This window comes from Clostridium sp. AM54-37XD, assembly GCF_003478225.1.
GTDB classification, from domain to species: Bacteria; Bacillota; Clostridia; order Lachnospirales; family Lachnospiraceae; genus Coprococcus; species Coprococcus ammoniilyticus.
Genome location: NZ_QUEV01000001.1, coordinates 173,014 through 230,684, shown reverse-complemented (window position 1 = coordinate 230,684; position 57,671 = coordinate 173,014). Strand labels below are relative to the sequence as shown.

General features: G+C 40.7%; 45 protein-coding genes, 1 tRNA gene, 3 pseudogenes and 1 other annotated feature (2 of these 50 only partly in view). Of the genes and pseudogenes, 22 read left to right on the top strand and 27 right to left on the bottom strand.

All coding sequences use genetic code 11. The features are described 5' to 3' along the window. The 8 genes and pseudogenes from DXA07_RS00985 to trmB all read right to left on the bottom strand — a co-directional run. Positions 1-32, bottom strand: the 5' portion of a protein-coding gene (locus DXA07_RS00985) for an AAA family ATPase (protein WP_021944277.1). The gene continues 748 nt to the left of window position 1, outside the view; only the first 32 of its 780 coding nucleotides appear in the window; its start codon is at positions 30-32; the stop codon falls past the left edge of the window. 566 nt (positions 33-598) lie between these two features. Further along, entirely contained in the window at positions 599-1,555 is a 957-nt protein-coding gene (locus DXA07_RS00980) for an alpha/beta hydrolase (RefSeq protein ID WP_347470671.1), read from the bottom strand. A 170-nt stretch (positions 1,556-1,725) separates the two neighbouring features. Further along, complete coding sequence (locus DXA07_RS00975; protein WP_118482940.1) at positions 1,726-2,364, bottom strand: DUF6320 domain-containing protein; 639 nt, start codon at positions 2,362-2,364, stop codon at positions 1,726-1,728. 78 nt (positions 2,365-2,442) lie between these two features. Further along, complete coding sequence (locus DXA07_RS00970) at positions 2,443-3,726, bottom strand: hypothetical protein (protein WP_117822442.1); 1,284 nt, start codon at positions 3,724-3,726, stop codon at positions 2,443-2,445. A 15-nt stretch (positions 3,727-3,741) separates the two neighbouring features. Continuing rightward, positions 3,742-5,433 carry an arginine--tRNA ligase gene (argS, locus tag DXA07_RS00965; RefSeq protein WP_117807947.1) on the bottom strand — a complete coding sequence of 564 codons (1,692 nt, stop codon included), beginning with the start codon at positions 5,431-5,433 and terminating at the stop codon, positions 3,742-3,744. Between the two features lie 92 nt (positions 5,434-5,525). Continuing rightward, positions 5,526-6,653 carry an ATP-binding protein gene (locus DXA07_RS00960; RefSeq protein WP_243013868.1) on the bottom strand — a complete coding sequence of 376 codons (1,128 nt, stop codon included), beginning with the start codon at positions 6,651-6,653 and terminating at the stop codon, positions 5,526-5,528. Between the two features lie 56 nt (positions 6,654-6,709). Continuing rightward, positions 6,710-8,311: a D-alanyl-D-alanine carboxypeptidase family protein gene (locus tag DXA07_RS00955; RefSeq protein ID WP_118482936.1), complete on the bottom strand. Its 1,602-nt coding sequence runs from the start codon at positions 8,309-8,311 to the stop codon at positions 6,710-6,712. Between the two features lie 19 nt (positions 8,312-8,330). Beyond that, positions 8,331-8,821, bottom strand: a pseudogene (gene trmB / locus DXA07_RS00950) (tRNA (guanosine(46)-N7)-methyltransferase TrmB). A gap of 991 nt (positions 8,822-9,812) precedes the next feature. On the opposite strand from trmB, the gene DXA07_RS00945 reads away from it, so the two are divergent. Further along, positions 9,813-9,885: transfer RNA gene (locus tag DXA07_RS00945), tRNA-Lys, on the top strand. 80 nt (positions 9,886-9,965) lie between these two features. On the opposite strand, the gene DXA07_RS13225 is transcribed toward DXA07_RS00945, so the two are convergent. The 3 genes from DXA07_RS13225 to DXA07_RS00930 all read right to left on the bottom strand — a co-directional run bounded on the left by DXA07_RS13225 (position 9,966) and on the right by DXA07_RS00930 (position 12,602). Further along, on the bottom strand, positions 9,966-10,724 hold the full coding sequence (locus DXA07_RS13225; protein WP_243015393.1) for a GHKL domain-containing protein: 759 nt from the start codon (positions 10,722-10,724) through the stop codon (positions 9,966-9,968). A 571-nt stretch (positions 10,725-11,295) separates the two neighbouring features. Beyond that, positions 11,296-12,027, bottom strand: coding sequence for a LytTR family DNA-binding domain-containing protein (locus DXA07_RS00935; RefSeq protein ID WP_182427494.1), 732 nt, complete (start codon positions 12,025-12,027; stop codon positions 11,296-11,298). Further along, positions 12,024-12,602: an accessory gene regulator B family protein gene (locus DXA07_RS00930; RefSeq protein ID WP_182427496.1), complete on the bottom strand. Its 579-nt coding sequence runs from the start codon at positions 12,600-12,602 to the stop codon at positions 12,024-12,026. The genes DXA07_RS00935 and DXA07_RS00930 overlap by 4 nt, the downstream gene beginning before the upstream one ends. A gap of 242 nt (positions 12,603-12,844) precedes the next feature. On the opposite strand from DXA07_RS00930, the gene DXA07_RS12945 reads away from it, so the two are divergent. The 3 genes from DXA07_RS12945 (at position 12,845) to DXA07_RS00920 (ending at position 16,210) form a co-directional block, all read left to right on the top strand. Continuing rightward, positions 12,845-13,018: a hypothetical protein gene (locus tag DXA07_RS12945; protein ID WP_173783748.1), complete on the top strand. Its 174-nt coding sequence runs from the start codon at positions 12,845-12,847 to the stop codon at positions 13,016-13,018. 136 nt (positions 13,019-13,154) lie between these two features. Then, a complete protein-coding gene (locus tag DXA07_RS00925; RefSeq protein ID WP_179960553.1) occupies positions 13,155-13,814 on the top strand; it encodes an ABC transporter ATP-binding protein in 660 nt (219 codons plus the stop codon). A gap of 14 nt (positions 13,815-13,828) precedes the next feature. Further along, positions 13,829-16,210 carry an ABC transporter permease gene (locus DXA07_RS00920; protein WP_117807936.1) on the top strand — a complete coding sequence of 794 codons (2,382 nt, stop codon included), beginning with the start codon at positions 13,829-13,831 and terminating at the stop codon, positions 16,208-16,210. A gap of 100 nt (positions 16,211-16,310) precedes the next feature. Here the strand turns inward: DXA07_RS00920 and DXA07_RS00915 are convergent, their stop codons facing one another. After that, the gene (locus DXA07_RS00915; protein ID WP_118482930.1) at positions 16,311-17,834 is read right to left on the bottom strand and encodes an aminoacyl-histidine dipeptidase; all 1,524 of its coding nucleotides are present in this window, start codon (positions 17,832-17,834) and stop codon (positions 16,311-16,313) included. A 228-nt stretch (positions 17,835-18,062) separates the two neighbouring features. Continuing rightward, a complete protein-coding gene (locus DXA07_RS00910) occupies positions 18,063-18,809 on the bottom strand; it encodes an AraC family transcriptional regulator (protein ID WP_118482928.1) in 747 nt (248 codons plus the stop codon). Positions 18,810-19,021: 212 nt separating this feature from the next. Here DXA07_RS00910 and DXA07_RS00905 point away from each other — a divergent pair, with 212 nt between their 5' ends. After that, positions 19,022-22,450, top strand: a complete 3,429-nt coding sequence (locus DXA07_RS00905) for a carbohydrate binding domain-containing protein (RefSeq protein ID WP_117807932.1) — start codon at positions 19,022-19,024, stop codon at positions 22,448-22,450. 98 nt (positions 22,451-22,548) lie between these two features. Here DXA07_RS00905 and DXA07_RS13220 read toward each other — a convergent pair whose 3' ends face one another. Together DXA07_RS13220 and DXA07_RS00900 are read right to left on the bottom strand one after the other, a co-directional pair. Further along, positions 22,549-22,674, bottom strand: a complete 126-nt coding sequence (locus DXA07_RS13220) for a DUF2179 domain-containing protein (protein ID WP_243015397.1) — start codon at positions 22,672-22,674, stop codon at positions 22,549-22,551. A gap of 129 nt (positions 22,675-22,803) precedes the next feature. After that, positions 22,804-23,432, bottom strand: a pseudogene (locus DXA07_RS00900) (YitT family protein); the annotation flags it as partial. A gap of 193 nt (positions 23,433-23,625) precedes the next feature. Between DXA07_RS00900 and DXA07_RS00895 the strand changes: the two are divergent. The 5 genes from DXA07_RS00895 (at position 23,626) to DXA07_RS00875 (ending at position 29,185) form a co-directional block, all read left to right on the top strand. Next, positions 23,626-24,696 (top strand): alpha/beta hydrolase, encoded by a 1,071-nt coding sequence (locus DXA07_RS00895; RefSeq protein ID WP_117807930.1) that lies wholly within the window; start codon positions 23,626-23,628, stop codon positions 24,694-24,696. Positions 24,697-24,775: 79 nt separating this feature from the next. Beyond that, positions 24,776-25,609, top strand: coding sequence for an Mrp/NBP35 family ATP-binding protein (locus DXA07_RS00890; RefSeq protein WP_118482926.1), 834 nt, complete (start codon positions 24,776-24,778; stop codon positions 25,607-25,609). A 23-nt stretch (positions 25,610-25,632) separates the two neighbouring features. Beyond that, positions 25,633-26,613, top strand: coding sequence for an Abi family protein (locus DXA07_RS00885; RefSeq protein ID WP_117807926.1), 981 nt, complete (start codon positions 25,633-25,635; stop codon positions 26,611-26,613). A 212-nt stretch (positions 26,614-26,825) separates the two neighbouring features. After that, positions 26,826-27,740: a radical SAM protein gene (locus DXA07_RS00880; RefSeq protein ID WP_117807924.1), complete on the top strand. Its 915-nt coding sequence runs from the start codon at positions 26,826-26,828 to the stop codon at positions 27,738-27,740. An 83-nt stretch (positions 27,741-27,823) separates the two neighbouring features. Next, positions 27,824-29,185: a CAP domain-containing protein gene (locus DXA07_RS00875; protein ID WP_117807922.1), complete on the top strand. Its 1,362-nt coding sequence runs from the start codon at positions 27,824-27,826 to the stop codon at positions 29,183-29,185. An 87-nt stretch (positions 29,186-29,272) separates the two neighbouring features. On the opposite strand, the gene DXA07_RS00870 is transcribed toward DXA07_RS00875, so the two are convergent. The 9 genes from DXA07_RS00870 to DXA07_RS00835 form a co-directional block, all read right to left on the bottom strand. Next, positions 29,273-30,484 (bottom strand): DHHW family protein, encoded by a 1,212-nt coding sequence (locus DXA07_RS00870; protein ID WP_117807920.1) that lies wholly within the window; start codon positions 30,482-30,484, stop codon positions 29,273-29,275. Between the two features lie 12 nt (positions 30,485-30,496). Next, a complete protein-coding gene (locus tag DXA07_RS00865) occupies positions 30,497-31,924 on the bottom strand; it encodes an MBOAT family O-acyltransferase (RefSeq protein ID WP_118482924.1) in 1,428 nt (475 codons plus the stop codon). Positions 31,925-32,384: 460 nt separating this feature from the next. After that, positions 32,385-33,155, bottom strand: a complete 771-nt coding sequence (gene trpA, locus DXA07_RS00860) for a tryptophan synthase subunit alpha (RefSeq protein ID WP_118482922.1) — start codon at positions 33,153-33,155, stop codon at positions 32,385-32,387. Continuing rightward, on the bottom strand, positions 33,148-34,332 hold the full coding sequence (gene trpB / locus DXA07_RS00855) for a tryptophan synthase subunit beta (protein ID WP_118482920.1): 1,185 nt from the start codon (positions 34,330-34,332) through the stop codon (positions 33,148-33,150). Before trpB ends, trpA begins: the two co-directional genes overlap by 8 nt. A 95-nt stretch (positions 34,333-34,427) precedes the next feature. Continuing rightward, complete coding sequence (gene trpC, locus DXA07_RS00850) at positions 34,428-35,084, bottom strand: indole-3-glycerol phosphate synthase TrpC (RefSeq protein WP_348980721.1); 657 nt, start codon at positions 35,082-35,084, stop codon at positions 34,428-34,430. Then, the gene (locus DXA07_RS13845; protein WP_348980712.1) at positions 35,063-35,257 is read right to left on the bottom strand and encodes a hypothetical protein; all 195 of its coding nucleotides are present in this window, start codon (positions 35,255-35,257) and stop codon (positions 35,063-35,065) included. Before DXA07_RS13845 ends, trpC begins: the two co-directional genes overlap by 22 nt. Before the next feature lie 70 nt (positions 35,258-35,327). Continuing rightward, positions 35,328-36,338 (bottom strand): anthranilate phosphoribosyltransferase, encoded by a 1,011-nt coding sequence (gene trpD / locus DXA07_RS00845; RefSeq protein WP_118482918.1) that lies wholly within the window; start codon positions 36,336-36,338, stop codon positions 35,328-35,330. 234 nt (positions 36,339-36,572) lie between these two features. Continuing rightward, a complete protein-coding gene (locus DXA07_RS00840; protein WP_117807909.1) occupies positions 36,573-37,139 on the bottom strand; it encodes an aminodeoxychorismate/anthranilate synthase component II in 567 nt (188 codons plus the stop codon). Continuing rightward, positions 37,136-38,623: a chorismate-binding protein gene (locus DXA07_RS00835; protein WP_118482916.1), complete on the bottom strand. Its 1,488-nt coding sequence runs from the start codon at positions 38,621-38,623 to the stop codon at positions 37,136-37,138. The genes DXA07_RS00840 and DXA07_RS00835 overlap by 4 nt, the downstream gene beginning before the upstream one ends. A 150-nt stretch (positions 38,624-38,773) precedes the next feature. Beyond that, positions 38,774-39,022, bottom strand: a binding site (T-box leader). A 201-nt stretch (positions 39,023-39,223) separates the two neighbouring features. Between DXA07_RS00835 and pta the strand changes: the two genes are divergently transcribed. The 6 genes from pta to DXA07_RS00800 all read left to right on the top strand — a co-directional run bounded on the left by pta (position 39,224) and on the right by DXA07_RS00800 (position 46,278). Next, the gene (gene pta / locus DXA07_RS00830) at positions 39,224-40,273 is read left to right on the top strand and encodes a phosphate acetyltransferase (RefSeq protein WP_118482914.1); all 1,050 of its coding nucleotides are present in this window, start codon (positions 39,224-39,226) and stop codon (positions 40,271-40,273) included. Between the two features lie 567 nt (positions 40,274-40,840). After that, positions 40,841-41,689, top strand: a complete 849-nt coding sequence (locus tag DXA07_RS00820; RefSeq protein ID WP_118482910.1) for a hypothetical protein — start codon at positions 40,841-40,843, stop codon at positions 41,687-41,689. An 87-nt stretch (positions 41,690-41,776) separates the two neighbouring features. Beyond that, positions 41,777-42,616 (top strand): DUF6734 family protein, encoded by an 840-nt coding sequence (locus DXA07_RS00815; RefSeq protein ID WP_309295076.1) that lies wholly within the window; start codon positions 41,777-41,779, stop codon positions 42,614-42,616. A 10-nt stretch (positions 42,617-42,626) separates the two neighbouring features. Then, positions 42,627-43,088: a GtrA family protein gene (locus DXA07_RS00810; RefSeq protein ID WP_118482908.1), complete on the top strand. Its 462-nt coding sequence runs from the start codon at positions 42,627-42,629 to the stop codon at positions 43,086-43,088. 235 nt (positions 43,089-43,323) lie between these two features. Then, positions 43,324-44,562 (top strand): beta-ketoacyl-ACP synthase II, encoded by a 1,239-nt coding sequence (gene fabF / locus DXA07_RS00805; protein ID WP_117807902.1) that lies wholly within the window; start codon positions 43,324-43,326, stop codon positions 44,560-44,562. A 6-nt stretch (positions 44,563-44,568) separates the two neighbouring features. Further along, a complete protein-coding gene (locus tag DXA07_RS00800; protein WP_117807900.1) occupies positions 44,569-46,278 on the top strand; it encodes an acetyl-CoA carboxylase carboxyltransferase subunit alpha in 1,710 nt (569 codons plus the stop codon). 86 nt (positions 46,279-46,364) lie between these two features. Here the strand turns inward: DXA07_RS00800 and fucO are convergent, their stop codons facing one another. Together fucO and DXA07_RS00790 are read right to left on the bottom strand one after the other, a co-directional pair. Continuing rightward, the gene (gene fucO, locus DXA07_RS00795; RefSeq protein ID WP_117807899.1) at positions 46,365-47,513 is read right to left on the bottom strand and encodes a lactaldehyde reductase; all 1,149 of its coding nucleotides are present in this window, start codon (positions 47,511-47,513) and stop codon (positions 46,365-46,367) included. A gap of 177 nt (positions 47,514-47,690) precedes the next feature. Then, the gene (locus DXA07_RS00790; RefSeq protein WP_118482906.1) at positions 47,691-48,560 is read right to left on the bottom strand and encodes a DMT family transporter; all 870 of its coding nucleotides are present in this window, start codon (positions 48,558-48,560) and stop codon (positions 47,691-47,693) included. Positions 48,561-48,859: 299 nt separating this feature from the next. Between DXA07_RS00790 and dnaK the strand changes: the two genes are divergently transcribed. The 6 genes and pseudogenes from dnaK to DXA07_RS00765 all read left to right on the top strand — a co-directional run bounded on the left by dnaK (position 48,860) and on the right by DXA07_RS00765 (position 55,640). Beyond that, positions 48,860-50,614: a molecular chaperone DnaK gene (gene dnaK, locus DXA07_RS00785; RefSeq protein ID WP_117807895.1), complete on the top strand. Its 1,755-nt coding sequence runs from the start codon at positions 48,860-48,862 to the stop codon at positions 50,612-50,614. Between the two features lie 105 nt (positions 50,615-50,719). Beyond that, positions 50,720-51,115, top strand: a complete 396-nt coding sequence (locus DXA07_RS00780; protein ID WP_118482904.1) for a hypothetical protein — start codon at positions 50,720-50,722, stop codon at positions 51,113-51,115. Between the two features lie 47 nt (positions 51,116-51,162). Continuing rightward, entirely contained in the window at positions 51,163-51,258 is a 96-nt protein-coding gene (locus tag DXA07_RS13840; RefSeq protein WP_348980720.1) for a DUF5685 family protein, read from the top strand. Further along, on the top strand, positions 51,219-52,040 hold the full coding sequence (locus DXA07_RS00775) for a DUF5685 family protein (RefSeq protein WP_348980719.1): 822 nt from the start codon (positions 51,219-51,221) through the stop codon (positions 52,038-52,040). Before DXA07_RS13840 ends, DXA07_RS00775 begins: the two co-directional genes overlap by 40 nt. Further along, the gene (locus DXA07_RS00770; protein ID WP_021944315.1) at positions 52,041-52,841 is read left to right on the top strand and encodes a DnaJ domain-containing protein; all 801 of its coding nucleotides are present in this window, start codon (positions 52,041-52,043) and stop codon (positions 52,839-52,841) included. A 355-nt stretch (positions 52,842-53,196) separates the two neighbouring features. Continuing rightward, positions 53,197-55,640, top strand: a pseudogene (locus tag DXA07_RS00765) (glycogen/starch/alpha-glucan phosphorylase). 125 nt (positions 55,641-55,765) lie between these two features. On the opposite strand, the gene DXA07_RS00760 reads toward DXA07_RS00765, so the two are convergent. Further along, positions 55,766-57,671, bottom strand: the 3' portion of a protein-coding gene (locus DXA07_RS00760) for a right-handed parallel beta-helix repeat-containing protein (RefSeq protein ID WP_118482902.1). 458 nt of this gene lie beyond the right edge of the window; 1,906 of the gene's 2,364 nt are visible here — the last part of the coding sequence; the start codon falls outside the window, past its right edge — the gene reads right to left on this strand; it ends in the stop codon at positions 55,766-55,768.

Genomic DNA, 57,671 nt, shown 5'->3' with positions numbered 1-57,671 from the left:
TTCTGGTTGGCTATTGCGATAATTCTTCCCACTTGATATTCTCCTTTTATGTTTCACGTGAAACATTCTATATTTCCAATAATTGTTTTCTCTACATATGTGAACATACATATTATATAATATAATTAAGTGATTATTAGCTAAAGAAGACATGTAGCTGTTTTCTATATCTTTTATTCATATAATATATATGATTTTCATAATATGTAATTTTATTGTATTATGCCAACAGATTAAATGTTTGTTTATTGATTCCGTGTTCCATTATATCACTATAATAGGATTAATGAAATGAAAATATCTCTATATATTACAAATCCCGTTACACTAATTATTGAATAATCAGTAGAACGGGAATTTTGTAATAGGCTAATAAAAAAGGAAAGATGTGACGTAACATAATATAGCGGCTCCGGAAAGAGCAATTTAAAAAAAGGGGGGGATTAAATTTTGCTATATCATGTGTAGTCACATCAATCTTATCGAAACGTAGACTGCGCCTTCGATAGTCTTATTATAACACCATTGTGTAGAAATATCTACTATTATTTTGAAAAATGTTGAAAAAATTTATATAGAGTGTTTCACGTGAAACATTCTATAACACCATCATTTGCTCTAAAAACTTGGAAACTTCCACCCATGCCTTTTTGGACTCGGGCATAAGAGTCATACCCATTTGAAATACATGAAACATGTTCTCGTAGATGGATAAGCGTACTTTTACACCTTGTGACTTGGCTTTTTCAGCAACCAGAACAGAATCGGATAAAAGCATTTCATTTGATCCAACCTGAATCAGCATTGGAGGAAAACCAGTGAAATCTCCAAACAATGGTGAAATATATGGATCTGTCAGATCGTGATTTCCGGGATATACACTGTTATAGATCAGACTTTCATTTGTATTGCCAAAGAGAGGATCAATCTCAAAGTTTTCTGTATAGGATGATCCGCTTGCAGTCAGATCTGTCCATGGTGACATAGCTACGATTCCGGCAGGAAGAATACGGTCACGGTCTGTAAGATAATGGCAGAGAGCCATAGCCAGTCCGCCACCTGCAGAATCACCAGCAAGAATAATATGGTTTTCCGAGTATCCATGATTTAGCAGCCAATCATATGCATATAAAGCATCATTTAATGCTGCAGGATATGGATTTTCAGGAGCAACCCTATAGTCAATGGATAAGACGGATGCACCTTTTCCAAGTTCCGAATATAATCCGGCAAACATACGATACTGTGTTTTAAAAGCTCCAACATAACCACCACCATGAAGTTGCAGGACAACATATGGATTATGAGAATTTTTCCACTTTAACAGTTCCATTTTGAAGTTTTTAGTTTCAATCAATTCACTGGTAAAGTGATCGGGATATTTGTATGTTTTATCAATGTCGCTTTTGGAACGATTGTTATTTCTGATCTGCGTAAGAAGATTATTGCTGTTAAAATCAGCGACCAGTTCACATACAAGCTTTGCCTGTTTGCTCATTCCTGAAGTATCAGGAGGAGTAGAAGAACCAGAGGTTAATTTATCTAAAAGTGCCATTTAATAAAATCTCTCTTTCTAAATTTAGTTAATAGTAAGCAGTGCACAACGAAAAATAATTGCTGGCACTGCTTTTACTATAAGATAATTTGTATTTTAAGATATTTATATTTGTAGAATATTATCTGTGATGTCATTTATAAAATAATATCTATGCCTGAAATATAATTCTATACATGAAATCTACGTTTTAGTTCTGTTGTTGCAGGTCGATCTCCGAACACCAGTGTACCACCGAGCAACAGAGCACTCATAATATCTGCAATGATCATAAAGAAATCATGTTTGAAGAACTTTCCGGTAAGCATAAGTATTGTCAGGATCACACAGATAATAATGATATATACCTGTAATAAAATATAGGATTGCCAGTTTTCAGTATTAATAATCATCAATACAAGAATTGCAATGTCAAGCATTGCAATAACACAAGGTATTGCAAAGTCAATTGACCACCCGGTATATCCAAGGATATAATCAATCAATACAAGAACGGGCATGATGAAAATTGCCTGTACCAGCATTTTTTTTCGATGACTCTTATTGTGCCTAAATGAATAGATCAGTGAAAAACAGGCATATGCAAGTCCGATTCCACAAAGAGCTGACCATTTGACCTTTGAATATGTCAGGTAGTTGATCAGGATCAGGATTCCTTCTACAACAATACTGCAAAAAATTGTCAGTTTGATAACAAATCGCATACGACGCATTGCAGGTGTGATGTCCGGATACATAACAGATTTTGACTTTTCACCAGTTTCTTGACTATGGTCAAGAAAGTCTTTTTCGCTTTCCGGATCTTTCACCGGATCATATTCCAGACTCCGTTACATAAAGGGCATGAAAGGGAGTGATCCAGAACATCTATATTACAACGTCTACATTTACTCATAATACACCCCGTTACTTTCTATCGATACATGAATCCCATCCCGAACCATCTGGCGGAAAAATTCTTTCTGTATAAATGTTTCACGAATGGCAGAGCTGAAGGTGAAGACCAGTGTATCCTTATAACTGATGACACTTCCTTTGATGAACTGTCCTTTGGACATCGACAGAACGACATGGAAGCGGTCGATATATTCCTTATATATATCATCAACGGATACAACTCCAAGGTTGGTGATCGTTGATGTATTTGCTTTTAATGAAGCTTTATAAATACGGCGCATGGCGATGCTCTTAAAGACACGCGGAACGGCACGGATAATAAAATTCACTTCATTGGAAACGTTATAGGATAACAGCTTCTCCAGATTTTCTTTATTGATCTGTTCCTTCAGACTATCTGCGATGATGTGCAGAACATCTTCAAATGTATAAGTATCCTTCTCCGGCTTGAAGTAAGCAGAGACAACGGCAAAGAAGTTCTTCGTTGTATTGGAATTAAAATATGGGCGAAGATTTACAGGAACAACGGTGCTGATCGGACGCTTGGAAGGCTGCCCTTTCAGGTATTCTTTGTAGATTGCCCATGTAAATGTTCCAAGCAGATACTGGTTGATGGTTACACCATATTTTGCTGCCGCCTGTTTGATCTCGGAAACCGGGATATAGCCGTGCAGGATAGCAAAATGATTAAAAGGCAGCTTTTCACCTTTTAAGATAACTGCTTTTTCCGTTTTATAGGAACGTTTGGCAGGTCTTATATAGTTCTTCTTGTAGCTGTCCTCGATATCCAACGAGGAATCTGCATTTAAGGTATTACCTGCTTTTTCAGCAAGTTCCGGGTATTTGTACCGGAGGTACTGATAAGTCAGTTCCTTCAGGAAAATAAGAGCACCATTTCCATCTGTTAAGACATGAAAGACTTCCAGATTGATCCGTTTCTGATAGTAGGTAACACGGAACAGATATTCATTATTTGTATAGGGATTGATATACAGACAAGGGTATGTGTCTTCTGGCATTACCCTTGGAGCAGGTCGTTCATTTGCTTCAAAGTAATACCAGAAGATCCCATTTTTTAGTTTGTGATTAAACACATCAAAAAATGGAAGAATCTTATCCAGTGCCTTTTGCAGGAGCTCTGCATCTATGTCTTCTGTCAATGTAACGGAAATACGATAAACGTTGCTTACATTTTCGCTTACAATGACAGGAAACAGGTTGGCAGTGTTATCGAGTTTATCCCATTTAATAGTCTTATTTAATCGTTTCGACATGAAAGATCACCTGATTTACATAGCTTCCGGTGCATTGATTCCGAGAAGCTCTAATGCATCGTGAAGAGTTTTCTTTGTAAGGTATGTCAGCATGACACGGGCATTCTTTACATTTTCCTCCGGTACGTTGATACGTGTGGAGTTATAGAATTTGTTAAATGCCTGAGCAACATCGACAGCGAATCTTGCAACAACAGATGGTTCGTATTTCTCTGCTGCATCCGATACAACCTTAGGGAAACGGCTGATCTCTTTTAAGAGATTCATAGCATCCGGTTCAGAGATCGTGCTGTAATCAACCGGCTTTGCAGGATCGAAATTCTCAGCAAGTCTTACAACGCTGGAGCATCTTGCATGTGTGTACTGAACATAAGGACCGGTCTCACCGTCAAAGTTTAATACCTTATCCCAGCTAAATGATACATCCTTGATACGCTGGTTATAAAGGTCATTGAACAGAACAGAGCCAACGCCGACGATCTTGGCAACTTCTTCCTTATCAGGAAGGTTCGGGCTCTTTTCTGAGATGATTTCAAAACTCTTTTTAATTGCATCATGCAGAATATCTTCTGCATAGATGATATTTCCGCTTCTGGTTGAAAGCTTTGCACCCTCTAAGCTTACCAGTCCATAAGGAATGTGAACCAGAGAATCCTTTGCCCAGTCATTTCCAAGAAGCTCAACTACCTTGAATACCTGTGCAAAATGCAGCTTCTGTTCCTGTCCGGTTACATATAAGCATTTTGTGAAATGATAGGTATTCTTACGATAGAAAATAGCAGCCAGATCACGGGTTGCATAGATGGAGCTTCCATCTTTCTTTGTAACGATACATGGAGCCATATCATAGTCGGACAGATCTACGATCATAGCACCTTCGCTTTCCTTTAACAGGTTCGCATTTGTCAACTGGTCAACAACTTCCTGACATTTGTCACGATAGAAGCTTTCACCGAGATAATAATCAAAATCCATACCCAGAAGGTCATAGGTACGTTTGTATTCTACAAGGCTGATGTCCTTGAACCACTGCCAGATCGAGAGTGCTTCTTCATCCCCATGCTCCATCTTGCTGAACCATGCTCTTGCTTCATCTACAAGCTCCGGATTCTGGTCTGCTTCTTCATGGAACTTCACATAGAGACGCATAAGCTCGGCAACGCCATCTTTCTCAACTGCTTCCTTTGTTCCCCAGTTCTTATATGCAACGATCAGCTTACCAAACTGTGTACCCCAGTCACCTAAGTGGTTGATACGGATTACTTTATAGCCGAGTTTGGAATAGATCTTATAGAGGGAATTACCGATGATAGTAGTTCTGAGGTGTCCAACGTGGAAGTTCTTTGCTACGTTTGGCGAGGAGTAATCGATGCAGATAACCTTGTCTGCACCTTCATCGGAACCGCCGAAGTTGTCCTTTAATGCTGATTCGATCATGGTCTGGACAAAGATATTTTTCTTTACGAAGAAGTTCAGATATGCGCCCTGAACATCGATCTTATCGAGAAAATCAATATCACCAATAGCTTCTTTGATATCGGCTGCGATCAGGTTTGGTGCTTTGTGCATAGTCTTTGCCAGTCTGAAGCAAGGAAATGCATAGTCGCCAAGCTCCTGCTTTGGTGGTATCTCAATAAAAGTTGCAATTTCTTCAGCAGTCATGCCTTCTACATGATTTGCAATCAGATTTACGATTTTTTCTTTCATAATTAAGGTTGTCCTTTCAAATTCTTTCTTATATATTAAGGAAATGTCCTTATTTTTCTTTCATTTCATAATTAAGGGGGAGAACCCATAATCTACATTATTTCAATCGGGATAGAAAAACGGATATCTGTTCCACTGATGATATCACCTTCTATCTTAAGTTGTCCATTTAACAAATAAATAATCTCCTGAATGCGGTGAAGTCCACTGTTCCATGGAGAGGTGTGACTGTAATTCTCATCAATGCCGATGCCGTTATCATTGATATGTACCGATATCTGATCACTGTAGATCTGAATGTTGATACCAACACGATTTGCATTTGCATGCTTATATACATTGTCCAGACATTCACACAGTATACGGATCAGACTGATCGTGATAATTTCCGGAATCTCGATCGAAGCATCCGGACAGTCAATGTCAGATTCAATGACACATTCTGGATAAGCATCTTTGTATCGGAAAATGGTATCTTCTAATAAGGTTTCAATCGGTACAGTTGCATCAATGTCACCGGTAAGTCCCAAAAGGATAGCATTCAGAGAATCTTCCATGGATGCAGTTGAGTCGATGAGTTCATCAAGTGTGATCTTTGCCCGGTTGACATCCGACTTGATCAGCCATGACAGGGAATTCAGAGTATGTCTGGTTCGATCTAATTGCTCCAGAATATCGGTATGTAAGGATTGTACTAATTTATCCTGATCGTATTTTTTCAGACGAAGAATATTGAAGCCATGATTGATAACCGGAAGGTCTTCTTCAACCGGCTCTTTTTCCAATGCAACCGCTTCCTTTGTGAATTCTTCTGCCATTTCATCCAGAAAAGCATCCAGCTTTTTGGTTGCTGTATGAATGCGTGTGATCCTGCCCTTCAGCTCGTCGGCATCTGCCTGTAAGCAGTGGATCTTTGTTGTAAGAGCAGCATTAGAAGCGTTCAGCTCTTTTAATTCCTGTTCAATCTGTGCAGCTTTTTCTTCCTGCGTTGTTGTCGTTGTAGAAAATGGAGAAAAGACATTATGTCCGGCACTGTTTTTAAAGGAGTAGACCTCCAGTGTTTTCATAAGTTCATCAATTTTAATCTTTAATTCAAACTGTTCTGTTTTCAGAGCCTGGATCTGTTCCAGTTTCTCTACATACAGTTCGTTGAAGTAGTCCAGAATTTCCTGATTGGAATCCCGCACTGTTTTCAGATTTTCCGTTGTTGAAATATCCATGATATTCTCCATTCTCCTCTATATCTGTTAAGAGGTTTTGTTGTTTCTATTGTACCTTACTCGTCAAGGTCATTATCAAATGTTTCCTGAAGCTGTCGTCTGCGTTCTTCATATTGTTTTTTTCTTGCTGCCTGAAGCGCGCGTTGATGCTTTCTTGCTTTCTGTATATGGATCAGATAGGCCACAAACAATACGGCAAGAAGAAGCAGAACTGCAAGAATGATCCACAATGGATGGATCGACAGCTTCTTTTTTGCTGCAGAGGCTGCAACTGTTGCACCGGCTGCATGTTCTGTGTTATTTGATGAAATCTGTTTCCCATCCGGGTTATAGCCGGTTACGGTAAGATCTGTTGTTCCTATCATATTTCCGCCATAGGAGAGAATCAGATGCCCCACGGTATAAGTATCTCCATCTTTTACCGGTTCTTTGTTATATTCGATACTGTAAGTTAATTTCTTAATATCATCATTTTTATTAAAATTCAGTTTATAGTCCTTATCAATCTGCAATGTAATATCAGAACCGGAATCAGTCTTGTAATAGGAGTTCAAATAATCAAGCGTCTGTGATGTCTGGGTGCTGTCAAAGGTATAGTCGGCCAGAGGTGTCTGGAGACTATAATTCCGGAAGCAATACTCATAGATGGCTTTGCTGTCAGTGTAGGTATTTGCTGCACCGTTACAGTTCATCAGAACGCAGATCAGTTCGGTATCACCTTTTTTACTCCAGGTAACAAGGGTATTTAATGCATCATTTGTATAACCGGTCTTACCGCCTTCGCAGTATTCATAGTAATATTTGCTGTCGGGATTTGTCATTTTACAGTGCTGCCAGAGCTGGCGTTCTTCCTCGCAAATATTTGTCGGTCCAATGACATGATTTCTGGTACCTGTTATTTTACGAAATTCATCGTGTTTCAGACAGGCTTTGGTTATTAATGCCATGTCATAACAGGTGGTATAATGGTTCTCATCCGGAAGACCATTTGCATTTACAAAATGAGTGCCAAGGCAGCCAAGCTTGACTGCACGTTCATTCATCATTTTAGCAAAATCTTCGATGCTCCCACCAGAGACAAATTCTCCGATGCCCCATGCAACTTCATTTGCGGATTCCAGCATCATACCATAGAGGGCATCCTCCATAGAGATCTGTTCACCTTCATCCAGACCGATATGGCTGCTTCCTCGATCAATGCCGAAGACGGCATCGTGTGACATTGTTACAGTATCGGTCAGCTTTGTATTTTCAATGGCAAGTAAGAAGGTCATAATCTTCGTGATACTTGCCGGGTACTGTTTATCAAAAGCGTTTTTTTGATATAGAATATTCCCAGTATTTGCGTCCAGTACGATGGCATAGTTGGACGCAAGCTCCGGTGCTTTGCCCGGTTCATCAGGGTACTCGGTTGTAACTAAGTATTCAGTTGTTCCATCCTCATCTGTGCTGTTATCTGATCCTTCGTTTGTAGAGTCATCAGATGCCGTATTCGTAACTGTACTGTCTGGAAGAAACAAATGGTCTGTTCCGGCAGCAGAGGATGACGTGCTGTCTATATAGAAAACGCTCATGGTAAATAACAGAACAGTGGACAGGATAACGACAGGAATTGCATGTCTTGTCCTGTTTTTCTTCGGGTTCTTTCTTATCTTCATGAACGGTTATTCTCCAATGCTATTTCTTTGTTCGATATGCAACCAGCCGGTTGATCGGAGTACCAAGAGCAGAAAACTTTGCTTCGTATTCTGTCATGATATTTCCTTCGTTGTATTCGGAATGGTGCAGATCATATGTGTAGTTTTCAAGTGTCCATCCTGCTTCCGGAACCTGCTCTAAGGAGAAGTCAAATAATGGGCGGTTATCTGTCTTGAACATAACACGTCCGTCCGGCGCAAGGATATGATCGTAGTGTTCGAAAAAGTGAGTTGAAGTCAGTCGTCTCCTGGCATGGCGATCCTTTGGCCATGGATCAGAGAAGTTCAGGTAGATATTTGCTACTTCATTTTCTGCAAAGACATTCTCGATGTACTCAGCATCCATTCTTATAAAATAAAGATTGGTCATGTCTTCTTCCTGTTCACGTTTCTCGATGGCACGTACCAGAACACTGGAATATTTCTCGATGCGAGATAGTTGATATCCGGATTCCGTCTGGCAAGCTCCATGATAAATTGTCCTTTTCCCATACCAATCTCGATGTGGATGGGATTTGTATTCCCAAAAAATTCGCTCCATTTGCCTTTCATGCTTTCTTCGTCGTGTACGACGTATTTGTTGTCGGCGATTGTCTCTCTGGAGCCTTTTACGTTTCTAAGTCTCACGAGGGTGTTCCTCCAAAATAATCTTAATTCGCAATGCCTACCATGTGGTCAATTCGCAATGCCCACCTCGCCTGACGGCTTTGTGGTGGATCGCAATACCCACCATGTGGTCAATTCGCAATGCCACTTCGCCTAACGGCTTTGTGGTGGATCGCAATGCCCACCATGTGGTCAATTCGCAATGCCCACCTCGCCTGACGGCTCGTTGTAGTGCTTCGCACTATAGAATTATATATATATAGAACTCGCCGTAAGCAAGCTTCCGCTCGTTCTACATATATATAATTCTGCATTGCTCATTGTTCCATTATATCAATATTAGGGTTTTAAAGTAAATAGCGGGGCTGTTTTTTTTATGTTTTTTCGTGGGTTTTGATGGTGAAATCAAGAATTACCGGGAACTTATTCTGGTTTCTTCATATAATATGGTATAGGAGGCTTTTTTTTGGTGGGGAAGAGATTTTTGTCCGTCAGAAGTTGGATGAAAAGCGGAGGTGTTTTTGTGAATGGGAGATCATAAATTTCAGAAAAAGGTGACTGCATGCTGTTACTGCAAAAAAGGATTTAACAAATGGTGTGTTTGTTTATACAGGGGATATGAGGAAGTGAAAAAAATTTTGAATCAGGATTGCTGCAAGAGAGAAAAGAAACCGCGCTGCTACAATAGAAGAAGATAAAAATCAATAGGAAAAAGTACAAAAATCCGCATAAAATCTATGCAAATAACCGATATTAAAAAAAGTTAAAATTTTTTGAAAAAAATGCTTGCATTTGGATAAACTATGTTATATAATCAATTTCGTTGTCGGCGAGATAACAAAATAAAAAAGACTTCGGGCCGCTAGCTCATTTGGTAGAGCACCTGACTCTTAATCAGGGTGTGCGGGGTTCGAGCCCCCGGCGGCCCACTACAAAAGTCCTAATTTGGCAGATATTTGAAGCTGCTGGGTTGGGGCTTTTTTTCGGTATAAGAATATATATTTTTGATTCAGGTAGTTCTCTTTTTTTCAGGAATAATAACTGTTACAGAATAGAGTCCATTTTCGTAATTGATCAGGCAAAATCCGCCGCAGGCTTCAGCAGATTTTTTTACATTCTTCAAACCATATCCATGAATAAAGTCCAGATTTTCTATATCTTCCGGTGGTTTTTTTCCAATAGGAAAATGGTAGGTATTTGTAATATAGATTGTAAAGGTATGCTCGATCGTCTGAATATTGATATTGATCTCGCCACTCTGTTCTTCCAGACAGGCATTTAATGCATTATCTAACAGGTTTCCAAGAATGATAGTCATATGATAATCGTCACATGGAACAAGATCATTGTCAATTTTTAGTTTAGTTGTGAGTTTGATGTTGTGGCGGGCAGTCCGAAGCATCAGATTGCTTATAAAAGCATCAATGACTAGATTCCCTGTATTTACAGTACAATATCTGGCTTCCAGATCGGACATAGTTTCTCTGGCATATGGAATGATCTGATCATAATGTTTTTCATTTACACAGGTTTCAATATAGAACAGATGCTTTTTTGTATCGTGCATGAATCCACGAATGTTTTTATAGGCATCTCCAAGCTGCTGGTATTTTTGTCGCTGATAGTTTACCTGCTCGGTAAGCTGATTGGTTTCCTGTGCAAGGGACTCTGCTTTTAATACACTTTGGAGCAGAATGTAATTTACAATGTTGATAATAAGCAGAAATATAACCAGGATCAGATAAGTGTTTGGTTCGGTTTTATTCAAACTGAAAAAGGTAGGAAGTAATACAAGTGTGCAGGAAAGTAATGGGATGATCAATAGTAAAATGCTATATTTTTTAGATTTGATTCCAGCCTTTTGCTTTCGAATGACATGAAGAATCATAATGATAAGCAGAATTAATAAATCACTAACAAGAGAAATAGATGTGAATACGATCTCAGGTAAGGAATCAAATTGTATGGTTATATCTGTAAAATGTGAAATAATATAATATGCCATTTCTTCGCAGATGGAAATTATTATAGAATAACTTAAAATGACAGAAATTCTATAAATAATTCCGGAAGTAAAAAATAAAGAGAGACATAAATTCATAATATTTGTAAGCATTGTCCTTGTAGCAGAAGCCCAATATGAAACATTTCCTACCAGTGGATATGAAATTATCCAGAAGATAGAGTCAGCTATTATAAAGGCAAATAAAATATAATATGGATTGTAATCTCTTTTTTTCTTTTCAAACATAGTTTGAAAAAAGATATATAATAATGAATTATCAAATATAAAACTAAGCACGCTTATTAGAACTATCATGTTTGATATCCTCTTCTTTCTATTTTAAAACGTGAATAATACGGTTGGCATAAAGTTGCTGTAAAGTTGTTACTTTTCTTCTGCTTATAGGAATCAAAGTCCCATTAGCTATTACAATATTTGAAGGCTGAATTGTTTGAATATGCCGTATATTTACCAGATATCCACGGTAAGGAGAACAAAAATCATGATCAGATAAGCGATTTTCCCAATCCTGAATCGTTCCTTCTCCTGTTAATATGGCATCAATTAAATGGTATTCCAGATATCGTTTTTCTCCTTTAACAGCCTGAATATATAAGATATTGTTTACAGGTATCAAATGTTCTTTTCCATGTGAGTCAATTACAATTTTAGTTATATGAGAATGTTTATATCGACGGATGATATCGGAAAGTAGTTTTTCTATTCTTGTATAACTAACAGGTTTTGTAAGGAACTGAAAAGGCTGTACATCAAAACTTTCCTGCATGTATTGTGGATAGGATGTTACAAAGACAATGAAAACATCATCATATAATTCATCACGTAGATATCGGGCGATCATCATACCATTAATTTCAGGCATTTCGATATCAAGCAGTAAAATGTGAAATGTCTGCTCCTTTTGTGCCTGCAGAAGGGTTGCCCCAGAACGGAAGGATTCGATTTCAAATTCAATATTATAAGATGCCATATAATGTTTAATGTGTTTTTCCAAATGAATAATGTCTGTTTGTGTGTCATCACAGATGCCGATTCGTAATATCATAAATTCCTCCTGTTTTTCCAGATGCCAATATATACACTTATTACACCCTCGACCATACACAGCATAATAATTCCGCAATAGGTGATCTGGTGATGTAGATATAGAAAACCTGTTAAGATTGTTAAAATGAAACAGGTTATCAGGCATCGGTGAAATAATTTCTTTTTCTGATGTTCAGATAAACGCTTGTTTTTTGTATCTACTGGTGCAACCGGAAGTATCATACACCAGGTGAGCAGATATAGGATAAATATCCAGACAGGCTTTATATGTTTAAGAATAAGCGAACAAGAAAAAATAGTTATAAGATAAATCCCATAGGATAGTATGGTACAGCCAAGTCTGGTATTTGCATGAAATCCACCTGCGAAGTGGCGGAGAGGAATGGTGACCAGAAGATAGCAGAGCGTTAGGTCGAGGCGGTGTACGAGTAAACCGATAATAAGAACAACTATATCATATAGTAGGGCTTCAATCAGATAATCAAACAGATAAGCATAGATTGCCTGTTGTTCTTTTAATATCTGTCCATCTTCGGTTAAGGTATCTGCCAGATATGTTCCAAGTTGTTTCATGTGTATTGTCCCCCTTTTTATAGATAAAGCCAGTATAACATGATTTAAAAAAAAGTGCATTTTTTTGGAGTGAAGGGTCGAAATTAGGGAGCAAATGGTATAACTACTACCGTTCACTCCTTAATTTCGACCACTCACTCCCAAATCGACACAATTTGCAAATAATATGCTAGAATATAACTACGGTTTGGATTTTAGCCGTGATAAACAAAGGCTAAATAATAAGAAAGGGGGAGATGCTTATGAAGAAGGCAATAGCCAGACTAATCTGTAAGTTTGGAACACAGCTTTGTGCTGTGGCTATGGTCATTGCACCACTGGTATCTGATGTATGTAAGAATAAGTATTATCAGGCAGAAGAACCAGAAGGATTAGATGCATTTGCAGATAGTCAGAGATTCAAATTGAGGGGATAAAAGCAGAAAGCGATTCTTCAAATAATGAAGCACGTTATATTTTCCATGTTGTTTATAATAAGAAAAATCGACTGTAAATGGAAAATATGACGTGCTTTTGTTAAATAAAAATATTGAGCGCAGAGAGGTGGATATCATGATAAAAATAGAACATTTGACAAAAAAGTATGGAGAAGGAGATTCCTGTTGTCTGGCGCTTAATGACGTTAGTGCAGATATTCAGGAAAATACATTTACAGTTATTACAGGCAAAAGTGGAAGCGGAAAAACAACATTATTAAATATGATCGGATTGATTGATAAGCCGGATTCTGGAAGCATATTGGTTGAAGACAGGAATATATTGGACTATGGTAAAAAAGACTGTTTACGATATCGTCGGGAAATGATTGGAATGGTATTCCAGTTTTTTCAGTTAATACCGGTTCTTACATGTCGGGATAATATTATGATCGCAAATGAATGTGTAAAGAAATGTAAGAAGGATTATTTTGATACATTGACAGAACAATTAGATATAAAAGATCTTTTAAATAAATATCCGGATCAGTTATCAGGTGGACAACAACAACGGATTGCAATCGCGAGGGCATTGATCAATCAACCCAGGATCATTCTGGCAGACGAACCAACCGGTAATCTGGATTCGGAGAACAGCAGACGTGTCATTGATCTGTTGAAACAGACAACAAATGAATATGGCATGACTTTGCTCATGGTGACGCATGATGCTGATATTGCAAAGCAGGCAGATCACTGTATTCATCTTGTTGACGGAAGAATCCAGCAGAATTAAGGAGGGGAAACAATATGAAGTGCCGATTGATATTTCACAATATCCTGCACAACAGGAAAAAAGCGGTTCGGGCAATTATAAGTATTTGTTTTTCTGTTATGCTTATCTTTTCCTCAATCAATGCATATATATCATTTCAGGATATGCGGCTGCAAAATGCGTATCAGACAAATGGAGAATATAATATTACTTTACATAATGTAACATATAAGGTTCGTGACTGGATATTGGAGCAGTATAAGGATCAGGCAACACTTGGTGTAGAAAAAATAGTTGCAAATGTAAATAATGAATTATGCATCGTGGATAGTGATGCAGCTTCGATCACTATGAATCATTACCAATTAGAAAAGGGCATTTTTCCCCAAAAAGAAAATGAGATTGCTATATCGGCAACAGCCAAATACAAAAATGTATATATTGCTAAACAATTTGATCTGGGAGACACAGTTACCTTCAAGGATCAGACCTATACGATTAGTGGAATTTTAAATGATTATGATTATAGTACACAGGACGTCTATAAGGTTGCGATCGTAAATGGAAGTATACGGGGAAATTTATACAACATCTATATTCATTTTAATGATCGACGGGACTATCAGCCGGGATATAAAGCAATAAAAAAATATATGGATCTGAGTTCCAAACAGATTTTTAATGGTGATACCGCCCATGGATTTATGGAAGGATACCATATGATTACAAATGGAGATCTGAATGCGATAGAGATTGACAGATCAGGCGGGCTGGAGGATACCAATATTGGACAACTCCTCATGGGTTTTATCATACTAATCATACTTACTTCACTCATTCTTGGTATTCATATTTTCCTGTCGTATATGAGTGAAAGAAGTAATCAGCAGGGAATCCTAATGAGTCTTGGATTTTCAAACAGCTATATTTTTTCGGCATATTTCCTGGAGGGTTTCATTCTGATAATTATTGGATGTGTGCTTGGACTTATACTTGGAAGATATATTACCATTTTGATCTTTAAGCTTATACAGTCATTACGAACCATCCCACTGGAACATTTCGCTCCACAGTTCCAGCCAATTTCATATATGGTCATTTGGGGAATCTGTGTATTGGATTTTATAGTTGGAATCTGTCCTGTATTAATATATCGTTCAAGAATGAAAATGATCGATATTATGAAAGGTGGAAAGAACAATTATAAGGTAAAGGATAAACGTGGATCTGAAAAAGGAAATATCATGATGCGGTATTCCATTCGGGATACCGGAGATTATGAAAAGGTATTTTCATTCCTGTCTCTTGTCTTGATCGGAATGGTAACGATGCTGGTTCTTATGGTAAATCGTTATGTATCATATCAGTTATTGTCTGAGGAAAGTCAGGATGTACAGTTTTCACTAATATCCGATGATGTCAGTCATATGGACGATTTTGAAAATCTGATACCGGGCGTTTCCTACTATGATGAGGTTTATGATACTATGGGTGAGTTTTTCATTGATCCTTCTCTTATCAATATGGACTATGCAGATGATTTGATATTTTCAGATGATGAAAAGGGTGTGTGGTGTGAGATTGTTGGTGTCAGTGAAAAACAATATAACCGAAAAATAGAGATGTCACAGGAGGTCAGCTATAATAAGTTTGTCCAATCTGGAGGAGTGATCATAATTGATAATTATAAGAATACAGAAGATTGTATTTTAAATGATATCCCGGATACACTAAAGTATGCGGGTCGTCAGGAGGAAGAAGGACCGGTATTTTCAGAGGGAGAAGTACCGGTTTTCGGAAGAAGCAGATTCTTAAACTGGAAGGATCAGAATGGAATCGCTATCATTGTTCCTGAAGAGCTGTTTAAAAAACAATTCGATTATACAAATGTACTTATTAATATAAATGTAAAGTCGGGTTATGAGTTAAAGGCAGCAGAGTTTCTGAATACACATGCACCTGTATATGAATATTCTTTCTTCGATACTTTGACAGATTATATCCGGGATCAGGATAATAAGAAAACGATTCAGGGTGGTACTTATGGAATTTTTGTAATCATTATGGTAATTAATTTCCTGGCAGTTTTATATATCCATGCACTGACATTCGTTCGACGCAGACACAACTTTGCCATCCTGAAGGCAATTGGCCGCACAGACAGCAGTATTATTTTGCCGATGCTTCTGACCAAGATTGGTCAGGGAATTGTTGTATCTATTGTAGCTGTCTTTATAGTGACACTTTTGTGCCGCTTATATTTGTCAGAAATAACAAAAAATATTGTGTTAGTTGATGGCTGGAAAAGCATAGCACTGGTGCTTGCATTTGTTCTGTTTATTCAGATAGTGGCAATTTTTATGGATGTTATTCAATTAAAAAGACAAAGAATCTTAAGGGATCTGAGAGAGGAATAAGGGAGGGTAATTATGAAAATGAAGGTAAAGATTCTTTTATGATAAGAGCTGACACGATAACAATAGAATTGTTAGGTGTCAGCTCCTTTTTTAAGATATATTATTTTAATTCTTTCAATATCTTTAAGGTATATTTCCATGTTCTGCGGACACTTTCCACGTTCATGGATTCGTTGGTTGTGTGGATATCGTCCATATCCGGTCCGAAGGATACACAGTCAAGTCCCGGAAGTTTAGAAGCAAAGATTCCACATTCTACACCGGCATGGAGTGCCTGTATTACAGGTTCTTTTCCATACTGCTGTTTGAATATTTTTACCATCAGATCGCGAAGCGGAGAATCTTCCCGGTATTCCCATGCGGGATAATCTCCGGTTACTGTCAGTGTTCCGCCTGCAAGAGTGGCGAGAGATTTCAGGCTGTTAAGCAGAGCATCTTTTTCGCTTCCGATACTGCTTCGGACGGAGCTTTTAAAAGATACCATGCCATTTGTTGATTGATCGTCTGGTTTGATCGTTGACAGGATACCGAGGTTCAGGGAAGTCTGAACCAGCCCTGCGATATCTTTGCTCATTTTCCGGACACCATTTGGATAAGTCATTAAGACATCGATCACGGTATGGGTAGATGTATCCGTCATTGTGGCTGCCGGAAGATCAACAGGCTCTAAGGTGATACAGATATCCGGGTCTGTATGGGTGTATTCATGACGGATGATCTGATTCCACTTGGAGATGAGATCCTGAAGACTTGCGTGCGCAGAATTTGCTGGAATATCTGCATGGCCTGGTGTGTTTATGTCAGACATATCGGTATCAGAAAAGATAACGACAGCTTCTGCATCGGTCGGAATGGCGTTATCCTTTAAGCCACCGGAGAGTGTAGATAATTTCATATCAAAATCGTTTGCAAGTGCGTTCAGAACACGTCCTAACACCTTGCTGGCATTTGCACTTTGCTTGTTGATCTCGACACCGGAATGACCGCCACAGGCATGTGCGACAGAGAGCTTATAGGCAGATGCCTTTTCGTTCGTATTTTCCCATTTAACAGGGATCTGAACATCTGCGGTTGCGCCGCCTGCACAACTGACAAGCAGATAGCCTTCGTCTTCGGAATCAAGATTTAACATGATACGGGATGAAAGTGGTGTGCAGTCAAGAGCCGCCGCACCGAGCATGCCGATCTCCTCATCAACCGTGAAGACTGCTTCCAGTGGTGGATGTGGGATATCGTGAGAGTCGAGTATTGCAAGTGCAAAAGCGACAGCGATTCCATCATCACCGCCAAGGGTCGTGCCTTCTGCGCTGATAATGCCGTTTTCCAACTTGAGTTTCAGACCGTCGGTATCCATATTGATCGGGCAGTCCTTTTCTTTCACAGCAACCATGTCAATATGTCCCTGCAGCATGACAGGGGCGGAAGTTTCATAGCCGGATGTTCCCGGCTTAAAGATAATGACATTGTTGGAAGCATCTTTGATATATTTCAGTTTATGTGCTTCGGCAAATGCAGCCAGATAATTACTGATCGCATCGGTATGACCGGAGCCATGTGGGATGGAGCAGATTTCTTCAAAATAATGGAATACATTTTGTGGTTCTATAGATGATAATACAGACATATGTGCCTCCTTGAAATAAGCTCATGATATAATGCTGAAAAATCACTTGCTTGCAAGAGATGATTTTTCGAATGCATTGAGTGATGAAATCACGATATAATGCTGAAAAATCACTTGCTTGCAAGGGATGATTTTTCGAATGCATTGAGTGAGCTATGCTTACACTATAATATAAAATAAAATGTGCATATCTAGTATAACACAAGATATGCACAGATAGTTGTTGTATTATTTTCCAAGGGCAGTTGTTCGTAAAAAAGATTCCTGATATTTTCTTGGAGTGACTCCAGTTGTCTTTCGAAATACTTCTGTAAAATAACTCTGGCTGGGAAATGCCAGAATTGAGGCAATTTCAGAAGGCGAGAAATCAGAATAAAGTAACATATTTTTTGCTGTTTCAATTTTTTTATCACGAATATAGTTGCTGATTGTCTGACCGGTTTCCTTTTTAAAAAGCCGGGATAGATAGGAGATATTTAATCCTGTCAGCTTAGCAAGTTGTTCTGCTGTGATATGGGTATGAAGATGATCATAGATATAATCCAGACAGACAGCAATATGGAGTGATGATATTTTGGATTTTCGAAGGTTTCGCATTCGTTTCGTATAATCCATACACATGGCAGGATGAAGTGCTGCAACTTCCTCTGGCGTTTTGCAACGGTCCGCTTTTTGGATATAGAAATCGCTCAGACTGTAGGCATTTGACAATTCCATACCACCTTCAATGCAGTAACGTGCAATAATTGCTGTTGTAATGACATAATGGTATTTTATGTTTTGAAGATAGTGGTCGGACAAGGTGCCTAATCCTTCTTTATCTAATAAGGATTCCTGACACAGCTGTTCAACCTTTGCTACATCTCCTTCTTTTATCGCTGCATAAAAGGAAACCTCCGGATTGTATGGAGCCCGCAGAAGATTATTTTCCCTTTGAACAAATTCTCGGTATACAAGTTCTTTTTTCAGTTGCATATTCTATCCCCGTTCGTATAAAACAGTCATAAGACTATATAGTAAATATGACAGATAAAACAATATGACTATTAGTAAATTTGTATAAATTGTATCATAAAACATGACTATGGTCAATAAAACGATATAAAAGTAATATAAACGATATAAAGAAAACAGTAGTCTTCTTATACTATTTGCATAACAAAAATTTATACGGGAGGTATGTATTCATGAAAAATGCAAAAAAGATTATTGCTTTTTTAATGGCTCTTACACTTTTAGTAAGCACCATCCAGATGCCGGTTATGGCTGCAACAACAAAAAAAGCAACAATCAAGACGGTATCGATTGTAAAGCCTGAGACAAAAACGCTTGTTTTAAAAGCAAAGAAATCATACCAGTTGAAAACAAAAGTAACTGTAAATGGAAAAATCAGTAAGAAAGTAACCTACAAATCTTCAAATGAAAAGGTTGCTACCGTAAGTAAAAACGGTAAAATCAAGGCATTGAAAAAGGGAAAAACAACTATAACAGTAAGAAGCAAGGTAAATAAGAAGAAAAAGACAACCTTGAAGGTTATTGTTGGAACACCTGTTAAATCTGTAAAGCTCAATAAAAGCAAGGTGAAAACACAGGTTGGCAAGAAGGTAAAATTAAAAGCAACAGTTTCACCTAAAAAATCCAGTGTAAAGGGTGTAAAGTTTACTTCAAGCAATAAGAAGGTTGCAACAGTAAGTAAAAAGGGTGTTGTTACCTGTAAAAAGGCTGGAAAAGTTACAATTACAGCTACGGCTAAAGATGGCAGTGCAAAGAAGGCAAAATGTACAATTACTATTAAAAAGAAGAAAACTGAGCCATCCAATAAACCGGGAACACCAAACAAGCCGGGAACACCAAACAAGCCGGGAACGCCAAACAAGCCGGATGATAAAGACGATCAGGATAACAAGGGCGATGAAGACAACAAGCTTTCTTATGATGGATATAATCTGAAATGGGAAGATGACTTTGATGGTGATGCGTTAAATGAGGATGACTGGAATTATGAAGAGCATGCACCAGGATGGGTAAACAGTGAATTACAGGCATATGTAAAGTCTGATCAGAATGTATATGTAAAGGATGGAAAGCTGGTTATCCAGCCTGTCAAGACAAAGAATGAAGATGGTTCATATTCTATTACTTCAGGAAGAATCAATACACAGGGTAAGCATGATTTTACATATGGATTGTTTGAGGTAAGAGCTAAGGTTCCAAGTGGAAAAGGTTTCCTTCCGGCCTTCTGGATGATGCCAACAGATGAAAATCTGTATGGACAGTGGCCAAGATGTGGTGAGATTGATGCTATGGAAGTTATGGGGCAGGAAACAGATAAGGTTTATGGCACGATTCACTATGGAAGTCCACATGCGGAAAAGCAGGGAACATATACATTAGAGAATGGAAATTTTGCAGATGAATATCATACATTTTCATGTGACTGGCAGCCGGGTAAGATCACATGGTATGTAGATGGAATAAAATATCATGAGACAAGTGACTGGTTCACAGCAGTTGAAGGTGAGACAGAGGTTGCTTATCCTGCACCATTTGATCAGCCATTTTACATGATCTTAAATCTTGCAGTTGGTGGATCATGGGTTGGATATCCGGATGATGATGCAGATTATATCAATACTCAGAGTTATAGTATTGATTATGTAAAAGTATATCAGAAGGACAGCTACAATGAAGATGTAGAAAAACCTGTTAACGAAGTAATTATCCGTGATCCGGATGCAAATGGAAACTATGTAAACAATGGAGATTTTGCTAAGACAGAAGATCTCACAGATGACATAGACTGGAAATTCCTTACCGCTTTAGAAGGAGAAGGAAATGCAGTTATTAAAAACAAGGCAATTGAAATACATACAGATAAAGCCGGAACAGTTGATTACAGTATTCAGCTTGTTCAGCCGTCAATTCCTGCAGAAAAAGGCGGCGAATATACAGTAACATTTGATGCATGGGCAGATGAAGCACGTACTATGAAAGTAGATGTATCTGCACCAGATCGTTCCTACAAGCGTTATCTGAATGATACGGTTGTTGACCTGAAAACAGAGAAGCAGACCTATACTTATACATACACCATGACGGATAAGCCGGATGCAAATGCACGTCTGGAGTTCAATTTCGGTGCTACAGATTCAACAGCTACTGTATACATTACAAATGTATCAATTAAAAAGACAGCACAGAAGGAAATTGATAATAGTAAAAAACCTTTATCAGATGGTAACTATATTTACAATGGTGGTTTTCAGGAAGGTAAGAATCGTCTCGGTGACTGGACTGTGACAAATAACTGCCAGGCAGTAGTTAGCGTAACAGGATTGGCAGATGGCCGTCGTCTTATGGTAAAGGCTGATACAAAGAATAAAGCGGATGTAATCCTTTCACAGGATGGTCTTCCACTTAACGTTGAGACAGAATATGCATTGAGCTTTGACGCACAGGCAGATATAGATATGCAGCTTGATGTAGTTATTGCAGGTGAAACATTTACTGCAGATGTAACAACAGACAAACAGACATTTAACTATGTATTTAAAACACCGGAAGAGTTAACTGATGCATTTAAGACGATAACATATTTCCTTGGAAATAAGGGAACGATCTATTTGGACAATGTTCGCGTTGTTGAAAATACACTGATTAAGAACGGAAGTTTTAAGGCAGGTTTCTCCGGTTACGAAGTATATGCAGAAGGCAGCACAGATGTATCTTATGTAGTCGACAGTCAGACAGAAGATTATGCAGCAGATTTTACGATCAAGGATACAGGTGCTCAGGACTGGATGATCCAGTTAAAGCAGAACAATATTAGTCTTGAAGAAGGTCAGTGGTACAGACTATCATTAAAGGCAAAATCAGATATGAACCGTAAGCTTATGGTTGCACTTCAGAGAGATGGTTCATCTGATGATGACTGGACACCATATTCAGGATCAAAGACAGTTGATCTTACAGATGAATATCAGTCTATTGTTGTTGAGTTCAAGATGAAGAACAAGAGTGATCCTAGAACAATTTTAAGTATTTCTATGGGTGCTGTAGGCGATGTTCAGATCAAACAGCAGCATAGAATCTGTATTGATGATATTATTCTTGAGAAAATTGATGCTCCAAAGGTTGATGAGACGGAGTCAGATGTGAATCTGATTAAGAATGCAGATTTCTCAGAGGGAGACAATGGACTTTCAAACTGGGAAGGTGGTATTATGGGTGATGCTGTTGGAACACAGACAGTTGATAAGGGTGTTATCACTTATGAATTATCAGATGCTGGAACTGCTGACTGGAATGTACAGTTGAAGCAGATGGGACTGGCATTGGAAAATGGAAAGACCTATGAAGCAAGTATTACTTTAAAGTCAACCGAAGCAAGAACGGTATTATTGAATTTCATGAGCAACTCTTATAAATGGTATGGTGGAGAAACAATTGTTCTTCCAAAGAATGAAGAGGTTGTAAAAACCATTACATTCACAATGAATGAAGAGACAGATACTGATGCTGGATTCTTCCTCTCTATGGGTAAGATTGCGGATGTTGATACCCCTGCATCTACAATCACAGTATCAAATATCTCTTTAAAAAAGCTTGCTGAATAATTCGCAGGCAGATAAACACATAAGTATTTACACAAGACAGGCATCGGTATTGTTACCGGTGCCTGTTTCGATTATGTAGATAAGTTATCAGGATGTTATTATTGTTTGTTAAAGCTGTAAACCTCGGCAATCTCGCTGATGGAGACATAGGCTTTATCGTCAAGTTCATGGACAATATTCTTCATCTTTCCAATCTGGAAACGGTTTACAACAATGTAGATCATGGTCTTTTCCTGATCCGAATAGAAGCCCTTTGCATCGATCATCGTTATACCGCAGGAAAATGTATCCGAGAGTTCCTGACAGATTTCCTGTGGCTTCGTTGTAATGATATAGGCGGCTTTGGAACGGTCAATACCTTCTACGATAAAGTCGATAGTCTTAAGTGCAGCCATATATGTAACGATGGAATAGAGAGGCAGGATCCAACTGTTCAGGATAATGCCACAGATGATATAAAGCATTACATTATATGCCATAACAAAGGTTCCGACGGTGATGCCAAGCGTTTGGCAAATATGATCGCAAGTGTCTCGATACCATCCATTGCACCGCCAAAACGGATCGCAAGTCCGCTTCCCGCACCGGAGATCAGACCGCCAAAGAGTGCGCACAGAAGCAGATCGGAGCCTGCAAGCGGAGATACAAATCGGACATCGACAGGAAGGACATCTGTAATCAACCATGCACCCAGAGAGTAGATCGCAACTACATAGATCGCATAGATGGTGAAGGTAGATCCCTGCTTTTTCCAGCCATATAAGAATAGTGGAATATTTAAAATAATAAGGAAAACAGAAAGTGACAGGTGTTCCGGAGTGATCTGACTTAGCAGCATGGAAGTACCGGATATGCCACTGTCATAGAGATTAACAGGACTTAAAAATATCGTAATACCGAAGGCATTGATAAGCCCGGCAATGGTCAGCCCGAGGATATTTTTCCAGTGTAGGGAACGAAAGATGGTTTTTAGTTTATTCATATAAAAGCCTCCTGTTCTGTTATATACATTTTTTACTATGGTCAAATATTACACGAGAAAATCATTGATTACAAGAGAATCGTGCTTAATTTAATTAAATCTTTACTGGAAGTTTATTGTTTCCTTGCATTCGTATTTGTCAGAGAGTAAGATAGACTCATATATTATGTGATATTAGAGGAAATAGAATAATATGAAAAATGTTTCAGAAATTATAAATCAAGGAAATAAAAATGCAGAGCTTCCGGCATGGTTAAATATGCGGCATGCATGGAGTGCCAGTGATGCAAAGCGGGATGAAGGGTTGGCATATCCGGATAATGTAATTCAGATCAAGAATTTGGACTATAAAAAAGAGCCGGATCATCAGAAGTGGTGTGAGGCAGTTGAATTATTAGCTTCACAGAGAACTATGGGGGAAAAGACATCGGAAAAGTATAGTCGGATTTTCTATTATAATGAACCGGACGATGCTTCGAATCTTGATTCTGAACGTTATGCATCAAACAGTTTATTTGATATATATTATCCGGCTGAGTTGGATGCACAGACATCATATCCGGTGATCGTCAGCGTTCATGGCGGTGGATGGTTTTATGGAGATAAAGAGCTGTATAGTTATTATTGCTGCCATCTGGCATCAAAGGGATTTGCGGTTGTGAATTTTAATTACCGGCTGGCACCTCAGAACAAATATCCGGCAGCAATTGAAGATGTGGCATATCTTATCCGATATATTCATGAGAATGCAGGTGTGCTTCATCTGGATATGGAAAAGTTTTATATGCTGGGGGATTCAGCAGGAGCACAGCTTACGGCAAATTACTGTATTATTGCCGGGAATGCAGCGTATCGGAACAAGCTGGATTTCTTTACATATGACAGACTTCCAAAGGCTGTGTGTCTGAATTGCGGAGCATATGAGATGGACAAGCGGGAGGATAATATTTCCGACTGGTATATGAAGAACGAAGATGGAAGTTATGCAGTATCTGAAGAGCAGAGAAAGCTGTTCCTTTCACAGCTTGAGTATCTGACGAAAGATTTTCCACCGGCATATCTGATGTACAGTGTAAATGATGATCTGAGATTTCAGACCATTTATCTGGATGAACGAATGGAGAAGCTGGGTATCCGGCATGTGATCCGGTCATTTGGAGAGAAACATCCGGACAGCGGACATGTATTTCACATTAATCTGAAAAACCCGGAAGGCGTACAGTGCAATGAGGAAGAATGTGCATGGTTCCGTCAGTATGAATAAGTACATGGCGGTTCATATAGAAAGTATATGCATTTGTAAGACTTGAAAAAATATGAAATGAAATTTGGAGTATAAGAAAATGGCAGAAGGTTGTAATCATAATTGTAGTAGTTGTGGAGAGAGTTGTTCATCAAGAACCGCTCCTCAGAGTTTACTTGAAGTACCACATGAAGGAACAAAGATCAAACATATCATAGCAGTTATCAGTGGAAAAGGCGGTGTCGGAAAATCATCCGTAACGACATTCCTTGCGGTTACCTTGAATCGTCTTGGTTATAAGACTGCGGTTCTGGATGCAGATATTACCGGACCTTCGATTCCGACAGCATTTGGAATAAATGAAGAACCGGAGAGAGGCGACGATTTCCTGTATGCGGTTGAAACAAAGACCGGAATCAAGATGATGTCGATCAATCTGTTGATCGAAGATCAGACAGCACCGGTTATCTGGCGTGGTCCGATCATCGCGGGAGCAGTAAAACAGTTTTATACGGATGTTGTCTGGGGAGACATTGATTATATGCTGGTTGATTGTCCGCCCGGAACCGGAGATGTACCGCTTACGGTATTTCAGTCTCTGCCGGTGGATGGGGCAGTTATTGTTACAACACCTCAGGATCTGGTGTCTCTTATTGTGGAGAAGGCAGTCCGTATGGCAGACGATATGGGAATCCGTATCTTAGGTCTGGTTGAGAATATGTCATATTTCAAATGCCCGGATTGCGGCAAAGAACACAGCATCTTCGGTGAGAGTAAAGTAGAGGAGATACAGGATCGTTTCGGTATCGAGACGGTCGTAAAGCTTCCGATCGACCCGGCACTTGCCGGCTTGATGGATGAAGGTAAGATCGAGGATATGCCGGAATCAAAGCTGAAGGAATTCGCACAGACGATCGTGGGAAAGATAGGATGAAAGAATAAATACAGGAGGTATGGATGGGGTATAAGAAAACAGATGCGTTGATGAGACATTTGCGAGACAGTGGAATTGCAATATATGGACCTAAACAAAAACGTCAGCTAATAAATACAGGATATTTTCATGGATATAAAGGATATCGTTTTTTTGGGAATGCAAATAAAAGATTGCCATTTACATCTTATGATGAAGTCTATGCTACAATACAATATGATTCGGATTTAAAAGCTTTATTATATGGGAAAATGATGTTTATAGAGACCGCAGTCAAGAATATAGCATTGGAAAGTATATTGGTAAATGCAAATTCAGAATCAATACAAGATATGTATGATAAAGTTGTAAGTGGCTATAATAATGCACCAAAATCTGCAACTGTAGAGCAGAGAAGAAAATTGCAGCAGAATAAATTGAATTTACAGAATTCAATTCAATCCAGTCTGGCAAATGCTTATAAAAAGAATAATCCAAGAATCACACATTTTTATAATAATGTTGGCTATTCAGATGTTCCAATCTGGGCATTGTTTGAAATTATGACAATGGGAGATCTGGGTTATTTATTGTCATGTCTTACATATAGTGTTCGAGATGATATTTCAAAAAGATTATCAATAAATGTATCTTGTGATACAGATCGACAGTTGATATATAAGTATATTTATACATTAAAGGATCTGCGTAATGCCATAGCACACAATTCTGTAGTTTTCGATACCAGATTTAGAAATATTGATCCGACAAGTGCAATGAAACAGTGTCTTAAAATTGAAGTAGGGTTACCATATGTAAATTTTAAAACCATTGGTGATTATATAATTCTTATGTGCTATTATATGAAATTGCTAAGGGTGTCAAAGACGGAGATTAAGTTATTTATCCGAGAGTTTGAGAAAATTACAGAAAAATATAGACAATCAGTTAATTCTGATGTTGCAGCAATGGTAATTCATCCGGATCTGAATTCAAGAATGAACATATTGAAAAATTATATCTAAAACTTGCATTTTTTCAATGCCTATTGTATATTATAAATACTAATTGGGGTATGCATTTGCGGATGCATACTTAAAAGAGTCGGAGCAATCCGGCTCTTTTGCGTTATAATAGACGATATATAGAATCTGTAATATATATGAAAATATGATTGAAAAAAACGTCTAAATAGTGGAAAATGTGTATAGTATCAGTTATAGACAGGTCGGGAATTATGAAACTTAGAAAATTACTGGAAAGCTGCCACCTGTGTCCGAGAAAATGCGGGGTGAACCGCATAAACGGACAGACAGGGGCATGTAATGAAACATTATCAATATCAGCCGCAAGGGCGGCATTGCATATGTGGGAGGAGCCTTGCATTTCCGGAGAGAACGGATCGGGTGCGGTATTCTTTTCCGGGTGTTCACTTGGATGTGCATATTGCCAAAACCATGATATATCCGGGGGCTTGAATGGAAAAGAGATCACGATAAAGCGCTTATCGGAAATCTTCTTTGAGTTAAAAGAGCAGGGAGCCAATAATATCAATCTGGTAACGCCGGATCATTTTATTCCTCAGATCATAGAGGCAATCGATATGGCAAAGGAGCAGGGGTTCAATCTTCCGTTTGTCTATAATTGCAGTGGGTATGAGGATATCGAAGCTTTGAAGCTGTTAGATGGATACATTGACATTTACCTGCCCGATTTTAAATATATGTCGGCAGAACTGGCGGCGAGATACAGTCGCGCACCGGATTATCCGGAGGTGGCGAAAATGGCACTGGCGGAGATGGTACGTCAGGTAGGAGGCGATCAGACGACATTTGACGAGGATGGCATCATGAAGCGAGGTGTTATCGTCCGTCATCTGGAGCTTCCGGGATGTATCGAGGATTCCAAGGCGGTTATCCGTTATTTATATAAAACATATGGAAATAATATTTACATCAGCATTATGAACCAGTATACGCCGATGGAGGGGATCGGTGAGAAGTTCCCGGAACTGAACCGCAAACTGACAGAGCGGGAATATGATGAACTGGTTGATTATGCGATCTCGATCGGCGTAGAAAATGGTTTCATCCAGGAAGGGGAAACGGCATCAGAAAGTTTTATACCTCCATTTACAAATGAAGGGGTATGATGCAGAAATGTCCAGTATATCAATTGTAACAGATCAGATGAAAATATCTGGTTTAAAATAAAAAAGGAAAGGAAGATGGGAGTATGAAAAACATCTTAAAGCAGGCGGCAATGAGTATTTTACTTGTTGCGCTGGTGTGTTCTTTCTGTATAACACCTGCAATGGCAGCGACAGAGTTTATCGGAGAGACAAAAGAAAACAGTGCAGTTGTTTCAGATGAAAGTGCAGAACTTGCTGCAAGTTCAGGCTGGGTAAAGAAGAGTTCCGGCCGTTTTGAATATTACAGCAAGGCAGGCAAGGTAACGAAGAAGCTGGTGAAGAAGAATGGGTTCTTCCGTTATTATCTGAAAAAGAATGGCAAATGGAAAGCGCAGAAAAAGGTATGGGTGACAATCTCACATAACCAGTATTATGCGAACGCAAAAGGCAAGGTCACCACGATCTACTATGGTGCCAGCAAAAAGGCAAAGCGGTATTCCGGTGGTAAATGGAAGTATGTGAAGAATGATACTTTGCGTCTGGCAAATGGGAACGTGTATTATTTCAGTGCAAATGGTATCCGTCAGACGAAGCATAGCTGGTATAAGATCAATGATAATCGTCATGTTCTGGTCGGCGAAAAGGGTTCCGATACCGTAGATTATCTGTTGAAGAAGGATCGCGGTGCATGGAAATGTTATGTCAGCACAAAGAAAGGCTGGGATAAGTTCAGAAGCAAGTGGGCACAGGCATATGGCAAGATCTATTACTTTGATGCAACCGGAAAGGCATCCAGAATCTACTATGTGGAGTCCATGAAATGCTATGAATACAAAAATGGCAAATATGTAATGTGGAGAAATACAACAAAATACATTGGTAAATATCTGTTGTATTTTGGTTCCGATGGTGTACGTGTTACCAAATCCGGTTGGTATAGGATATCATCAGATAAAGAGATTTATGTAAATTCACAGGGAATTGTTACGGATTCCAGAACACCTGTAAAAGAAACAACCGGACATTCTGCAACCGGCTGGTATACGATCAAGCTTAGTAATGGCAGTACAAAGCAGGTATATGGATATTTTGATTATGATGCAGAAAATACGATCATCCGTCAGTTAAATGCATACAGAAAGGCAAATGGTCTTAATGAATTGACAAGATCACAGAGCCTGATGAATTCTGCAAGAGTACGAGCATATGAGTGTTCTTATTCCTTCTCACATACAAGACCGAATGGTACGCAGTGTTTTACTGCTTCATCAGAAATGAATGGCGAAAATATTGCAGCCGGATATCCTTCTGCAGATGCAGCAATGACAGCCTGGAAAAATTCACCGGGACATGATGCAAATATGAAATTGTCACTATTCAGTAAAATTGGTGTTGGTGTATTTGTAGCAGTATCCAGTGATAATTGTGGATATAAATATTACTACGTTCAGAACTTTGGTATTTAGAAACAGATTGTATATTTTATTCATAAAGTAAAAGGTACTTCAGAATGTTTAACATAATTTGTATGACATTCTGAAGTACCTTTATTTTTATAAGCCTGCTTTTATAAGGTCATTTTCATCAGAAAAAGTAATGCAGTTATACAAGAATAAAACCTGATCGTAGTCTTCGACGTTTACCAGATTGCTGATAGATTGATTTGTGTACCGGAGATCGATCATGGTCACGGTATCGTAGTTGTTGATTAGAAACTGCATCATGGAATTGGCATAGCTGTCCTTGATCACCAGAATGGAACGCTTGTCAGTTCCGGCTGTATCTTTTGGATCGGATGCAGCTTCTGCAGTCGTTGTGTTGTTTCGATGGAGCGTTGCAACCGCTACGTTCTGTCCGGTATAGGATGCGTATTTGTCTTTTACGTCCAGATAGTCACGGAAGAAAATGGAGTCATAGGAAGCTTCTTTATCAAGTCCATTCGAGGTTGTCATGGATGGTGTTGCACTATTATCTGCCAGAGTGTAGAAATCAATCTCATCTTTTGTAACAGACTGATCTAAGGTCTTTGAGAACAGGGTTCCCTGAAATTCTGTGCTGGCGGTTTCCTTTGTAAAATCCTTCAATTCATAAGGAGTATATCCAAGTTCTGCTCCGGCAGACTGATATGCATAATATGCACCGAGGGATGTCCAGTGGTGGTCGGTACGATAATAGATATACTCGCTATCATGTTCCTTTAATGTATTATATATATTGATCGGTGTCACACCGGATAGTTCGTTATAACAGGATTCGATCATGTCTTTTTCATCAACTGATACATTCTTAACAGCCGAAGGCAGCAGGGAATCTCCATAGACACCGACAGAGGTCGGACACAGCATGAAGTAGGTTGGAATCTCCGAATGCTTTGCAGCGAAGCTGTTAATGACAGCAAGATTTGTATGGATCTTATCAGCATCATATGCCGCACCGATATCGTCATAATCTGAAAGTACCTGCAGCATCTGGTCGTTTTTCGTATATACCGTTGAGATCTCGGTTTTTCCCATCAAGCGTTCAGAATCGTTCATGGCTGATATCCATTGTTCGCGACCATAGAATCGGTCGGAGAACCAGGAATCAAAACCGTTCATAAATGTCTCATCCTTGATGGAAGAAAGATTGACGGTTGGAAATTCCGACAGATAACGATTTTCATTTTCGGAAAAAGGCGCTTTCTCTTTTGGCAGCTTAAAAAGTGTCAAAATGGGAAGAACAATGATGATACATGCAAATATGATAATTCCGATTTTTTTATGCATAAGGGCTCACCTCTAAAAATTAAAGTACAAAAATGGGTTATAGCTTGCATTGACAAGGTAGGCGGTGGAAAGCAGCATCAGAATCGCCATCAAAATGACGCTTCCGTAATTGCCGACAGCCGGAACTTTGTCTGCGAGCTTAATAGCCAGCTTCTTTGGCAGATCCGTAGAACCGATGATCGCAATGATGAATAACAATCCGAAGTTCACAAGGATATATATGGTATAACTGTCGTAGAAGCTACTGCCAAAGCGGAACATCCGTCCCATATAGGAGAATGCCTGTGCGATCGTTGATGTATCAAAGAGTACCCATCCAAGCATGACGAGGACGATCGCATAAACACGTTTTATAATAGAAGGAATCTTTGTAAAGATATCCTGCTTTCCTGCTTTTGTCAGAGCAGTTGTAACCAGCTTTTCTATAATGATCAGAACACCGTACAGAGAACCCCACAGAATGAAGTTCCAGCTTGCACCATGCCAGACACCGGTTAAGAACCAGACGACTGCGGTATTGAAGATTGTGCGTGCAAGTCCTTTACGGCTGCCACCCAGAGGAAAATAGACATAGCTCTTGAACCAGCCGGAGAGGGTCATATGCCATCTGCGCCAGAATTCACTGATACTCTTCGACATATACGGATAATTGAAATTTTCCGGGAAATGGAAACCGAGCATCTTACCCAGACCGATCGCCATATCAGAATAACCGGAAAAATCAAAATAGATCTGTAAGGTATAAGCGGCAATACCAAGCCATGCGGTTGCAACCGGAAGCTCGGATAAGTCCATAGCTTTGACATTTGTCCAGACAACACCGATATTATTTGCGATCAGAACCTTCTTGCCAAGACCGACCGCGAAGCGGAGAATACCATCCCAGATCAGGTCGATGTCGATCACACGTTCATTCAGCTCGGCAGCTACATCTTCATAACGAACGATCGGACCTGCTACGATCTGTGGGAACAGCGTGACAAAGGCTGCAAAGGTGATCGGATTCTTCTGAACAGAGATGTTCTTCCGGTACAGGTCGATCGTATATGACATGGACTGGAAGGTAAAGAAGCTGATACCGATCGGAAGCAGAGAGGTCGGTGAACCATAGTGCGTTCCGAATATGTTATTAATATTTTCTATGATAAAATTGCTGTATTTGAAAAAGCCAAGCAAAGACAGATTCATGACCATCGATACGATCAGTGCAAGCTTTCGAAGTGCCTGACGGTCGCCTGCCTTATAAATGACCAGACCTGCAAAATAATCGATCATCGTCGATGCGATCAGTACAAATACATAGATTGGTTCGCCCCATGCATAGAAGAACAGACCGCTGATCAGGATGAACAGATTCCGTAACTGCTTCGGGACAATATAATAGATAACCAGTGTAACCGGTAAAAAAATATATAAAAATGTCAAACTGGAAAAGACCATGTGATACCCCAACTAACTTCATTATTATGTCGACTTCTGTCGCCGTAACAATTATAAAGTTAACGTATGGTAGTGTCAATCAGATTAAATATTAAATATTTGTGAGAAACCGGCTAAGAAACGGGAAAATATATAGATTGTGTGCATAGTTACAATACCGGCAGGCATATACAGATATACAGCAGTATTAAGACTACCAATATAGGATTTTAAGGAGATGAGAAAAAATCAGCCCATGTGAAACCATGTGACTATATAAAAGAACTGCCTTACTTAGACTCGTTGTGGTTTCTATGATCTGCATATACGTGATTCGCAAATGTTCCTGTGCCAACTCGCCTTTCAGGCTCAGACAGGCACCCACATTTGCTCGTATATGCATCTCATTACGAAATCCTCACTAATGTCTTAGTAAGGCAGTTCTTTTATATAGATTGTATAGTTTCACATGGGTGTCCGTCTATCGGATAGCGTCCTTCATGCGCTTTACATAGTCTTTGATGTAAGGCACGCAGTCCCTGCCATATTTGGCGCAGAGCTTGACAATGGCAGAGCCGACGATCACACCATCAGCATGAGCAGCCATTTCCTTCGCCTGCTCCGGTGTGGAGATTCCGAAGCCGATCGCACACGGAGTATCCGTTACGGCTTTGACCAGCTTGGTCATAGCATCGATATCGGTCGTGATCTTGCTTCTTGTTCCGGTAACACCGAGAGAAGAAACACAGTAGATAAATCCATTTGCTTCTTTTGCGATCATGCTGATCCGGTCATGGGAGGTTGGTGCGATCATGGATACCAGATCCAGATCATACTTCTTACAGATGCCGTCGAACTCATCCTTTTCTTCGTAAGGGATATCCGGCAGGATCAGTCCGTCAATGCCGATCTCCTTACAAATGCCGATAAATTTTTCAGAGCCGTAAGAGAAGACAACATTTGCATAAGTCATAAATACCATAGGGATGGTAACTGTCTTACGGAGCTTTCTTATAAGGTCAAATACATCATTTGTCGTAACATGGTTTGCGAGTGCGCGGATATTTGCACCCTGGATAACAGGGCCTTCTGCGGTTGGATCTGAGAATGGGATACCAAGTTCGATCAGGTCTGCACCTGCTTCTACCATGGCATATACGATCTGTTCTGTTGTTTCAAGATCAGGGTCACCACATGTAACAAATGGGATGAACGCCTTTCCGTTTTTGAATGCATTTTTAATATTACTCATAGAGATCCTCCCCTCTGTATCTGGCGATGGCGGCAACGTCCTTATCGCCTCGTCCTGAAATGTTAATAACCATGATCTGGTCTTTGTCCATCTGTGGTGCAAGCTTCATTGCATAGGCAACTGCATGAGCACTCTCGATCGCAGGGATAACACCCTCGATCTTGGACAGATATTCAAATGCATCAACAGCTTCATCATCTGTAACAGCGACATATTCTGCTCTGCCGATGTCATGCAGGTATGCATGTTCCGGTCCGATTCCCGGATAGTCAAGACCTGCGGAAATAGAATAAACCGGTGCGATCTGTCCGAATTCATCCTGACAGAAGTAGGACTTCATACCGTGGAAGATACCAAGTCTTCCGGTGTTGATCGTTGCGGCTGTCTCAAATGTATCAATTCCACGTCCGGCTGCTTCACATCCGATCAGACGAACGCTCTTATCCGGAATAAAGTTATAGAATGCGCCGATCGCATTGGAACCGCCACCGACACAGGCGAGAACTGCATCCGGCAGTCTGCCTTCCTTCTCCATAAGCTGTTCCTTGATCTCCTTGCTGATAACAGCCTGAAAATCACGAACCATCTCAGGGAAAGGATAAGGTCCCATAACAGAACCAAGAACATAATGAGTATCTTCAATTCTGGAAGTCCATTCACGGAAGGTTTCGGAAACGGCATCCTTTAATGTACCGGTACCGGTTTCTACCGGGTGAACCTTTGCACCTAATAATCGCATACGGTAAACATTTAATGCCTGACGGATGGTATCTTCCTTACCCATGAAGATCTCACATTCCATACCCATCATGGCAGCAACTGTAGCAGTTGCAACACCGTGCTGACCGGCTCCTGTCTCAGCGATAACTCTTGTCTTACCCATTCGTTTTGCAAGGAGCATCTGACCGATAACATTGTTGATCTTATGTGCTCCGGTGTGATTCAAGTCCTCACGCTTCAGGTAGATCTTTGCACCACCGAGATCCTCTGTCATTCTCTTGGCATAGTACAGACGGCTAGGTCTGCCGGCGTATTCATTTAACATTTCTGTCAGCTCCCGGTTGAATTCCGGGTCATCTTTGTATTTCTTATATGCTTCTTCAAGCTCAAGCATGGCGTTCATCAGTGTTTCCGGTATGTACTGTCCGCCATGGATTCCAAAACGTCCTTTTGACATATATGTTTCCTCCTGTATGTGTTGTTTCTATATTATAAAATATCATTAATGCTTTCAAATAAAGTTCGTTGTTCCTGCAGAAACAGGATCCGGTTCTATCCTATAGCTTCACCCCGTAACCATGCAAATGCGGCTTTCTTATCAGGGCTTCGCATAAAGGTTTCTCCGATCAATACTGCATCTGTGCCATTTCCCTTTAAACGGTCGATGTCCTCCGGTGTGCGGATGCCGCTTTCGGATACATAGACGACCGGTTTACCATTTATCGAATCCGGGATCAATGTCCGAAGTCTTACACTGTTCATGATGTCAACGGTAAAGGTCTTCAGATCACGGTTATTTACACCGATAATGTCTGCGCCGATCGCGATCGCCCGTCTGGCTTCTTTTTCGTCATGTGCTTCTACCAGAACGGACAGCCCGAGGCTTGTTGCAAGCTCGTAATAGCTTTTGAGCTGCTCGTCGGTAAGGATCGCACAGATCAGAAGGATCGCAGAGGCACCGATCACCTTTGCTTCATAGATCATATAAGGATCGACGGTGAAATCCTTCCGCAGGATCGGAGTGGATATTGATTCATGGATCGCTGTCAGATATTCGTTGCTTCCCTGAAAATAAAAAGGTTCGGTCAGCACGGATATGGCGGAAGCACCGGCGGCTTCATATTCTTTCGCAATCTCGATATATGGGAAATCCGGTGCAATCAGTCCTTTGGAAGGGGAAGCCTTTTTTACTTCGCAGATAAAGGAGATTCCCGCTTTGCCAGATTGTCGCGGAAAGGAAAAACGGTATAAGGTCTTGTTCCGTTCTCTGTTTCCTTTTCTACGATCGCAAGAGCTTTTGCCTTCATTTCTTCAAATGGGATCTGTTCTTTGCATCCGGTAACCCGTTCTTTTGTTTTTGCTGCTATTTCATCTAAGATCATATATATTCCTCCATAGCGGCCCGGAGATTGAAGGTTCCGGGTCGGTTATGTGTTTTGCTTTTACAAATAATTAAGCGTTTGTTGCTACTATAAAGTCTTCCAGCTTCTTCAGACCGCTGCCATTTGCCAGAATATCGGCTGCAAGGGCGAAGCCTTCTTCAAGTGAGATCCGGTTTGTGATATGCAAAGCCGCACCGGCATTTAAGATAACGGCTGTACGTTTGCCATCTGTGATCTTGCCGGATAAGATATCCTTTGTGATCTGTGCATTTTCTTCCGGTGTGCCACCGACCAGTTCGGCTTTGTCACAGAGGGTGAAGCCGTATGCGGTTGGGTCTAAGGTATAGGTGTTAAATGTACCATCGTTGAATTCACATACAGTTGTTGTTGTAACCGCTGAGATTTCATCCAGACCGTCGTTTCCATGAACGACCATACCACGTTTTACACCGAGGTTGCTAAGTACTTTTGCAAGCGGATCAACGAGGGAGGCATCATAGACACCGAGTAACTGAAGATTTGCTTTTGCCGGATTTGCAAGAGGTCCTAAGATATTGAATACTGTAGGAATCTTGATCTCTTTTCTTGGAGCGCCGACAAATCGCATTGCTGTGTGATATTTCTGTGCAAATAAGAAGCAGGTACCAAGATCCTTCAGACAGGCTTCGCTGACTTTACAGTCTGCTGCGATGTTGACGCCAAGGGCTTCCAGGCAGTCGGCTGTTCCGCATTTGCTGGATGCTGCACGGTTGCCATGCTTTGCCACCTTACCACCGCCTGCGGCTGTTACTAATGAGGAAACAGTTGAGATGTTAAAGGTTCCTGCGCAGTCTCCACCGGTTCCTACGATGTCGATCTCCTCATCGACATCCGGTGTAAATTCACCACAGTGTTTTCTCATGATCTCAGCAAATGCTGTGATCTCATCGATCGTTTCACCTTTAATATGAAGTGCTGTTAAGAAGCTTCCAATCTGTGCCTGTGTTGCTTCTCCACTCATAATTTCATCCATAACGGCTGCTGCCATTTCTTTGTCAAGATCCTTACCATTAACAACTGCTGCGATTGCTTCTATAATCATATTCATATCCTCCTTGAATGTATGTTCTAATAAACATTTGCGAATCCTATAAAGTATATTCATGATTAAACATTCTGACTTGCCAAAACAGTGGCATTTGAGACCGCCGGTTCTTGATGGTGCGTTAGCAGCATCTTAGTACCGCTGCAGGTCTCAACGAGCGGAAGCGTCCACTGGTTGGTAATGTCAGGAATGTTTAATCATAGAAATATAGTGCTGATTGCAAATGTTTGATTACGCCTCTAAAAAGTTTCGTAAGATGATTGTTCCTTTTGGTGTCAGAATCGATTCCGGATGGAACTGGACACCATATATTTCGTAATCTTTGTGTTTGACTGCCATGATCTCATCATCGTCGGTTCGGGCAATAACGGTAAGAACATCCGGGAAGTTTTCTTCGGAAGTGGCAAGGGAATGATATCTGGCAACCTCGATCCGTTTCTGAAGTCCCTTGAACAGTTTGCAGTTGATGTCGACATTTGCAACGGACATTTTGCCATGCATCAGCTTTTTGGCGTATGTGATCGTTGCACCGTAGGTTTCACAGATTGCCTGATGTCCGAGACAGACACCAAGGATCGGAACCTTGCCGGCAAAATAGGAGATGGCTTCTTCACAGATACCTGCATCGGAAGGCCTTCCGGGACCCGGTGAAATGATGATCTTATCCGGATTCATTGCTTCAATCTCCTGACAGGTATATTCGTCATTTCGTATCACCTTGATGTCAGGATTGATCTTTCCTACAAGCTGATACAGATTGTAGGAAAAGCTGTCATAATTATCGATCAGTAATATCATGCTTCGTCACCTCGTATTTTCTGAGAATTAATCAATGCATCCGTTACGGCTTTTGCTTTGTTGATGCATTCCTGGAATTCATTTGCCGGTACACTGTCGGCTACAATGCCGGCACCGGAACGGACAAATACTTTATTTCCTTTGCGGTATGCGATTCGGATCGCGATGCAGGTATCTAGATTTCCTGAGAAATCGATATAACCGATCGCGCCGCCGTAAATACCTCGTTTGTTATTTTCAAGCTCGTTGATGATCTCACATGCCCGGATCTTCGGTGCACCGGATAAGGTTCCGGCCGGAAGAACCGCATCGACAGCGGAGATCGCATCCAGATCCTCACGGAGTGTTCCGCGTACGGTAGAGCCGATATGCATAACGTGTGAATAACGCTGGATGGACATGTATCGTTCGACTTCGACCGTTCCAAACTGACTGACTTTTCCGAGATCATTTCTTCCGAGATCCACTAACATATTGTGTTCTGCAAGTTCCTTTTCATCTGCCATCAGGCTCTTTTCCAGTTCCAGATCTTCGACCTTTGTTTTTCCCCTTGGTCTTGTGCCTGCCAGAGGAAATGTGTGGAGAACGCCATCCTCTACCTTGACCAGAGTTTCAGGGGAAGCCCCGGCAACCTCGATCGTGTCACCGTCAAAGTAGAACATGTAAGGAGATGGGTTTGTGCTTCGGAGCAGCCGGTAGGTATCGAACAGGCTTCCTTCCATTTCGGCTTCCAGTCGGTTGGAAAGCACGACCTGGAAAATATCTCCTTCATATATATAGTGCTTTGCCTTTTCTACCATCCGGCAGTAGGCATCTTTGTCAAATAACGGTTTGAATTCTGTCTTAAGAACAGGAGCAGGAATATCGGCTTCTGCGCCATGGAGAATGAGTTCTTTCATTTCTTTGATATCCTGTAAGGCTTTCTGATATCCTTCTTCGATATTTGCTGTGCCGGCATTTGCGATCAGGATCAGTTTGGATCTTACATTGTCAAATGCGATCACCTTGTCAAATAACATCAGGTCGACATCCTGAAATCCTTCCTCGTCCTTCGCATCAAGTACCAGCTTCTTTTCACTGTATTTCAGATAGTCATAAGAGAAATATCCAACCAGTCCGCCGGTGAAGGTAGGGAAGCCTTCGATCTTAGGACTCTTATAATCTTTTAAAACCTCACGGATGAAGATTTCCGGATGGATGCCGGAGGTCTCTTTGATGACTGCTCCGTTCTCATCCTTTAATGTCAGTGTTCCGTTCATACAGATGATATCCAGTTTTGGACTGTATCCAAGGAAAGTGTATCTTCCCCAGAACTCCTGATTCTCCACGCTTTCCAGAATGTAGCAATGCTCATTTTCCGCTTTCAGTTTCTTCAACAGATTGATCGGAGTGATGATATCAGAGAGCATCTCATAACAGACCGGAACCATGTGATATCCCTGTTTCGCATATTCTTTTGCTTCGCTAAGTGTTGGTCGTATCATATGTTTCACCTCGTTCATAAATAATAGTTTAATAAGTTATTTGAAATTGTTCATGTATGGTGAGGTGCGCTTTGCCTGATCTGCTTTTTATAAAAAGAAAAAGCACCGTCAGAAGATTGTATAAAAAAATCTCATCCAAAAGCAAAACGCTTATAGGACAAGATACAAATACAACACTCCTGCGGTGCCACCTATATTCATCAAAATCTGATGCACTCAACCATATACTAACATATATGTACTTTCTATAACGGGAAGTCTCCGTCGCCCCTACTAAAATCGCTCGTTCGGTTTGCCCTCGCAAGTCCATTCACTTAAGAAATCATCACTGCAATCTCACCACCTGCAGTTCTCTGGACATGTTGTTCATAAGCTACTCTTCTTGCTCATTGGTTTGTTTTTATTGTATTCATATTGCACCAGTATGATATATTTGTCAAGAGCTAATTTTAAAATTGTTCAAAAAAAGGTACAATTATTTCGATGGAAAACCTTGTTTATTCGTTAAAAATCACTATAATAAAAGTATGATGACTCGCTATGCGCAAGTATAGCTTTTAATACTGAAAATATACGAAACGTGTATATAATGCATGATATATGATTCGTATAAATAATCAATGGAGGACTATAATCGTGGAAGAACGTAGAAATTTTGGTTTCGGTGTATTGATCGATATTTTGAAGAAAAATCCAAAAACAATTGTTTTGACTGAAGGTACTGATCCCCGTATTCTGGAAGCATCTTCAAGACTTCTTGCAAGTAACTTCCTGCATCCGATTCTTGTAGGAGATCCTGATAAGATTTATGAAGTTGCAGAGGAAAGCGGTTTTAATATAAGAGGTTCCGAGATCATCAATCCAAGGAATTTTGATCGTATGGATGAGATGGTCGAGATGTTCTGTGAACTCAGAAAGAGCAAGGGCGTGACACCGGAGCAGGCAAGAGAGATCCTGTATCAGAACAACTACTTTGGTACGATGCTTGTTAAGATGGGGATTGCAGATTCGCTTCTCGGTGGTGCTACATATTCAACAGCAGATACAGTAAGACCTGCTTTACAGCTGATCAAGACAAGACCGGGCAACACACTGGTTTCATCCTGTTTCATTCTGGTACGTCCGTTTGCAACAGGTGGTAATGAAGTGTTCGCTATGGGTGACTGTGGTATCAACATTAAGCCAAATGAAGATGAGCTGGTTGAGATCGCAGAGGAGACTGTTCGTTGTGCAAGAATCTTCGGTGTAGATCCAAAGGTTGCTTTCTTAAGCTATTCAACCTATGGCTCCGGTAAGGGCGAAGATGTGGATAAGATGAGAAATGCAGCAAGAAAGACAAAGGAACGTAATCCTGATCTTCCAATCTCCGGTGAGATCCAGTTCGATGCAGCCGTATCACCTAGAGTTGCAAAGAAGAAATGTCCACAGTCAGAGGTTGCAGGAAATGCAAATACCTTTATCTTCCCTGATATCAATGCAGGAAATATCGGTTATAAGATCGCACAGAGAATGGGTAACTTCTCAGCATATGGCCCGATCCTGTTAGGACTTAATTCTCCTATCAACGATCTGTCCAGAGGATGTACAGCAGATGAGGTTTATTCTATGGCGATCATCACAGCAGCATTAGCAGATAATAAAGATGCGTAAAGTGTAGATAGATAAAAGCCGGACACTATCTTTTTAAACCAAAGATAGTGTCGCTTTTATCTACTGTCTAAAGATGATTATTCTATTTGCAGGAATTCTGCGGCTGTTAATATTTGTGGCTTTTGCAGTTTTGATTCTGCTGATTTTTCATTGCAAGAAAGTGTGATTTTTCTTGAAATAAATGGGTAAATGGTTTACCATAATATCATGAGTATTTAGTATGGGATTGTAGCGCTTTTTTAGCGTGAAGGGCGAACAAATGACGCCTGTGAGACAGAAAAATTGGGACAGCATATTTGTGGGTGTCAGAATGGAGATTTGAATGAATTTCGTATATTCATTGTTTTTGCAGAGAACTGGAGAGGAACTTTCACAATTTGATAACAGAATTTCTAACATGCTTCCAGTGGCTGCCGGTCTGGTTTTTTTTGATATGCGAAACTATCGTAATGATAATGGGGAATTTAATGTTTATATAGAGTGGAATGAGGAATTGAATTCCATCCTGAATGACAGACTGCCTCGGGTGGTTATTTTATAAAGGCAACAAGAAAACAGGCAAGACAGTTGGAAGAAAAAACAGGTGGAATTCCTGTTTATATGAAGTTGATCGCACATGAGGGCAGGCTGTATCCGTATCGCACATATGTGATGTGGAATGGCAGGCCTTTTAGTGTGGAATTTAACGGAAATATATTGATCCCGGTTGATTATAAGAAGAAAGCAGAGAACGTGAGGATACAGGGTTCGCAGAATGGCGGTAAAGGAAATCGTACGGATGTATCTGGAAGCCAGATGAGCAGTCAACGAAGCTTATTCGGTACAAGCCAGAGCAAAATATTAGCAGGCAGTCAACATGGAACTTTTGTTGGTAGTGAACGTGAATTCTGGACAAGCAGTAGTCGACCTTGGATGTATGAGTGGGAATATGAGAATGGCAGCCAGAGAAGTCTATTCGGTGGTAGCCAGAGAAGTCTGTTTAGGACAAGTCAACGTGGAAATTTCTTTGGAAGTCAAGGTAGATTTTGGGGGACAAGTCAGCAGGGATTCCTTTTTGGAAGTCAGCGGGAGTTTTTGACAGGTAGCAATCGGGGATTCTTTTTTGGAAGCCGGAACGGCTTTTTCTATGGCAGCAACCGAGGCTATCTGACGGGCAGCAATCGTGAATTCTGGACAAGCAGTAATCGACCTTGGATGTATGAGTGGGAATACGAGAATGGCAGCCAGCGTGGATTTTTAGCAGGCAGCCGGTACACACCGACATTTTATCAGGCAACAGATGGCGGGGCAGATGATTATGATATTCCGCATTGGTATTACATGCCGCCGGAATGGCAGCTTATAAACCGGTCAAAACGACCATGCAGCAGAAAAGGCGGAAACAGCACATTTGGCTATGGGCTGGATTTAATATAGAGCGGAAGCACCCCTTGACTGAGAAGGTCAAGAGTCTGCAGCTAATCAATATTTAGCTGGTTTTCAATTATTTTGAAAGGACAACATATGGAAGGATTTCATTCTTTATGGTCAAAACCTTATATGGCAGGGAGACATACAGAAGAGTACTGGATGCAGGACTATGAAGTCCTTACGATGATCCTTTCGGCGTTGATGTGGAGAAAACACAATGGGGGGATCCGTTTGTGCGCCGATGCAGAAGCAATCGCATTTGTCGAGAAAATGGGTCTCTACCACATCTGGAATCTCGGAATCGAGGAAATTACAGTGCCGGAAGCGGTACCGGAAAAGGTGTTCTGGGCAGCCGGCAAATTATATTCATTGAAAAAAATGCAGATGCCAGCGGTCATGGTGGATCTGGATCTGATCATCTGGAAAGATATACGGAATATTATAAAAGATACGGATATCTGTGCAATACACAGAGAAGGGATATTCCCTGATGTGTATCCGGGAAAAGAGTTTTTCCATATGAAGCAGGAGTATCGGTTTGACCCGGACTGGAGCTTTGAGGTTCTTCCGGTCAATACCTGTATGTTATATATCGCGGATGAAGCGTTTAAGAATTATTATGTTGACAGTTCGATCACATTTATGGAGAATTGTCTGGAGACAGAGGAGAATCTTTGCCATATGGTATTTGCGGAACAGCGGCTTCTTGCGATGTGCGCAGAGAAGCAGGGAAAGCAGATATCATCTTTTTTTCCCGGTTCGGCACAGATCGAGAACCAGGATATCTTCACACATTTATGGGGCTATAAGAACATTCTGAAATTCAATTATAAAGAAAGGGAAGCTTTTAACCGTAAAATGTATGATCGCATCGTCCGGGAATTTCCGGAAGAAGAGACGACACTCAAGCAGCTTCCGATATCAGGACTATAGGGAGAATGGTATGAAACTTTTACGCAAAATACCAAAGGAAATATACATATATATCGCATGGGGCATACTCGTAGGGGCAGTGAACTTAGGGTCTGCCTGGTTTTTTATGTACAAATGCGGGATAAATGAGATCTATGCCAATTATATGTCGTGGATTTTGTACAACTATGTGTCATTTGCGACAAACCGCAAATCTGTATTCCACACAAAGGCAGCCACGGTAAAGGCATATTTTATCGAACTGGCATTATTCTATCTGAGCCGGGTATCTACACTTCTGATCGAAACGGGAATTATCTTTGCGCTTGTCACCGGACTGAAATGGAATGCGATGGGCGTTAAGGTGTTTACATCGATCCTTGTGATCTTTTTGAATTATTTCATCAGTAAGAAATTTATCTTTTCTATTCAATACGAAAAGAAAAATAGTGGAGAAATGTTGTCGGAAGAGAAGTATGTCGTGAAATCGTGAGATAATTAATAAAAACTTTACAAGATTTATTTCCATATTTTTGTAAAATGTAGTACAATATCGGCGTAACCATGCATTCTGTGCAGTATGTGTGGTTTATACATAAGCTGACAAAGTAAATTTTTATAGAATTTAACAATGCAGGATTTCTTCTATATCTTTCACAGATAATCTGGATGGTATACATATGGAAGAAAATGGAAATCATACTTTATATTAAGGAGAATTATTGAATATGAGTAGAAGAGTAGTGATTACAGGAATGGGAGCGGTTACTCCACTTGGCTTGAATGTGGATGAGTTCTGGAACGGCTTAAAAGAAGGCAGACATGGTTTTGGACCGATTACACAGTTTGATGCATCAGAATATAAGTGCAAGGTTGTAGGTGAAGTAAAAGGATTTGTAGCAAAAGATTATATTGATCCAAAGGCTGCAAGAAGAATGGCAAGATTTTCACAGTTCGCGGTTGCAGCAGCAAAGGAAGCAGTTGCAGATGCAAAGCTTGACATGACAGCAGAAGATCCATACATGGTTGGAACCTGTGTTGGTTCCGGTGTAGGAAGTCTTCAGGAACTTGAAAGTGCATATGAGAAGATCATGACAAAGGGACCGAATCGTGTAAGCCCATTTACAGTACCTATGATGATCAGCAATATCGCAGCAGGTAATATTGCGATTCAGCTTGGCTGCAAGGGAAAGAGTATTGATGTTGTTACAGCATGTGCATCCGGTACAAACAGTATCGGTGAAGCATTCCGTACAATTCAGTATGGAGATGCAGATGTAATGATCGCCGGTGGTACAGAAGCAGCAGTTTCACCGATCGGTATCTCGACATTTGATGCATTAACAGCGTTGTCATCATCTGATAATCCGGACAGATGCTCAATTCCATTTGATAAAGAGAGAGATGGTTTCGTTCTTGGTGAAGGTTCCGGTATCGTGATCTTAGAGGAACTGGAACATGCTAAGAAGCGTGGCGCAAAGATTTATGCAGAGATCAGCGGATACGGATGCTCCAGTGATGCATTCCATATCACAGCACCGGAAGATTCAGGCGAGAGCCCTGCAAAAGCTATGTTAAATGCTGTAAAAGATGCAGGCGTATCCCCGGAGGATGTTGCATATATCAATGCACACGGAACCAGTACACATTTAAACGATCTGGTTGAGACCAGAGCAATCAAGAAAGCATTTGGCGATCATGCAAAGGACATCAAGATTAATTCTACAAAGTCTATGACAGGACATCTTCTTGGTGCAGCAGGTGCGATCGAATGTATCGTTACAGCAAAGACGATCGAGGAAGGCTATATCCACAGAACCCGTGGTCTTCATGAGAGTGAAGAAGAACTGGATCTTGATTATTGTAAAGAGCCATATGAGCAGGAGGTTGATTGTGCGATCAGCAATTCTCTTGGATTTGGCGGACATAATGCATGTATTCTTTTACAGAAATATAAGGAGCAGTAAAAAGAAATGTTATTTATTAAGAAAAAGGCAAAAGAAGCCGAGATGGAAAAAATGAAGGCTGTCGAAACAGAACAGCCAAAACCGGAGACTGTAAAATGTCCGAAGTGTGGAGCTGAGCTTGATAAGCAGAGAGTTGTAAAGGCAAAATATATCTGTTATGAATGTGGTTCTTATTTCCGTGTTAAGACAAAGAACCGTATCAAGATGGTAACAGATTCAAAGTCATTTGAACCATGGTTTGAAGATATGCCGATGTCAAATCCGTTAAATACAGCCGGATATGAGGATAAGGTTAAGGCTGCGCAGGAAAAGACAGGACTGAAAGAAGCGGTTACAGTCGGTAAGGCTCTGATCAATGGTGAGCCGGCTATGATCGGTATCTGTGATGCCAGATTCCTGATGAGCAGTATGGGCTATGTTGTTGGTGAGAAGATTGCCAGAGCGGTTGAGCGTGCGACAGAAGAAAAGCTTCCTGTATTCATGTTCTGTTGTTCCGGTGGTGCCAGAATGCAGGAGGGTATCATTTCCCTGATGCAGATGGCAAAAACCTCCGCAGCATTGAAGAAACATTCGGAAGCCGGATTGTTATATGTATCGATCCTTACAGATCCTACAACCGGTGGTGTAACAGCCAGCTTTGCAATGCTTGGCGATATCATCTTAGGTGAGCCTGGTGCTCTGGTTGGATTTGCAGGCCCTCGTGTTATCAAGCAGACGATCGGACAGGATCTTCCGGAAGGCTTCCAGCGTTCAGAGTTCCTGGTAGAGCATGGTATTATTGATGGTATTATCACCAGAGATAAGATGAAGGATACCATGTATCAGTTGATCGTTACACATAAACAGAGAACCGGTTATGCAAACTTCGATAAGGAAGAAGACGAGAAGTTTGATATCAGCGAGATCTTAAAGGAGAGATTGACTTCTGTTGAGAATAAGACTCCTTGGGAGAAAATTCGTGGTACAAGACAGATGACTCGTCCTTGCGCACTTGATTATATTGATTATATCTGTGAAGATTTCCATGAGATCCATGGAGACAGAACAATGAATGACGATAAAGCGATCGTTGGTGGTATCGGTCATATCGATGGACAGCCTGTAACAGTGATCGCACAGGTAAAGGGTTCCAGCATGACAGAGTGTATGGAGCGTAACTTCGGTATGCCGCTTCCGGATGGATACCGTAAGGCACTTCGTCTGATGAAACAGGCAGAGAAGTTCAATCGTCCTATCATCACATTTGTAAATACACCTGGTGCATTCTGTGGACTGGAAGCAGAGGAGCGTGGTATGGGTGAAGCAATCGCAAGAAACCTTTACGAGATGTCAGCCCTTAAAGTTCCTGTACTTTGTATCCTGATCGGTGAAGGCGGCAGTGGTGGAGCACTTGCTATGGCAGTTGGTAATGAAGTATGGATGCTTGAAAATGCAGTATATTCCATTCTTTCACCGGAAGGCTATGCATCTATTCTCTGGAAGGACAGCAATCGTGCAGAGGAGGCGGCAGAGGTTATGCAGCTTACCGCACAGGATCTTTCAAGACTTGGTGTGATCGAGAAGGTGATTCCTGAGTATGGCGGAGCAGATAAAGAATCTGTCCCATATATCGGTAAATTCATTAAAATGAATGCCAAGGAATTCCTGAAGAAATTCGATGGAATGAGCGGCGAGGAGATTGCTGCTGCAAGATATAAGAGATTCCGTGAGATGTAAATAAAATAAAAAACAGGGATATAACGTTGAGGGCATCATAATGATTATGATGCCCTCGATGTTACATCCCTGTTTTTATATAAATCCTAGATCAATGACTCGTACAGCTTGGTGATATCCTCAACGCTTGTCTCCTTTGGATTGCCTGGGCGGCATGCATCATCATATGCAGACTGAGCAAGGAAAGGAATATCCTCCGGTTTTACGATATCTTTTAAGTCGGCAGGAATTCCAACATCCTGTGATAGCTGACGAACAGCATCGATGGCTGCCTTTCTATATTCTTCCTGTGTCATATCGTCAACGCCGGCAACTCCCATAGCACGGGCAATCTCACGATATTTCTCGCCGGTTGCTTCTGCGTTATATTCCATAACAGTAGGAAGGATGATCGCATTTGCAACACCATGTGGTGTATCGTACAGAGCTCCCAGAGGGTGAGCCATAGAATGAACGATACCAAGACCTACATTTGAAAATCCCATACCGGCAACATACTGGCCAAGTGCCATATCAGCTCTGCCTTCCGGTGTATTTGCTACAGCACCACGAAGGGAACGGGAAATAATCTCGATTGCTTTTAAGTGGAACATGTCAGATAATTCCCATGCAGCAGCGGTAATGTAACCTTCGATCGCATGTGTCAGGGCATCCATACCGGTTGCAGCAGTCAGACCCTTTGGCATAGAACTCATCATCTCAGGATCAACAAATGCAACGACTGGAATGTCTTTTGGATCCACACATACCATTTTACGGTTTTTCTCTACATCTGTGATAACGTAGTTGATCGTAACCTCGGCAGCAGTTCCGGCTGTTGTAGGTACAGCGAAGATAGGTACGGATTTATTCTTGGTAGGAGCAACGCCCTCAAGACTTCTGATATCAGCAAAATCCGGATTTGCGATCACGATTCCAACGCCCTTTGCTGTGTCCATGGATGATCCGCCACCGATCGCAATGATGTAATCAGCTTCAGCAGCCTTAAAAGCAGCAACACCAGACTGAACATTCTCGATCGTAGGGTTTGGTTTAATGTTGGAATAGATCTCATATGCAAGACCTGCGTTGTCCAGAACATCTGTTACTTTCTTAGTAACACCGAACTTAATGAGATCAGGATCAGAGCAGACAAATGCTTTCTTGAAGCCACGGCCGATAGCCTCTGTAGCGATCTCTGCGATTGCGCCTGCTCCATGATAAGATGTTTCGTTTAATACAAATCTGTTAGCCATATAAATAATACCTCCTATTATGTAACTGTGTGCAGGTGACTTGTATATACTGCACAAATCAATTTATATATTCTCTACAAAAACACCTGTTAAGTATAGTGTAATACACTTTGCTGTTGTTGACAATATACAAATAACAAGAAATATTATAGTAATAATTATAAATAATATCTAAATTTACTTGCCGGCTGCATCTGCTTTTAATCCTGCGCGCCAGTTCAGATAAGAAATTCCGATGATAATGGCATACCCGATAAAGCTCAATACATCCGGAATCTGGCTGAAGAAGATGAAACCAAGGATTGCCGAGGTGATGATCTGTGAATAATCGAAGATCGATATTTCCTTTGCCGGAGCATGTGAATAAGCAGCCGTGATCGAGAACTGACCGACAGCAGCGGAGACACCTGCCATTAACAGACAGATCAACTGAAAAAGAGACATCGGTTTATAAAAGACAATCACAAATGGCAGCATGACCAGAGTCGAAAATGCGGAGAAAAAGAATACGATCTGTGGATTTTTTGCACCGTGGTTGCTTAGATATCTTACTGCTGCGTAAGCAGCGCCTGCACCCATACCGCCGGTAAAACCGATGAGACCCGGAGCAAAATCAGCGAAGTTCAGGGATGGTTTGATAACAAATAAAGCGCCGATGAATACACCGATCAGAGCAGCATATTGTTTCAGACTTGCCTTTTCCTTTAACAGAAAGATCGAGAAGACAACAGCGGCAAACGGTGACAGCTTATTTAAGATCGAAGCATCGGCGATATTCATGTGATCGACTGCATAGAAGTTACACATGATACCGAGTGTGCCGCAGATCGACCGCATAAACAGCATCGGAATATGTCGTTTCTCATAATGCAGTCCGACATCACTTCGGATCAGGACAACAAGTGCGATGAATGCTGCGACCAGGTTACGGAAAAATGCTTTTTCAATCGTAGGAAGATCACCGGATAATCGTACGAATACGTTCATAAAAGAAAAACCGACACCCGCCAGAATTATATAAAGAATTGCTTTTGTTTTCTCTCGCATATAAAACACCACTTTCTATTTGTTAGATATTTGCTGAAATAAACAGTATTTTCGCATTATGCTGGTATGTGAAGACACATTCTATAGCAATGCTCATTATAGCATGTTTTGGCATTTGTCAGCAGCCAAAGTTTTATGAAACACTTTATACTTGCTTTATAAACTATACACAATTTATTCAAAAAACTTGTCTATCATACTTTTAGAAAAAACAAAGTAGATACTATTTATATAGATATTACACAATACAGGATATATCAGTATAGATATCTTCGTTCGGATAGAAAAGGAGATCATACATGAGCAGGGTAATAGGAATAGATTTAGGAACGACAAATAGCTGCGTGGCCGTTCTGGAAGGCGAACAGGCGACAATCATACCGAATGCCGAAGGCAACCGTACCACACCATCGATAGTAGCCATTACAAAAAATGGCGACAGACTGGTGGGGGATGCTGCAAAGAGACAGCTTACGGTAAATGTAGACAGAACCATTGCATCGATCAAGAGAGAAATGGGAACAGCATATAGAAAAAGAATAGATGGAAAAGATTATTCACCACAGGAGATATCGGCGATCATTCTGTCAAAGTTAAGAGCGGATGCAGAAAACTATCTAGGTGAGCCGGTTCATGATGCGGTCATCACGGTTCCGGCGTATTTTGATGACAGTCAGAGACAGGCGACGAAGGATGCCGGAAAGATCGCAGGGTTAAATGTACTTCGAATCATCAACGAGCCGACATCAGCGGCACTTGCCTATGGTCTGGATAACGGACAGGCACAGAAGATTCTGGTATATGACCTTGGTGGCGGAACCTTTGATGTATCCGTGATCGAAATCGGAGATCATGTGATCGAGGTTCTTGCAACTGCAGGCGACAATCATCTTGGTGGTGATGATTTTGACGAGCGTCTGGTGCAGTATGTGATAAAGTCATTTAAGAAAGAAACAAGGATCAATCTGGAGAAAGATATAACAGCGGTACAGCGTATCCGGGAAGCGTGCGAAGAGGCAAAGAAGGAATTATCCAGTACGCTGCAGACTCATATCAATCTTCCGTTTATCACGGTCGTAAAGAACGAGCCGAAGCATCTCGATATGCTCATAACCAGAGAGTTGTTCAATGAGCTGACAGATGATCTTGTAAAACGGACAGACGGTCCGGTCAATCAGGCACTTCGGGATGCAGGTATATCAGCCGGAAGTTTAGATAAGGTATTATTGGTTGGTGGGTCAACCAGAATCCCTGCCGTTATGGACGAGGTTAAGAGGATAACCGGAAAAGAGCTTTCGAAGAATCTCAACCCGGATGAGTGCGTTGCGATGGGAGCTGCGATTCAGGGAGGAAAGCTCAGTGGTGGTCTGACCGTTACGAATAAGGTAAATGATATTTTGTTGATGGATGTAACACCATTGTCTCTGTCAATCGAGACTTTAGGTGGTATTGCAAATGTACTGATCCCAAGAAACTCACCAATTCCGACCAGGGTATCCAAGATCTTTACGACGGCCGGCAATTTCCAGCGTGATGTAGAGGTAAAGGTGTATCAGGGCGAACGCAAATATACCAGAGATAATAAGCTGCTTGGTAACTTCCGCCTGAGTGGAATCAAGCGAGCACTTGCAGGAGTTCCGCAGATCGAGGTTACATTTGATCTTGATGTAAATGGTATCCTAAAGGTATCTGCAAAGGATCTTGGCAGAGGCGTGGAACAGCAGATCGTTATCACATCCAGTACGAATCTTTCAGAGGAAGAGATTCGCCGGGCAAGAGAAGATGCCATGCGGTATGAGGAAGAAACTCAGGGCAACAAGGAAAATATGGATATCTGGAATGAAGCTGAAGCATATGTATATAAAGTAGAAAATCAGCTAGAGGTACAAAGTCAGAAACTGGATAAGGCTCAGATCAAGAAGATTCGGAGAGATCTGGAATATCTGAAGAAGCTCGTATGCCGGACGGATGCTGACCGGATCACGGATATAGAAGCAGGCAATATAAAGGATGCTTACAGACAGTTGCAGGAATCTGCAATGATCCTTGGATAGGCAGAATATTACGAACATCGGATTGGAAATATATAGATAGAATAAATGACCTGAAGGTACTGAAATGGCAGTAGATCTGCAGGGCAAAGAAAGAATGGTGCTGATATGAGAGATAAGATTTATAACTTTATGCGAACAAGATATGGAAATGACCAGTTTTCGTCATTTCTGACTTGGACAGGAGTGCTCCTGATCATCATAGATGTCTGGGCGAAGACAGGAGTTTTGTATTTCCTTGGACTCGCTTCCTTTATCTATGGGTATGTGCGTATTTTTTCCAAGAAATATGACAAGCGTGCGGCAGAAAACAAGTGGTTTCTAAGCCATACAGCAGGGGTTCGCAATGTATTTAAACGTATGAAGAAAAGCAAAGAAGCCGGAAAAGATTATAAGATCTTCACCTGCCCACGTTGTGAGCAGATGATCCGGATTCCACGAGGCAAGGGCAGGATCGAGATAAGATGTCCGAAATGTGGGAATACTTTTATTAAGAAAAGCTGATTGGAGACAGGCACGTGTTTGGATATATAGTAGTAAACCAGCAGGAAATGAAATTTAAAGAATTTGACGAATACCACAGGTATTACTGCGGGTTGTGCAGGGCATTAAAAGAAGATCAGGCGCAAAAGGCCAGTTGTCATTAAGCTATGATATGACATTTCTGGTGCTGCTGCTTACCGGATTGTATGAGCCGTCAGAGGAACGGGGTACAAAAAGATGTGTGATTCATCCGATGACAAAACATGAATATGCCAGAAATCTGTACTCCGATTATGCAGCGGATATGAATCGTATTCTTACATATTACAAATGCATGGATGACTGGACAGATGATAAGAAGCTGTTTCGTAAGCTGTATGCGGGGCTTTTAATACCGAAGAAAGAGTTAGAAAAGGAAGACAGCCGATTATATGATTACAGACAAAAGATTGATACTATTGCAGATCGGCTTGCAAAGATTAGTGAGCTTGAGAAAGAAAACAGTGAAGATCTGGATCGTCTATCAGGATATTTTGGTGAAGTGCTGGCAGAGATATTTGCCGTAAGAGCTGATGCATGGGAAGAAAATCTGAGAAAGATCGGTTATTATCTTGGAAGATTTGTATATATTCTGGACGCTTACGATGATATTGAAAAGGACCGAAAAAAACACAGCTTTAATCCACTGATACACAAGTTGACATGCAGTGAAGAAACGAAGACAGAGGACATTCCGGTGGAGGAATGGCAGAAGCTTGCAGACTGGGTAAAAGAAGTCCTGATGATGCAGGCGGCAGAATGTGCCAGAGAATTTGAGAAGCTTCCGATCATAAAAAATGTGGAAATTCTCAGGAATATCGTGTATTCTGGCATATGGAATAATTATTATAAAGCAACTGCCGAAAGATGCGGTAGCAAAGCAGATAACAGGCAGAATGGAGAATAAATGAAAGATCCTTATGAAGTACTGGGATTGCCGCATGGTGCCAGTAATGATGAAGTAAAAAGTGCATATAGACGATTGAGCAGAAAATATCACCCGGATGCGAATATCAACAATCCAAATAAAGCTGAGGCAGAGGAGAAGTTCAAAGAGATCCAGCAGGCATACAAGGCGATCATGGATGGTGATACCGGTTATGGAAATTCATACGGAGCAGGTGGATATGGCAGCCCATATGGAAATGGTTCATATGGTTCAGGCAGTTACCGAAACAGCAACAGCGGTGGAAGAACGACTTATGATGAGTCAGATCCGTTTGGCGGATTCTATGGCGGCTTTGGACCGTTTGGTGGGTTCGGCGGTTATACCGGCGGAAGACGGGAGGAATATGATCCAAACGATCAGGATTCCAGATATTTTCAGGCAGCCAGAAACTATCTGCGGTCAGGCAGTTATGAGGAAGCAAGAACAGTATTGAACCAGATCCAGGATCATAATGCAAAATGGCATTATTATTCCGGTGTGTGCAATGCCGGACTTGGTAATCAGATCCGGGCGCTTGAGATGCTTCAGAGAGCGATACAGTTAGAGCCGGATAATATGGAATACAAGCAGGCGTACGAACAGATCAAGAGCGGATCGAAATGGTATATGGATCAGGGACAGGGCTACGGCATGGATATGTCAGGCCGGGATATGACAAAATGCTGTAATACATTCTGCACTACCCTGCTTTGTCTCTCCTGCTGTGGAGGAAATATGTGCTGTTTCCCTTGTGGCGGCTATTATTCAGGCGGTTATTAGAAGGAAAATCCCTTATGAAACTGTTCAGATATTGGTATGTTGCATAGGGCAAGAGCGTATAAATAACTATAAAAACAGAAAATAATTGAAAAATCATTGTAAAATTGCAAGATTAATTAGACTTTGGTCTAAAAAATATGTATTTTTCTACAAAAAATTAAGACATGTATTGAGAAATACATGTTTTTTTGTTAAAATAATATAGGTTTCTTCCAAAAATTCTCATGGTAAAATCGGTTATTATGATGAATCAGGACGAAAGAGATATAAAGGATCCGGATAATACCGGCATCTGATTATAGAAAAATCGTCAGGGATGCATTCTGGCGTGCAATTTTCAAGGAGGATACGATAAATGAAAAAGTTGATTGATTTCGACAAAGAGGGCTTCAAAAAAGAGGTTATTACAAATGTGAAAACATTGTACAGAAGACCAATCGAAGAGGCAACTCCACAGCAGGTATTCCAGGCTGTCAGCTACGCTGTTAAGGATGACATAATAGACAGATGGATAGCAACACATAAGGAATATGAGAAGAAGAACGTTAAGACAGTTTACTATCTGTCCATGGAGTTCCTGATGGGTAGAGCCCTGGGAAACAATCTGATCAATCTGACATACTATGATGCAGTAAAAGAAGCATTAGATGAACTTGGATTTGATTTGAATCTGATTGAGGATCAGGAGCCGGATGCAGCACTTGGTAACGGTGGTTTGGGACGTCTTGCAGCATGTTTCCTGGATTCTCTTGCAACACTTGGTTATCCGGCATACGGATGTGGTATCCGTTATCGTTATGGTATGTTCAAGCAGGCGATCAAGGATGGTTATCAGATCGAGCTGCCGGATGACTGGTTAAAGGATGGCAACCCATTTGAGATCAAGCGTCCGGAGTACGCTGTAGAAGTTAAATTTGGCGGTTATGTAAGAGTTGAGAACAGAGATGGAAGAAATTACTTTATTCAGGATGGTTATCAGACAGTTCGTGCCGTACCATATGATGTTCCGGTTGTCGGTTATGGCAACAATGTTGTAAATACACTTCGTATCTGGGATGCAGAAGCAGATCAGGAATTCTGTCTTGATTCATTTGATAAGGGTGAATATGAAAAGGCTGTTGAGCAGCAGAACCTTGCTAAGACGATCGTTGAAGTTCTTTATCCAAATGATAATCACTATGCAGGTAAGGAATTAAGACTGAGACAGCAGTACTTCTTCATTTCAGCGTCTGTTCAGAGAGCAATCCTGAAATTCAAAGAGAAAAACAGTGATATTCATAAGCTTCCGGAAAAGATCACGTTCCAGATGAATGATACACATCCAACAGTTGCAGTAGCAGAGTTGATGAGAATCCTTATGGATGAAGAAGGTCTTGAGTGGGATGACGCATGGGATATCACAACCAGAACATGTGCATACACCAACCATACGATCATGGCTGAGGCTCTTGAGAAATGGCCAATCGAATTATTCTCAAGATTACTTCCTCGTATCTACCAGATTGTAGAAGAGATCAACAGAAGATTTGTACTGAAGATCCAGTCTATGTATCCGGGCAACCAGGATAAGGTTAAGAACATGGCTATCCTTTATGATGGTCAGGTTAAGATGGCACATCTTGCTATCGCAGGTTCTTACTCTGTAAATGGTGTTGCAGCACTTCATACAAAGATTCTGGAAGAGAGAGAGCTGAAGGACTTCTATGAGATGAGACCTGAGCAGTTCAATAATAAGACAAATGGTATTACACAGAGACGTTTCCTTCTTCATGGTAATCCGCTTCTTGCAAGCTGGATCACAGATAAGATCGGTGATGAATGGATCGTTAAGCTTTCAAATCTGAAGAAGTTAAAAGTATATGCTACTGATGAGAAGTATCAGCAGGAATTCATGAATATCAAGTACCAGAACAAGATCCGTCTTGCAAATTATATCAAGGAGCATAATGGCGTGGATGTAGATCCTCGTTCTATCTTTGATGTACAGGTTAAGAGACTTCATGAGTACAAGAGACAGCTTCTTAATATTTTACATGTTATGTATCAGTACAACGAGCTGAAGACAAATCCATCATATGATATGTATCCAACAACATATATCTTTGGTGCAAAGGCTTCCGCCGGTTATAAGAGAGCAAAGCTTATCATCAAGCTGATCAACTCTGTTGCAGATGTTATCAACAATGATGCATCTATCAAGGGTAAGATCAAGGTGGTATTCATCGAGAACTACAGAGTATCCAATGCAGAGCTGATCTTCGCAGCAGCAGATGTCAGCGAGCAGATTTCAACAGCTTCCAGGGAAGCATCCGGTACCGGTAACATGAAATTTATGTTAAACGGTGCAGTTACACTTGGAACCATGGATGGTGCAAATGTAGAGATCGTTGAAGAAGTTGGTGAAGAAAATGCAGTTATCTTCGGTTTAAGAGCTGAAGAAGTTATGAAGTATGAGCGTGAAGGTGGATACAATCCAAAGGATATCTACAACAATGATGCAGCAGTAAGAACTGTTCTTACACAGCTTATCAATGGTATGTATTCTTCTGATGATCCGGATCGTTTCAGAGATCTGTATGATTCACTTATCAACGAAGATGTATACTTTATTCTTAAGGATTTTGCTTCTTATGTAGAAGCTCACAGAAAGATCGATACTCTTTACAGAGATGAGAAGAACTGGCTAAGATGGTTATGCTGAATACAGCATGCGCCGGTAAGTTTTCATCTGACAGAACAATCGAAGAGTATGCAAAAGAAATCTGGAACCTCAAAAAGGTTAAAGTCACATTAGACTAGAACTGTAAAATATAACATATATAAATAATGAGACATATATACATTTATGCCGCAGAACGCTCGCGCTCTGCGCATAAATGTATTATAGGGGGCTTTCAATAAGTGATATCTCCATTTCGGAGGGGTTATTTTTTAAGCTTCACTTTTTTAGTGGCAGTGTATACCTTGCGGCGGGAGGCTTTGGAAATTTTATTTGAGTAGATGTTGCCTTTGCACTTCTGGTCTGCATATACACCGAAGGTCACTTTGGATATTTTATTGCCGGTCACTTTGATATTTGCCTGGAGAGCTGAGACGCCAGGACCTTTTTTATTGCCGGTAATAGTGTTGTTTTTAACTGTCACTTTATATTGTGTGGAAGCCGGTTGTACATAGATGGCTGCCTTGGAGCTTCCGGATATTGTATTTTTATCGATTGTCAGCACATTTTTGGTACTGCATATATTAATACCGCTTGTTGCTGCCTTCTTGATCGTATTTCCCGAAACCGTTTTCTTTATAGTCGATGCGTTGAAGACCTGAAGACCGTATTTTCCGGCTGACAGGATCTGGTTGTTTGTAACGCCTCCGGTTACGGTTGATTTTGTGGAGATGCAGATCGCCGTATCGCTGCTGTTTTCTATAGTATTGCCGATAATGGAACCGCGAACCTTGGAACCGTTATAAAGGAAGATTGCTCTTCCACAGGAATATTTTGCATTTCCTGCCAGAATCTTGTTTCCGGTTATGGTTTTAGAGGCTGACTTCTGAGACAGCTTGATTGCAGGAGCATTTTTACCGATGGCTGTGATCGTGTTGTTTTTGATCTTTCCGGCTTTACAGTTATTGTACAGGCTGATACCTGTATCTGTACAGCCGCCGGTGATGGTATTGGATAGAATATCTGCTACCGTAGAGCTCGTACTGAGACTGATGCCGCCACTTGTACATTTCTTTATTTTATTCTTGGATAATAAACCGGTACAACCGCTGTTCTGATAGATATGAATACCATAACCGCCGCAGTTGGAAATTGTGTTGTTGATAATATCCTTAGCCGTTGATGAGAAATGAATGGCAATACCGTGTCCGGTCATTCCGGAGACCTTGTTGTTTGACAGGACAAGTCCTTTTGCATAGCTTTGAATAAAGATGCCGTCTCGTTCATTTTTCAGAGGATCCTTTGCGCTGAATCCCTTTCCGGTAACGGTATTGTTTGTAAAGATACAGTTCCAGGCATCAGTGATGTGGATGCCGGTAACGGCTGTTGTGATATTGTTATTGGATACGGTTACACCGGTAATGTAATAATTTCCGGTAGGGAAATATTTACCGTCTGCACCTTTCATTTTTTTCAACTGGTTGTGGCCAAATACCTTAATAGCTGCAGGATTCTCACAGGATGGAGAATACTTTAAGGTGATCGTGTTATCGCTGATGACAGAGTTCAGATTGTAGATGATCTTTCCTTTGTATGGTTGTTTACTGTCCAGAATGGTAGAAATAACAGAGCCTTCGTAGGATTTAAAATTCTGGAACAGGATACCGCCGCCGCAGTTTGTGATCGTATTGTTTTTGATCTCACAGTTGCGGTAGTTAAGTCCGATAATACATTCTTCCATAACATTATTGAAGGTATTGTTATTGATCTTGATATTCTCATGGTAAGCACCCAGAAGAAGTGTATGGCTGCCAATGCCACGGATGACATTCTGAAATTTACATCCGGTGATCTCAACGTTTTTCATTGTTGTGCCATCCTGAACGACACCCGGAAATGCGGCTTCTTTACATGGAGTATCAAGCTGAAGGGCTTCCTGGTTGACGTGGGCGTTAGTCACACCGGTTTCCCGTCCGTTATTTTTGAAAGTACAGTTTTTTACATAGAAGCCATTGATCGCACAGACCTCCATCTGATGCACACAGCCGCCGCCCGACAGGGTGATACCGGACAGATTCACATTTGTTGCATGAAAGAGACGGATCATACTGGAAGTATTCTCACTGTTTCCGATCAGCGTTCCGCCATTGATCGTTATATTTTTAAATCCA

Bases quoted from the DNA above. Each gene is read 5' to 3' on its own strand.
- DXA07_RS00980 (WP_347470671.1), bottom strand. From the start codon at position 1,555: ATGGCACTTTTAGATAAATTAACCTCTGGTTCTTCTACTCCTCCTGAT.
- DXA07_RS00865 (WP_118482924.1), bottom strand. From the start codon at position 31,924: ATGGTCTTTTCCAGTTTGACATTTTTATATATTTTTTTACCGGTTACA.
- DXA07_RS00885 (WP_117807926.1), top strand. From the start codon at position 25,633: ATGGGGTATAAGAAAACAGATGCGTTGATGAGACATTTGCGAGACAGT.
- DXA07_RS00910 (WP_118482928.1), bottom strand. From the start codon at position 18,809: ATGCAACTGAAAAAAGAACTTGTATACCGAGAATTTGTTCAAAGGGAA.
- DXA07_RS00890 (WP_118482926.1), top strand. From the start codon at position 24,776: ATGGCAGAAGGTTGTAATCATAATTGTAGTAGTTGTGGAGAGAGTTGT.
- DXA07_RS00895 (WP_117807930.1), top strand. From the start codon at position 23,626: ATGAAAAATGTTTCAGAAATTATAAATCAAGGAAATAAAAATGCAGAG.
- DXA07_RS00925 (WP_179960553.1), top strand. From the start codon at position 13,155: ATGATAAAAATAGAACATTTGACAAAAAAGTATGGAGAAGGAGATTCC.
- fucO (WP_117807899.1), bottom strand. From the start codon at position 47,513: ATGGCTAACAGATTTGTATTAAACGAAACATCTTATCATGGAGCAGGC.
- DXA07_RS00935 (WP_182427494.1), bottom strand. From the start codon at position 12,027: ATGATATTACGAATCGGCATCTGTGATGACACACAAACAGACATTATT.
- DXA07_RS00960 (WP_243013868.1), bottom strand. From the start codon at position 6,653: ATGGATATTTCAACAACGGAAAATCTGAAAACAGTGCGGGATTCCAAT.
- DXA07_RS13840 (WP_348980720.1), top strand. From the start codon at position 51,163: ATGAAATTTAAAGAATTTGACGAATACCACAGGTATTACTGCGGGTTG.
- DXA07_RS00875 (WP_117807922.1), top strand. From the start codon at position 27,824: ATGAAAAACATCTTAAAGCAGGCGGCAATGAGTATTTTACTTGTTGCG.
- DXA07_RS12945 (WP_173783748.1), top strand. From the start codon at position 12,845: ATGAAGAAGGCAATAGCCAGACTAATCTGTAAGTTTGGAACACAGCTT.
- DXA07_RS00930 (WP_182427496.1), bottom strand. From the start codon at position 12,602: ATGAAACAACTTGGAACATATCTGGCAGATACCTTAACCGAAGATGGA.
- DXA07_RS00790 (WP_118482906.1), bottom strand. From the start codon at position 48,560: ATGCGAGAGAAAACAAAAGCAATTCTTTATATAATTCTGGCGGGTGTC.
- DXA07_RS13220 (WP_243015397.1), bottom strand. From the start codon at position 22,674: ATGATCTACATTGTTGTAAACCGTTTCCAGATTGGAAAGATGAAGAAT.
- fabF (WP_117807902.1), top strand. From the start codon at position 43,324: ATGAGTAGAAGAGTAGTGATTACAGGAATGGGAGCGGTTACTCCACTT.
- argS (WP_117807947.1), bottom strand. From the start codon at position 5,433: ATGAAAGAAAAAATCGTAAATCTGATTGCAAATCATGTAGAAGGCATG.
- DXA07_RS00770 (WP_021944315.1), top strand. From the start codon at position 52,041: ATGAAAGATCCTTATGAAGTACTGGGATTGCCGCATGGTGCCAGTAAT.
- DXA07_RS00840 (WP_117807909.1), bottom strand. From the start codon at position 37,139: ATGATATTACTGATCGATAATTATGACAGCTTTTCCTACAATCTGTAT.
- pta (WP_118482914.1), top strand. From the start codon at position 39,224: ATGATTCGTATAAATAATCAATGGAGGACTATAATCGTGGAAGAACGT.
- DXA07_RS00955 (WP_118482936.1), bottom strand. From the start codon at position 8,311: ATGAAGATAAGAAAGAACCCGAAGAAAAACAGGACAAGACATGCAATT.
- DXA07_RS00815 (WP_309295076.1), top strand. From the start codon at position 41,777: ATGGAAGGATTTCATTCTTTATGGTCAAAACCTTATATGGCAGGGAGA.
- DXA07_RS00880 (WP_117807924.1), top strand. From the start codon at position 26,826: ATGAAACTTAGAAAATTACTGGAAAGCTGCCACCTGTGTCCGAGAAAA.
- DXA07_RS13845 (WP_348980712.1), bottom strand. From the start codon at position 35,257: ATGATCTTAGATGAAATAGCAGCAAAAACAAAAGAACGGGTTACCGGA.
- trpB (WP_118482920.1), bottom strand. From the start codon at position 34,332: ATGTCAAAAGGACGTTTTGGAATCCATGGCGGACAGTACATACCGGAA.
- DXA07_RS00870 (WP_117807920.1), bottom strand. From the start codon at position 30,484: ATGCATAAAAAAATCGGAATTATCATATTTGCATGTATCATCATTGTT.
- DXA07_RS00835 (WP_118482916.1), bottom strand. From the start codon at position 38,623: ATGATACGACCAACACTTAGCGAAGCAAAAGAATATGCGAAACAGGGA.
- DXA07_RS00800 (WP_117807900.1), top strand. From the start codon at position 44,569: ATGTTATTTATTAAGAAAAAGGCAAAAGAAGCCGAGATGGAAAAAATG.
- DXA07_RS00810 (WP_118482908.1), top strand. From the start codon at position 42,627: ATGAAACTTTTACGCAAAATACCAAAGGAAATATACATATATATCGCA.
- DXA07_RS00915 (WP_118482930.1), bottom strand. From the start codon at position 17,834: ATGTCTGTATTATCATCTATAGAACCACAAAATGTATTCCATTATTTT.
- DXA07_RS00905 (WP_117807932.1), top strand. From the start codon at position 19,022: ATGAAAAATGCAAAAAAGATTATTGCTTTTTTAATGGCTCTTACACTT.
- DXA07_RS00920 (WP_117807936.1), top strand. From the start codon at position 13,829: ATGAAGTGCCGATTGATATTTCACAATATCCTGCACAACAGGAAAAAA.
- trpD (WP_118482918.1), bottom strand. From the start codon at position 36,338: ATGATTATAGAAGCAATCGCAGCAGTTGTTAATGGTAAGGATCTTGAC.
- DXA07_RS00970 (WP_117822442.1), bottom strand. From the start codon at position 3,726: ATGTCGAAACGATTAAATAAGACTATTAAATGGGATAAACTCGATAAC.
- trpA (WP_118482922.1), bottom strand. From the start codon at position 33,155: ATGAGTAATATTAAAAATGCATTCAAAAACGGAAAGGCGTTCATCCCA.
- DXA07_RS00780 (WP_118482904.1), top strand. From the start codon at position 50,720: ATGAGAGATAAGATTTATAACTTTATGCGAACAAGATATGGAAATGAC.
- dnaK (WP_117807895.1), top strand. From the start codon at position 48,860: ATGAGCAGGGTAATAGGAATAGATTTAGGAACGACAAATAGCTGCGTG.